At 34.3% G+C, this 57,671-nt stretch carries 50 protein-coding genes and 3 tRNA genes (1 of these 53 running past the window's edge); 30 read left to right on the forward strand and 23 right to left on the reverse strand.

All coding sequences use genetic code 11. The features are described from left to right. Nucleotides 1–510 precede the first annotated feature (510 nt). A complete protein-coding gene (locus ACEN2H_RS06290) occupies nucleotides 511–1,803 on the forward strand; it encodes a hypothetical protein (protein ID WP_441731475.1) in 1,293 nt (430 codons plus the stop codon). Nucleotides 1,804–1,809: 6 nt separating this feature from the next. Here ACEN2H_RS06290 and ACEN2H_RS06295 read toward each other — a convergent pair whose 3' ends face one another. The 4 genes from ACEN2H_RS06295 to def all read right to left on the reverse strand — a co-directional run bounded on the left by ACEN2H_RS06295 (nucleotide 1,810) and on the right by def (nucleotide 4,908). Continuing rightward, nucleotides 1,810–2,739 carry a hypothetical protein gene (locus tag ACEN2H_RS06295; protein ID WP_441731476.1) on the reverse strand — a complete coding sequence of 310 codons (930 nt, stop codon included), beginning with the start codon at nucleotides 2,737–2,739 and terminating at the stop codon, nucleotides 1,810–1,812. 153 nt (nucleotides 2,740–2,892) lie between these two features. Beyond that, complete coding sequence (gene mazG, locus ACEN2H_RS06300; RefSeq protein ID WP_441731477.1) at nucleotides 2,893–3,675, reverse strand: nucleoside triphosphate pyrophosphohydrolase; 783 nt, start codon at nucleotides 3,673–3,675, stop codon at nucleotides 2,893–2,895. Between the two features lie 89 nt (nucleotides 3,676–3,764). Beyond that, nucleotides 3,765–4,238, reverse strand: coding sequence for a DUF5606 family protein (locus tag ACEN2H_RS06305; protein WP_441731478.1), 474 nt, complete (start codon nucleotides 4,236–4,238; stop codon nucleotides 3,765–3,767). Nucleotides 4,239–4,320: 82 nt separating this feature from the next. Continuing rightward, nucleotides 4,321–4,908, reverse strand: a complete 588-nt coding sequence (def, locus tag ACEN2H_RS06310) for a peptide deformylase (protein WP_441731479.1) — start codon at nucleotides 4,906–4,908, stop codon at nucleotides 4,321–4,323. A 199-nt stretch (nucleotides 4,909–5,107) separates the two neighbouring features. Here def and ACEN2H_RS06315 point away from each other — a divergent pair, with 199 nt between their 5' ends. Further along, nucleotides 5,108–7,324, forward strand: coding sequence for an FUSC family membrane protein (locus ACEN2H_RS06315; RefSeq protein WP_441731480.1), 2,217 nt, complete (start codon nucleotides 5,108–5,110; stop codon nucleotides 7,322–7,324). A gap of 41 nt (nucleotides 7,325–7,365) precedes the next feature. Here the strand turns inward: ACEN2H_RS06315 and ACEN2H_RS06320 are convergent, their stop codons facing one another. After that, the gene (locus ACEN2H_RS06320; RefSeq protein WP_441731481.1) at nucleotides 7,366–8,856 is read right to left on the reverse strand and encodes a malate:quinone oxidoreductase; all 1,491 of its coding nucleotides are present in this window, start codon (nucleotides 8,854–8,856) and stop codon (nucleotides 7,366–7,368) included. A 119-nt stretch (nucleotides 8,857–8,975) separates the two neighbouring features. Beyond that, nucleotides 8,976–9,392, reverse strand: a complete 417-nt coding sequence (gene ruvX, locus ACEN2H_RS06325) for a Holliday junction resolvase RuvX (protein WP_441731482.1) — start codon at nucleotides 9,390–9,392, stop codon at nucleotides 8,976–8,978. 256 nt (nucleotides 9,393–9,648) lie between these two features. Here ruvX and ACEN2H_RS06330 point away from each other — a divergent pair, with 256 nt between their 5' ends. The 3 genes from ACEN2H_RS06330 to ACEN2H_RS06340 all read left to right on the forward strand — a co-directional run bounded on the left by ACEN2H_RS06330 (nucleotide 9,649) and on the right by ACEN2H_RS06340 (nucleotide 12,385). Continuing rightward, entirely contained in the window at nucleotides 9,649–10,464 is an 816-nt protein-coding gene (locus ACEN2H_RS06330) for a 2,3,4,5-tetrahydropyridine-2,6-dicarboxylate N-succinyltransferase (RefSeq protein ID WP_441731483.1), read from the forward strand. Nucleotides 10,465–10,527: 63 nt separating this feature from the next. Further along, a complete protein-coding gene (locus ACEN2H_RS06335; RefSeq protein ID WP_441731484.1) occupies nucleotides 10,528–11,589 on the forward strand; it encodes a glycosyltransferase family 9 protein in 1,062 nt (353 codons plus the stop codon). A gap of 1 nt (nucleotide 11,590) precedes the next feature. Further along, complete coding sequence (locus ACEN2H_RS06340; RefSeq protein WP_441731485.1) at nucleotides 11,591–12,385, forward strand: glycosyltransferase family 2 protein; 795 nt, start codon at nucleotides 11,591–11,593, stop codon at nucleotides 12,383–12,385. Here the strand turns inward: ACEN2H_RS06340 and ACEN2H_RS06345 are convergent. From ACEN2H_RS06345 to ACEN2H_RS06360, 4 genes are all read right to left on the reverse strand, one after another. Then, nucleotides 12,382–13,152, reverse strand: coding sequence for a lipopolysaccharide kinase InaA family protein (locus tag ACEN2H_RS06345; RefSeq protein ID WP_441731486.1), 771 nt, complete (start codon nucleotides 13,150–13,152; stop codon nucleotides 12,382–12,384). The two genes, ACEN2H_RS06340 and ACEN2H_RS06345, sit on opposite strands and share 4 nt — an antisense overlap. A gap of 461 nt (nucleotides 13,153–13,613) precedes the next feature. Continuing rightward, nucleotides 13,614–14,558 (reverse strand): hypothetical protein, encoded by a 945-nt coding sequence (locus tag ACEN2H_RS06350; protein WP_441731487.1) that lies wholly within the window; start codon nucleotides 14,556–14,558, stop codon nucleotides 13,614–13,616. Nucleotides 14,559–14,642: 84 nt separating this feature from the next. Next, complete coding sequence (locus tag ACEN2H_RS06355) at nucleotides 14,643–14,855, reverse strand: hypothetical protein (protein WP_441731488.1); 213 nt, start codon at nucleotides 14,853–14,855, stop codon at nucleotides 14,643–14,645. Between the two features lie 23 nt (nucleotides 14,856–14,878). Beyond that, entirely contained in the window at nucleotides 14,879–15,100 is a 222-nt protein-coding gene (locus tag ACEN2H_RS06360) for a hypothetical protein (RefSeq protein ID WP_441731489.1), read from the reverse strand. A gap of 454 nt (nucleotides 15,101–15,554) precedes the next feature. Here ACEN2H_RS06360 and ACEN2H_RS06365 point away from each other — a divergent pair, with 454 nt between their 5' ends. The 5 genes from ACEN2H_RS06365 to ACEN2H_RS06385 all read left to right on the forward strand — a co-directional run bounded on the left by ACEN2H_RS06365 (nucleotide 15,555) and on the right by ACEN2H_RS06385 (nucleotide 20,475). Beyond that, complete coding sequence (locus ACEN2H_RS06365) at nucleotides 15,555–16,124, forward strand: L-threonylcarbamoyladenylate synthase (protein ID WP_441731490.1); 570 nt, start codon at nucleotides 15,555–15,557, stop codon at nucleotides 16,122–16,124. A gap of 41 nt (nucleotides 16,125–16,165) precedes the next feature. Then, nucleotides 16,166–16,549 (forward strand): GxxExxY protein, encoded by a 384-nt coding sequence (locus ACEN2H_RS06370; RefSeq protein ID WP_441731491.1) that lies wholly within the window; start codon nucleotides 16,166–16,168, stop codon nucleotides 16,547–16,549. 24 nt (nucleotides 16,550–16,573) lie between these two features. Next, nucleotides 16,574–17,992, forward strand: a complete 1,419-nt coding sequence (locus ACEN2H_RS06375; protein WP_441731492.1) for a CCA tRNA nucleotidyltransferase — start codon at nucleotides 16,574–16,576, stop codon at nucleotides 17,990–17,992. An 80-nt stretch (nucleotides 17,993–18,072) separates the two neighbouring features. Then, the gene (locus ACEN2H_RS06380) at nucleotides 18,073–19,089 is read left to right on the forward strand and encodes a COX15/CtaA family protein (RefSeq protein WP_441731493.1); all 1,017 of its coding nucleotides are present in this window, start codon (nucleotides 18,073–18,075) and stop codon (nucleotides 19,087–19,089) included. A 612-nt stretch (nucleotides 19,090–19,701) separates the two neighbouring features. Continuing rightward, on the forward strand, nucleotides 19,702–20,475 hold the full coding sequence (locus tag ACEN2H_RS06385) for a CDP-alcohol phosphatidyltransferase family protein (protein WP_441731494.1): 774 nt from the start codon (nucleotides 19,702–19,704) through the stop codon (nucleotides 20,473–20,475). Nucleotides 20,476–20,730: 255 nt separating this feature from the next. Here the strand turns inward: ACEN2H_RS06385 and ACEN2H_RS06390 are convergent, their stop codons facing one another. Next, nucleotides 20,731–21,147 (reverse strand): LytR/AlgR family response regulator transcription factor, encoded by a 417-nt coding sequence (locus ACEN2H_RS06390; protein ID WP_441731495.1) that lies wholly within the window; start codon nucleotides 21,145–21,147, stop codon nucleotides 20,731–20,733. A gap of 197 nt (nucleotides 21,148–21,344) precedes the next feature. Here ACEN2H_RS06390 and ACEN2H_RS06395 point away from each other — a divergent pair, with 197 nt between their 5' ends. From ACEN2H_RS06395 to ACEN2H_RS06420, 6 genes are all read left to right on the forward strand, one after another. After that, nucleotides 21,345–21,902, forward strand: a complete 558-nt coding sequence (locus ACEN2H_RS06395; protein WP_441731496.1) for a sugar O-acetyltransferase — start codon at nucleotides 21,345–21,347, stop codon at nucleotides 21,900–21,902. Nucleotides 21,903–21,932: 30 nt separating this feature from the next. After that, on the forward strand, nucleotides 21,933–22,322 hold the full coding sequence (gene gloA2 / locus ACEN2H_RS06400) for an SMU1112c/YaeR family gloxylase I-like metalloprotein (protein ID WP_441731497.1): 390 nt from the start codon (nucleotides 21,933–21,935) through the stop codon (nucleotides 22,320–22,322). Nucleotides 22,323–22,362: 40 nt separating this feature from the next. Beyond that, entirely contained in the window at nucleotides 22,363–22,962 is a 600-nt protein-coding gene (locus ACEN2H_RS06405; protein WP_441731498.1) for an HPP family protein, read from the forward strand. A gap of 204 nt (nucleotides 22,963–23,166) precedes the next feature. Beyond that, entirely contained in the window at nucleotides 23,167–23,706 is a 540-nt protein-coding gene (locus ACEN2H_RS06410; protein WP_441731499.1) for an IS1096 element passenger TnpR family protein, read from the forward strand. Nucleotides 23,707–23,796: 90 nt separating this feature from the next. Next, nucleotides 23,797–24,855 carry a nucleoid-associated protein gene (locus ACEN2H_RS06415; protein ID WP_441731500.1) on the forward strand — a complete coding sequence of 353 codons (1,059 nt, stop codon included), beginning with the start codon at nucleotides 23,797–23,799 and terminating at the stop codon, nucleotides 24,853–24,855. 217 nt (nucleotides 24,856–25,072) lie between these two features. Further along, entirely contained in the window at nucleotides 25,073–25,312 is a 240-nt protein-coding gene (locus tag ACEN2H_RS06420) for a hypothetical protein (RefSeq protein WP_441731501.1), read from the forward strand. Between the two features lie 225 nt (nucleotides 25,313–25,537). Here ACEN2H_RS06420 and ACEN2H_RS06425 read toward each other — a convergent pair whose 3' ends face one another. Beyond that, nucleotides 25,538–26,602: a hypothetical protein gene (locus tag ACEN2H_RS06425; protein WP_441731502.1), complete on the reverse strand. Its 1,065-nt coding sequence runs from the start codon at nucleotides 26,600–26,602 to the stop codon at nucleotides 25,538–25,540. A 249-nt stretch (nucleotides 26,603–26,851) separates the two neighbouring features. Between ACEN2H_RS06425 and ACEN2H_RS06430 the strand changes: the two genes are divergently transcribed. The 4 genes from ACEN2H_RS06430 to ACEN2H_RS06445 are packed head-to-tail and all read left to right on the forward strand — an operon-like array spanning nucleotide 26,852 to nucleotide 35,589. Continuing rightward, nucleotides 26,852–27,745 (forward strand): ABC transporter ATP-binding protein, encoded by an 894-nt coding sequence (locus ACEN2H_RS06430; RefSeq protein WP_441731503.1) that lies wholly within the window; start codon nucleotides 26,852–26,854, stop codon nucleotides 27,743–27,745. Between the two features lie 59 nt (nucleotides 27,746–27,804). Beyond that, nucleotides 27,805–28,641, forward strand: a complete 837-nt coding sequence (locus ACEN2H_RS06435) for an ABC transporter permease (RefSeq protein WP_441731504.1) — start codon at nucleotides 27,805–27,807, stop codon at nucleotides 28,639–28,641. Between the two features lie 15 nt (nucleotides 28,642–28,656). Further along, nucleotides 28,657–30,522, forward strand: a complete 1,866-nt coding sequence (locus ACEN2H_RS06440) for a choice-of-anchor L domain-containing protein (protein WP_441731505.1) — start codon at nucleotides 28,657–28,659, stop codon at nucleotides 30,520–30,522. Nucleotides 30,523–30,546: 24 nt separating this feature from the next. Continuing rightward, complete coding sequence (locus tag ACEN2H_RS06445; protein ID WP_441731506.1) at nucleotides 30,547–35,589, forward strand: T9SS type B sorting domain-containing protein; 5,043 nt, start codon at nucleotides 30,547–30,549, stop codon at nucleotides 35,587–35,589. Nucleotides 35,590–35,749: 160 nt separating this feature from the next. Here ACEN2H_RS06445 and typA read toward each other — a convergent pair whose 3' ends face one another. Continuing rightward, nucleotides 35,750–37,546 carry a translational GTPase TypA gene (typA, locus tag ACEN2H_RS06450; protein ID WP_441731507.1) on the reverse strand — a complete coding sequence of 599 codons (1,797 nt, stop codon included), beginning with the start codon at nucleotides 37,544–37,546 and terminating at the stop codon, nucleotides 35,750–35,752. A gap of 168 nt (nucleotides 37,547–37,714) precedes the next feature. Between typA and ACEN2H_RS06455 the strand changes: the two genes are divergently transcribed. Continuing rightward, nucleotides 37,715–39,427 (forward strand): PAS domain-containing sensor histidine kinase, encoded by a 1,713-nt coding sequence (locus tag ACEN2H_RS06455; protein ID WP_441731508.1) that lies wholly within the window; start codon nucleotides 37,715–37,717, stop codon nucleotides 39,425–39,427. A gap of 2 nt (nucleotides 39,428–39,429) precedes the next feature. Next, nucleotides 39,430–39,852, forward strand: coding sequence for a response regulator (locus tag ACEN2H_RS06460; RefSeq protein ID WP_441731509.1), 423 nt, complete (start codon nucleotides 39,430–39,432; stop codon nucleotides 39,850–39,852). A gap of 181 nt (nucleotides 39,853–40,033) precedes the next feature. On the opposite strand, the gene rpsT is transcribed toward ACEN2H_RS06460, so the two are convergent. From rpsT to proS, 5 genes are all read right to left on the reverse strand, one after another. Further along, entirely contained in the window at nucleotides 40,034–40,285 is a 252-nt protein-coding gene (gene rpsT / locus ACEN2H_RS06465; RefSeq protein WP_441731510.1) for a 30S ribosomal protein S20, read from the reverse strand. Between the two features lie 36 nt (nucleotides 40,286–40,321). Next, nucleotides 40,322–40,393: transfer RNA gene (locus tag ACEN2H_RS06470), tRNA-Glu, on the reverse strand. Nucleotides 40,394–40,440: 47 nt separating this feature from the next. Continuing rightward, a tRNA-Glu gene (locus ACEN2H_RS06475) sits at nucleotides 40,441–40,512 on the reverse strand. A 46-nt stretch (nucleotides 40,513–40,558) separates the two neighbouring features. After that, nucleotides 40,559–40,630: transfer RNA gene (locus ACEN2H_RS06480), tRNA-Glu, on the reverse strand. Nucleotides 40,631–40,708: 78 nt separating this feature from the next. Next, nucleotides 40,709–42,187: a proline--tRNA ligase gene (gene proS / locus ACEN2H_RS06485; RefSeq protein ID WP_441731511.1), complete on the reverse strand. Its 1,479-nt coding sequence runs from the start codon at nucleotides 42,185–42,187 to the stop codon at nucleotides 40,709–40,711. 101 nt (nucleotides 42,188–42,288) lie between these two features. Between proS and ACEN2H_RS06490 the strand changes: the two genes are divergently transcribed. The 6 genes from ACEN2H_RS06490 to ACEN2H_RS06515 all read left to right on the forward strand — a co-directional run bounded on the left by ACEN2H_RS06490 (nucleotide 42,289) and on the right by ACEN2H_RS06515 (nucleotide 49,141). Then, nucleotides 42,289–43,290, forward strand: coding sequence for a hypothetical protein (locus ACEN2H_RS06490; protein WP_441731512.1), 1,002 nt, complete (start codon nucleotides 42,289–42,291; stop codon nucleotides 43,288–43,290). A 47-nt stretch (nucleotides 43,291–43,337) separates the two neighbouring features. Next, on the forward strand, nucleotides 43,338–44,840 hold the full coding sequence (locus ACEN2H_RS06495) for an OmpP1/FadL family transporter (protein ID WP_441731513.1): 1,503 nt from the start codon (nucleotides 43,338–43,340) through the stop codon (nucleotides 44,838–44,840). 215 nt (nucleotides 44,841–45,055) lie between these two features. Further along, nucleotides 45,056–46,369 carry a 30S ribosomal protein S12 methylthiotransferase RimO gene (gene rimO, locus ACEN2H_RS06500; RefSeq protein WP_441731514.1) on the forward strand — a complete coding sequence of 438 codons (1,314 nt, stop codon included), beginning with the start codon at nucleotides 45,056–45,058 and terminating at the stop codon, nucleotides 46,367–46,369. Nucleotides 46,370–46,413: 44 nt separating this feature from the next. Next, on the forward strand, nucleotides 46,414–46,875 hold the full coding sequence (locus ACEN2H_RS06505) for a hypothetical protein (RefSeq protein ID WP_441731515.1): 462 nt from the start codon (nucleotides 46,414–46,416) through the stop codon (nucleotides 46,873–46,875). A 32-nt stretch (nucleotides 46,876–46,907) separates the two neighbouring features. Then, entirely contained in the window at nucleotides 46,908–47,810 is a 903-nt protein-coding gene (locus ACEN2H_RS06510; RefSeq protein ID WP_441731516.1) for an N-acetylmuramoyl-L-alanine amidase, read from the forward strand. 836 nt (nucleotides 47,811–48,646) lie between these two features. Further along, nucleotides 48,647–49,141, forward strand: a complete 495-nt coding sequence (locus ACEN2H_RS06515) for a nuclear transport factor 2 family protein (protein WP_441731517.1) — start codon at nucleotides 48,647–48,649, stop codon at nucleotides 49,139–49,141. Nucleotides 49,142–49,211: 70 nt separating this feature from the next. Here ACEN2H_RS06515 and ACEN2H_RS06520 read toward each other — a convergent pair whose 3' ends face one another. From ACEN2H_RS06520 to ACEN2H_RS06540, 5 genes are all read right to left on the reverse strand, one after another. Further along, the gene (locus ACEN2H_RS06520; protein WP_441731518.1) at nucleotides 49,212–50,753 is read right to left on the reverse strand and encodes an acyl-CoA carboxylase subunit beta; all 1,542 of its coding nucleotides are present in this window, start codon (nucleotides 50,751–50,753) and stop codon (nucleotides 49,212–49,214) included. A gap of 3 nt (nucleotides 50,754–50,756) precedes the next feature. Beyond that, entirely contained in the window at nucleotides 50,757–52,199 is a 1,443-nt protein-coding gene (accC, locus tag ACEN2H_RS06525) for an acetyl-CoA carboxylase biotin carboxylase subunit (protein ID WP_441731519.1), read from the reverse strand. Nucleotides 52,200–52,287: 88 nt separating this feature from the next. Beyond that, on the reverse strand, nucleotides 52,288–52,773 hold the full coding sequence (locus ACEN2H_RS06530; protein ID WP_441731520.1) for an acetyl-CoA carboxylase biotin carboxyl carrier protein subunit: 486 nt from the start codon (nucleotides 52,771–52,773) through the stop codon (nucleotides 52,288–52,290). 102 nt (nucleotides 52,774–52,875) lie between these two features. Continuing rightward, on the reverse strand, nucleotides 52,876–55,074 hold the full coding sequence (locus ACEN2H_RS06535) for a B12-binding domain-containing radical SAM protein (RefSeq protein ID WP_441731521.1): 2,199 nt from the start codon (nucleotides 55,072–55,074) through the stop codon (nucleotides 52,876–52,878). Nucleotides 55,075–55,179: 105 nt separating this feature from the next. Further along, on the reverse strand, nucleotides 55,180–56,463 hold the full coding sequence (locus tag ACEN2H_RS06540) for an MFS transporter (protein ID WP_441731522.1): 1,284 nt from the start codon (nucleotides 56,461–56,463) through the stop codon (nucleotides 55,180–55,182). A 487-nt stretch (nucleotides 56,464–56,950) separates the two neighbouring features. Here ACEN2H_RS06540 and ACEN2H_RS06545 point away from each other — a divergent pair, with 487 nt between their 5' ends. Together ACEN2H_RS06545 and ACEN2H_RS06550 are read left to right on the forward strand one after the other, a co-directional pair. Then, the gene (locus ACEN2H_RS06545; RefSeq protein ID WP_441731523.1) at nucleotides 56,951–57,559 is read left to right on the forward strand and encodes an RNA polymerase sigma factor; all 609 of its coding nucleotides are present in this window, start codon (nucleotides 56,951–56,953) and stop codon (nucleotides 57,557–57,559) included. Between the two features lie 90 nt (nucleotides 57,560–57,649). Continuing rightward, on the forward strand, nucleotides 57,650–57,671 hold the 5' end (the start) of the coding sequence (locus ACEN2H_RS06550) for a FecR family protein (RefSeq protein WP_441731524.1). The gene runs 1,088 nt beyond the window's last position; the window shows 22 of its 1,110 coding nt (coding positions 1–22); the start codon lies at nucleotides 57,650–57,652; its stop codon lies off the right edge, out of view.

Here is a 57,671-nt window from a genome sequence, read left to right on the forward strand (position 1 = left end):
GAATTTTCGTTTTTCCATCGTACAAAATTATAGTTTTTGATTTATAATTGTGTCCGATTATTTAAGGGGTCAATACATCAGATCTAGATTTAATGTACAGAATCTATAAAAATGCATAGCCAAGTAACACGCCACAACTAAACCAGCCATAACTGCAAAAATTAGAAAATAAGGGAAGACAACAATAATGATTAAAGCAGTTATAAAACTTATCAATAAAAACTGCTTTTTACTTGTGACTGACAGCTTCTCAAAAGATATATATACTTTATTTATTTTAGAAAAAGGGATGATTTTTTCATCTTTAAAGTTCGCATCAATAATCAGTTCTGAATTATTAATATTTATTCTTTTTGAAATAGTTTGATCCAATAACATATGTGTGTATTTAAAATTAAAAAATGTACTACATAGAAAATTTTAAAACTAGGGGGCGTTATTTTAAATAATTCATTACAAAAATATGAAACAATTCATGTATATTTAGCCCATAATCAGCCCATATAATTAATGATAAAAATAGACTATAGCCAATTGCTGTTAGATGTTCAAAAACATTTTGGGAGCAGTATTAACAATATAGCTCAATTAAAATTGCTACAAGAAGCGATAGAGTTCGAGACAAAAAAACACATCGGATTCAACACTTTAAGACGTTTTTTTGGCTTTCTAGACTTTACTAAACCAAATATGAATACCTTAAATGTCTTGAGTCAATACGTAGGCTATTCAAGCTATGGCGGCTACCAAAAAAATAATATGCGTGATGAAGAGTGGTATAGATGGGAGCGCGTAGTCAAAATAGAATTAACTAACACTATTACTGAAGCAGATATTCTATGGCTACAGTCACAAATAAATACTCATGAATATCATGTGAAAATCATCTCCATTATTAAAACTTTTATTTACAGAAAAGAATACGACCTTTTAAAGGCCTTTTTTGATGACCGAATATTTAAATTTGAAGAAACAAACAGGTTGAAATTAGCCTCAAACGTTTGTTTAATATTCAGAACCTTAAGTACTAAATCAATTAACAAAATAATAAAAGCGTTAAGTCCCAATATTGTTTTTAGAGAAAATGTTTTGCATTGGTTTATTGATTATTCACATCTAAACGGTTATTACGGATCGTTTTTATCTAAAGCTAGTCCATTCGTAAGAACAGATAGTCATGAATCCCTTTTTAGTGATTTGATGACTAATTATACTAATTACTTATCGGGTAAAAATAATTTTAAAAACATACCTATTGATAGAATTAAAGACGATTTCTACATCGTTTTGAAAGGCCGTTGCTATGCCTACAATTTAATTTATTATACTGAACAGGAAAACACTGTTGAATATGAAAAAACTTGGAAGGCTTTCTTGAAAATAATTCAAAGTCCAGAAGATATTAATTTATTAACTGTAGAAATTTTTCCAGCTCTACTCCTATTGAAAGATTTTGACAAAACAAATTACTTAATAGAAAAGTATTATGAAGACATATTAACTCTTACCAACTGGAGTGGTTATCATATGCAAGCCGCCACATTATTAGCAATAACTGTCAACTCAATAAATGCAAATAAAATCAAAGAAGCAAACGCTACTTTTAATTTTATCAATATATCAAAATTTAGTGTTTCCTATATAGCTTACATTTCGCTATTCTATTTACTAGTAAAACACAAGCTTGGCGTGGCCAATACTATACCTGAAAATGAATTACAAAAAATCGAAAATGAATATGTATCGATTGTTAAAGAAACTGGTTTTAAAAGATTTTCTGTAAATTTTTTAAAGAATTATTAGTCAAATTTAACTTAACTTGAAGTGCAACATAAAGGCCCCTAAAACTATTAACGCTAATGCGACCAAATTGCTCAAACTCCATTTTTCTCTAAAAAAAACAGTGCCAAAAACTATAGTTAGTATATGTGTGCTCAATGCTAATAAAGAGGAAACATAAGGATTTGTGATTTTCAATCCTAAAAACCCAGTCAGAACAGCCATAAAAATTAATAGAGCCATCACGAAAATCAATTTATATATTGCCTTACTTGATTTTATAATTTGCTTTTTAGTAAGGCTAGTACGAGTTACTAATCCAAAAACACTAACAGAAAACACTACAAACTCTTGATTAACTACAGAGAAAATAGGAGAAATAGATTCCTTTAAATTATACCAATGAAGTAAACCCGAAGCCGCAAAGAATATAGTCATCAAAGTAAATAAAAATAACTTCTTAAAACTATTCTCTTTTCCTAATTCTTTTTTAATTTGTATTAAATAAACTGTAAATCCTAAAAGAATTAAGGAGGTCCCTACTACATAATATCTTACATCGAAATTTTCAAAAAAGTATAAATAAGTAACCGTAAAAAATACTCCCGCTAAATTAAACAAGCCTAATTGTCTTAAACTTCCACCCTTAAGTGCTGAAGTCATAAAAACCAATCCGAAAGCACCTAGAATCGATGCTTCAGATACTTTAAGAACAGTATCAATGGTTAGCTCATTAAATATATTCCTGTAAAAGAAGAAGATAATTACTAGTCCAATAGAGCAAGTCATAAAAGCTCTAAGACTCATTACTAGCCATCTATTTGATCCAACCAATATTTTTTTCCAAAGCAAATTGTTTAATGAATAGAAAAAAATAGATACTAAAACATACTCCATAAACTTAAAAATAAAACGTATAATTTTTTCACTCCTTCCCAAATCAGGTAATTTTAAAATCATAGATTTTCTAATTCCTATTTTCTGGGAAGCCGCTTCGCTTCTTCAAAATTTGAGATATTTGAAAATCATAGATTTTCTAATTCCTATTTTTTTGGGAAGCCGCTTCGCTTCTTCAAAATTTGAGATATTTGAAAATCATAGATTTTCTAATTCCTATTTTTTGGGAAGCCGCTTCGCTTCTTCCCAAAAAACGTCCATTTCAGCCAAAGACATATCCATTAGAGGCTTGCCGAGTTCTGCAGCTTTACTCTCTAGATATTGAAAACGCTTAATAAATTTCTTATTCGTTCTCTCTAAAGCATCTTCTGGATTTACATTTAAAAATCTCGCGTAATTAATCATAGAAAAAAGGACATCTCCAAACTCGGCTTCTATTTTATCTTGATCTCCAGCCTCGACCTCAACGTGCAACTCTTCCAACTCTTCTTGAACCTTATCCCAAACCTGATGTGATTCTTCCCAATCAAAACCCACTCCCTTCACTTTATCTTGAATTCTACTTGCTTTCACCAATGCTGGTAAACTTTTTGGAACCCCTTCAAGAACTGACTTCCTACCTTCCTTGAGTTTTAGTTTTTCCCAATTCTGCTTGACTTCTTCCTCATCTTTTACTAAGGTATCGCTATAAATGTGAGGATGACGGTGTATCAACTTATCACAAATTTCATTGCAGACATCTGCTATATCAAAATCATTTGTTTCGCTTCCTATCTTAGCATAAAAAACAAGGTGCAACATCAAATCGCCAAGCTCTTTCTTAATCTCGTTCAGATCATTATCCAAGATGGCATCTCCTAATTCATAGGTTTCTTCGATGGTAAGATGCCTTAATGTTTGCATGGTTTGTTTCTTATCCCAAGGGCACTTCTCTCGAAGCTCATCCATTATGTTTAGTAGTCTTTCGAAAGCATTTAGTTGCGTCTGTCTTGTATTCATTGAAAATGGTTTTGTGTAAAAATAAGAAATCCTGTAATCTAAAAAAGTAGATTACAGGATTTCTTTATAAATAGTGAGAACAAGTTACTCTACATTTTTTTTGCTTTCGTTGGTTTTTCAACAACGACTTGGTCTTCAGTATCAATAGGAGTTTCAGCTGCAACTACTTCAGCCGCTACTTCCTCAACAACGAGACCTTTTGCCTGCATCATATTGTACCAGTTTAAAATTTTCTTAATATCTGAAGGATATACTCTTTCTTCATCGTAGTCAGGTAAAACCACTTTGAAGTAAGCTGCTAAAGTAGCATTGTCTGATTTGTGTGAAATTGAAGTACCATTATCTTCTTTTGCAGCAATTTTTTTCATTATTTCCGCTAAAGGTTGTTCGCCCTCGTAAGTATAAACTGAAATCTCAGATAATAAACTCACATTATTCTTTAAGTTGACAGTGATTTTTTTTCCATCTGACAACGATTCTGCAACAAAACCACTACGCGTTTGTACTTTTAATATGTATAAACCCGGCTTCCCTGAAATCGCTAATATTTTTTCTAAATTCATGCTATTTTACTTATAATTAAGAATTCTATTTGTATTATATTTTTTTTAAAGCTTAAAAAACTAACTAGGATAAATAATCTATTTACCTTCCTTTTTTAGCAATAAATCTCATTCTATAATCTTGAAATGTTTTTCCTTCCGTTATGTTTTTTAACTTCTTCTGAATCAAGCGTTTTTTTAGTGATGAAATCTTATCCGTAAACAAGATTCCTTCTATATGATCATACTCATGTTGAATTACTCTTGCTATTAAGCCCTCAAAGACTTCTGTTTTTATTACAAAATCTTCTTCACAATACTCAATTGTGATTTTTGGATTTCTGTATACGTCCTCACGAACATCTGGAATACTCAAACATCCTTCATTAAAACACCACTCTTCTCCTTCTTCAATCAACATTTTTGCATTGATAAAGGTTCTTTTAAATCCATTTAACTCTTGCTGTTTACTGGTTTCCAAATCCTCATCGTCGCTAAAAGGCGTAGTATCAATTATAAACAAACGAAAAGCTTTTCCTACTTGTGGCGCAGCAAGACCTACACCATTAGCATTATACATCGTTTCATACATATTAGCTATCATCTCTTTCAAGTCCGGATGCTCTTCTGTAATGCTCTCCCCTACCTTTCTTAAAACGGGATGGCCATATCCTACAATTGGTAAAATCATTGTTTTTATATTAAATATTATCAACCATAAATTCAGAATCTTCACTACTAATAGATGGTTGGCAAAAATAGTAAAAATTTAGAGAATGAATAATTCCTGATTGATAAATAGTACTTATTTATATTTAAACTTAAATCAACGCTAGTTCTGATCTGGATAAATACTACAATACTTATCTTTGAGGGCAATACATCTCCCTATGATTTCAAAAGTTAAGCAATTTGCAGACAGCACTTATTTTACGAATGCATTAAAGGTTACAATATCCGCAGTCGTTCCTGTCTTGCTATTTACCTATTTTGGCCATTTCCGGATCGGTTTTACAATAGCACTTGGTGCCTTTCTTACCTATCCTAGTGACATACCAAGCAACTTAAAACACAAAATAAATGGGGTACTGGTTGCTGTACTTATCGTTGCCAGCGTCAACTTGATCATTAACTTAATTAATCCATACCCTTTCATTTTATATCCTACATTGACACTGTTACTTTTTTTCTTATCGATGATTTCGGTTTATGGACAAAGGGCAACCATGGTATCCTTTTCAGGACTGCTTTCAATTTCATTGGCATTTGCCCATTTACAAACGGGCTGGGACATACTGCAGTATGCCGGACTATTACTTTCTGGAGGATTGTTTTATTTATTAATTTCACTTATTTTTTACTATATCAGGCCTCATCGATACGTTGAGTTACAAATCGCTCAGTGTATAAAGCTAACTGCAAAGTACTTGAAATTGAGGGGCGATTTATGGGAAGTCAATTCAGACAGAAAAGAAATTATTAAAAAACAATTGCATCTACAAGTACAATTGAACACAATACAAGAAAACATAAGAGAGGTTCTTATAAGAAATAGAACAGCATCAGGTTCCTCCAATCAAAATAGAAAAATGCTAATGACCTTTATCTCATTAATGGAAATAATGGAATTAGCTGTTTCTACCTCATTCGATCATAATAAACTACATCAGAAATTTGACAATCACCCAAGAGTATTAAGTAAATATCAAAATTTAGCTTATCATCTTGCCGCCGATTTAAAACAACTGTCCAAGAGTATCCAAGACAGAAGCAAATATGTTTCAAAACGCAATTTAAATAAGGCTTTGCACGAATTAGAGGTTGCAATTACAGACTACGAGAGCGAAATTGGACCTGTTCAAGCGTCTGAAGGCGTTTTTATGCTAAAAACCATGATGCGCTATGCAGAAAAACAAGTTGATAAAATCAAGGTTTTGGAACGTGCTTTTAGCTCATCTGTAATTTTGTACGATTTGAAGGGAAAAGATAAGGATTTAGAAAAATTCATCTCTACACAATATTATCCGGTAAGCACAATGATTGAAAACTTTAGTTTTTCGTCTACTGTTTTCAGGCACTCCCTTCGGCTGACAATTACTATTTTAATAGGCTTTCTTATTGGTAAAGTACTTCCTTTCCAAAACGCCTATTGGATCGTATTGACTATCGTGGTTATCATGCGTCAGGGTTACGGTCTTACTAAGCAACGTACCTACCAAAGAATTTTTGGAACCATTTTAGGTGGATTTATTGCTTTTGGGATTCTTTCTATAATTCACGATTCCACTATCATCGGAGCTTTAGCTATCATAGCTATGCTTTTTGGTTTTTCCTTTGCACCGTCTAATTATAAAGTCGGTGCAACTTTTGTGACTATTTATGTCATTTTTATTTACGGAATACTAACCCCTAATGTCGACGACCTTATTCAATACCGTGTCCTAGACACGCTTGTCGGTGCTAGTTTATCGTTTTTGGCAAATTACTTCATATGGCCCTCTTGGGAGTTCTTAAACATACCTGTTTATTTGGAAAAATCGATTAAAGCCAATCGGAACTACCTAAAACAGATCTCTCTTCTTTACAATAAAAAAGGAGCTGTTTCTACGCCGTATCGTTTAGCTAGAAAACATGCTTTTGTAGAAATTGGTAATCTGATGGCTTCTTTTCAAAGAATGATCCAAGAACCTAAGTCCAAGCAAAACAAACTATCTCAGGTATACAAGTTAACTGTTCTTAATCACACCCTGCTTTCATCGACTGCGTCCCTAGGAACTTACATCCAGTCAAACAAAACTTCTGAAGCTTCTGAAGCGTTTAATATTGTGGTTAACAACGTAATTCAAAATTTAGATAATGCGGTACTACTTTTAAAACAAGATGAAACCGAGTCAAAAGAAAATACTGTAGAAGAATTAGCCAAGCGTTTTTCTGAATTGAAAAACATTCGTTCTAGTGAGTTGAAACAAGGAGGTGATATACATGAAGAAGCCTTTCAGTTGAAAATGCAAGAAGCGCAACTGGTGATAGAACAGTTAATCTGGTTGACAAACTTATCTGAAAACATAGTGAAAACCACTGCAGTCTTGATGAGTTCTGAAAGATAAACCCCGAGCGATGACGGGGTTTATGTTGAAAATATTTAATGCTATAGTTTTAAAACTGCTGCTGTATTTTTTCTAACTTTATCCAAAAGTGCAGCATTGTCATTTAGCTGCTGACCATAAGAAGGGATCATTTCTTTAATTTTAACTTGCCACTCTGGCGTGGCTAATTTCTCTTTAAAACATCTACCCACTAAATCAATCATTATAGACACTGCAGTTGATGCCCCTGGAGACGCACCCAGTAAAACAGACAATGAACCATCAGCAGTAGTAATTACTTCAGTACCAAACTCCAGTATTCCACCTTCCTTTTTGTCTTTTTTAATCACTTGTACCCTTTGTCCAGCTCTTTCTAATACCCAATCTTTAGACTTGGCTTCAGGAACGTATTCCCTAAGCGCGTTTATCCTGTCTTCTGGCGACTGTCTTACTTGGTCAATTAAATACTTTGTTAACGGAATGTTTTTAACCCCAGCTGAAATCATAGGGAATATATTGTCTTTTTTTATTGATAATGGTAAATCTGAATACGATCCGTTTTTCAAAAACCGGGTTGAAAACCCTGCAAAAGGTCCAAACAGCAATGCTTTTTCACCATTAATCATTCTTGAATCTATGTGCGGAACTGACATTGGTGGTGCACCAACGCTTGCCTTACCATAAACTTTAGCTTGGTGTTTAGCTATCACTTCAGGATTCGTGCATTTAAGCCATTGTCCGCTAACCGGAAAACCGCCAAACCCTTTTCCTTCTGGAACATCGGCTTTCTCCAGTAAAGGCAACGAACCTCCGCCTGCGCCTATAAACACGAATTTAGTATAAACTTTCCTTCTTTGGCCTGAAGCCAAATCAGTTATTTTTATTCTCCAAGTCTTATCTTCTCGCTGTTTGATTTTTTGAACCTCGTGATTAAAATGCATTGTTACTCCTTCTAATTTAGTCAAGTAATTAAACATGTTCCTCGTTAGTTCACCAAAATTAACATCAGTACCTATAGCCATCGATGTTGCAGCCACTTTTTCTGACTTATCTCTACCTTCCATAACTAAAGGCATCCATTCTTTCAGTTGAGAGAAGTCCGTGCTTAAAACCATATCTTTAAAAAGCAGATTTGGCTGCAATGCATCAAATCGTTTCTTAAGGTATTCAACGTTTTTATCTCCCCAAACAAAACTCATATGCGGAATACTTTTAATAAAATTTTCAGGAGATGAGACCTTCTTCTGTTCTACTAAATAAGACCAAAACTGGCGAGATACTTCAAATGATTCGGCGATACTGATTGCTTTTTTGGGATCAATCGAACCATCCGCGCTTTCTGGAGTATAATTAAGTTCGCAAAAAGCAGAGTGTCCAGTTCCTGCATTATTCCATGCATCGGAACTTTCAGCAGCTGCGATATCTAATCTTTCGAAAATTTCAATTTTTAAATCGGGTTGTAGTTCTTTCAGAATCAGGCCAAGGGTGGCGCTCATAATTCCGGCTCCTATAAGCACTACTTCAGCATTTGAACGAATTGTTGTATCAGGCATAACAAAAATTTTAAAATGCAAAGGTACTTTATAAATCCTCAAAAAAAAAGTATAAATGAGAACTGAAAAGTTAGATTTTACGAAATCGTTTTAACTTTTACCAAGTTGAAAATGATAGCCTAAAATGTTTTTCGATTCAAATAATCCTGAAGCATTATTGTTGCAGAAATTTCATCAATAAGTGCTTTATTTTGACGTTGCTTCTTTTTAAGTCCACTATCAATCATAGATTGAAAAGCCATTTTGGAAGTAAAGCGCTCATCCATTCTAATGACCTTCATATCCGGAAAATGATTGGTGAAATGGGTTACAAATCCTTTAACAATAGATGCACTTTCTGAGGGTTGCCCGTTCATCTGTATCGGCTCCCCGATAATAACAGCTTCGACCTTTTCTTTCGAAAAGTAATCTTTCAGAAAAGCAATAGCAGTTGCGCTTGGAATTGTTGTTAAGCCAGAAGCAATTATTTTCAATTCATCAGTGACGGCGATACCGGTGCGTTTTTGTCCGTAATCTATGGAGAGAATTCGAGGCATATATTTTTATTTATTCTGCGAAGATACATAAAGAATTAACTTAGCCGATGCAATTTGAGATTCCTGGCGTTAGACATCGATGGTCTCTAGCGTGGTTTTTATTTTATAAAAACTTAACTTTAGGTTAGGCGACCCGGCCAATAGCCCTTAATATCCATCTGTTGTTTTTAGAACAAAAAAAACAAATATGTTAGTATTGCTAAAACGTTTCCCTTTTCAAAAAAATCCAATTATATTTGTGTAAAAATTATCAAAAATGAATCCACTACAGACTATTATAGAACAAGCTTGGGAAAACCGTGCACTATTACAAGAAGAAACAACAACTAATGCAATTAGAGAAGTTATTGAATTATTAGATTCAGGAAAATTACGTGTTGCTGAGCCAGTGGGCGAAGGATGGCAAGTAAACGAATGGGTAAAGAAAGCGGTAGTAATGTACTTCCCTATTCAAAAAATGGAAACAGTAGAAGCTGGAATTTTCGAATACCATGATAAAATGCTGTTAAAAAGAGATTATGCAGAAAAAGGGGTACGTGTGGTTCCTGGTGCAATTGCCCGTTACGGAGCTTATATTTCAAGTGGTGTAATTATGATGCCAAGTTACGTAAACATAGGAGCTTATGTCGATGAAGGAACTATGGTAGATACCTGGGCAACAGTAGGAAGTTGTGCTCAAATTGGTAAAAACGTACACTTAAGTGGTGGGGTTGGTATCGGCGGTGTTCTTGAACCTTTGCAAGCTGCTCCCGTAATTATTGAAGACGGTGCTTTTATCGGTTCTCGTTGTATCGTAGTTGAAGGTGTTCATGTTGGGAAAGAAGCAGTTCTTGGTGCCAACGTATGTTTGACTGCATCTACAAAAATTATTGATGTCACCGGTGAAACTCCAATTGAAATGAAAGGATTTGTTCCTGCCCGGTCTGTAGTTATTCCTGGAAGTTACACTAAAAAATTCGCAGCTGGTGAATTTCAAGTTCCCTGCGCTTTAATCATTGGTACACGTAAACCTTCAACTGATTTAAAAACATCTTTGAATAATGCTTTACGCGAATATGACGTAGCTGTTTAAGTATATTTTACTTTAAAATATTATTGTATATTCCTCCCTTAAACAGGGAGGTTTTTTTATGTTATGAAAATATTAGTTATACAACAGAAAATGATAGGTGACGTATTGGTAAGCAGTATTATATGCAATAACCTCAGGCGCGCCTACCCCAATGCCCAAATCGATTATTTAGTCTACGAATCTACAACTCCAGTATTAGAAGGAAATACTAGCATTGATAATATAATCCTTTTTGAAGAAAAGCACAGAAACAGTAAAAAAGAATTACTGAGTTTAGCGCTCGATATAAGGTCTAAAAAATATGATATTTTAATTGATGCCTACTCTAAATTAGAGAGTTGGCTCATTGCACTACTCAGCGGTGCAAAAAGAAAAATATCCTATAAAAAAAAGGGACGTACTTTTTTATATACTGACTCCGTTCCATTTGAAGCTCTTCCTAAAACCAATCTAGGGTTAGCTATAGAAAGAAGGCTATCATTACTGGAACCGCTTAATTTAGATATTAAAATTGACCCCTTACCTAAACTATTTGTTACCAACAAAGAAAAGCAGCATGCCCTCGCCCTTTTTAAAGAACATCGATTGATAAAAGACAGGGGTACTTTAATGATTAGTCTCCTAGGTAGTGAACCGTTAAAAACATATCCTTTGAAATATATGGCTCAAATAGTGGACACTATTGCCGACAACAAGGATGTAAATATTCTTTTTAATTATTTGCCAAAGCAAAAGGAACAAGCAAGGACTATTTTTAATTATTGCAAGTCTTCAACTCAAAAAAAAATATATTTTCATTTATTAGGGAATGATTTGCGATGCTTTATTGCCATTATGAACCAATGTGATTCTATAATAGGTAATGATGGAGGTGCTATAAACATGGCCAAAGCCTTAAAAAAACCTTCTTTCACTATTTTTTCGCCTTGGATTGAAAAGAAAATCTGGGCGACTTTTGAAGACGGAAAAAAAAATCAATCAGTACATCTGAATGATTTTAAACCACTTTTATTGTCTGAAAAAACAGAAAAAGAGCTCAAAAAGAATGCCCTTTCACTGTATGAAGAATTTGAACCTGATTTATTTAAGTATAAATTGCTATCCTTTTTACTCAAAAACAGCTAGGATGGAAAACGCTAGAAGCACAGAGTCCATTGTGGACAGAACCATCCACTTAAGTGCATTAATAATCACTTACAATGAGGAGCATAACATAAAACAGGTTTTGGAAGATTTGGATTTCGCAGATGAAATTCTTGTTATCGACTCATTTAGTACTGACAAAACTATAGAAATAGCGCAATCTTTCAGCAATGTAAAAGTTACACAACATACATTTGAAAATTATGCCATTCAAAGAAATTTCGCCATCGGTTTAGCTAAAGGCAGGTGGATTTTATTTCTAGATGCCGACGAAAGATTGACTCCCGCCCTAAAAAATGAAATTATCCAGACGATTCAAAATAAAGCAAGCGATACCGCTTATTATTTTAACCGCTCTTTTATGTTTTGCAATAAACAATTGTACTACAGCGGATGGCAAACAGATAAAATCATTAGGCTTTTCAGAAAAGAAAATGCGAGTTACTCTCTTCAAAAAACGGTTCATGAAAAGTTACAAACTACTGGTAACATTGGGAAGTTAAAGAACAAACTAGTCCATTATTCCTATACTGATTATTCAAGTTACAAAGAAAAAATGATTAGTTACGGCAAACTAAAAGCAAATGAGGAATTCACGAAAGGAACAAAACCAAATTTTTTTCATTTCTACCTTCGCCCCTCCTACCAGTTTATCAATCAATATATACTGAGATTAGGAATCCTAGATGGAAAAAAAGGAATTGTCATTTGCTATTTAAATGCCTTTAGTGTTTATGTACGTTTTCAGGAATTAAAAAGAATGTATCCTAAAAATTAAGCTTTCCAAAATTTCAATTTCTTTTTCATTTTTTGCTTTTTGGCAAAAGCTGCTTGAAACTGGCTAGTTGCTCCCCACATTTTTTCGAAAATTTCAGAGCTGCTTTTTGAATAAAGTTTAGCATACTCATCACTCATAATTCTAATCATTTCCTTTTTTGGAGTGAGCCTACTTAAGTTTTTCATTCGCATTTCAAAATCCATTGATTCATGAAAATTCATTCTGTTTAAATCGACTAAAAAAAATTGATACTGATTTCCAGCTATTTTTTTAATTAATGTATTCCCTGGAGAATGGTCCATAAACTCAATCCCTTTCTCATGCAAATCGAAAGAAAAACGAGTGAATTGTCGTAGAATATTTTCATGATCTGGATAATCCGGAATCTCCACTAATTCCCTAAAAGTTAATTCGACAGCCAAATGCTCGCTGACATAGTAACTGTCTTGCAAACCAACTGCGTTAAACTTTTCCAGAAAAGCGATCGGTTGTGGGGTTCCGATTCCTTTTTCCAATAATAGGCTTGCATATTCATAAGAACGACGCGCTTTCGACTTCCTGAAGTTTTTATAAATTACTTTATTGATCAAATGCGGCACTTTAAACGATTTTATGTTAATCGTCTTTCCATCGAGCTCAAACAGTTTGATACTATTTCTATCTCCATTACCAAAAACAGCACCTAAATCCGAATTGAATTCTTTGATGAAGTTTAGCACTTCGCTAGAATTCTCCACAGTTTTAGAAAACATTAACTTTATTGTCATTTTTATTTTATTTAAATACTATGTTTATCCTTAAAAAATCGTAGTGCAGAAATGAGTTCAAAAAGCAATATCAACTCTTTAAAAAAAACTACCGTAATTCAGCAAATCTAAACAGTTTTGATCAAATTAAAGACACTAACTCTCACAACATTATCAACCAACAAAAGCACAAATGCCTTCATATCCAGAAGAGCATCATTTCCATTTAGACAATAACTTCATAATCAACATATCAGAAGACTAAATTATAAAAGAACGAGGTGGGGGCCAAAACATTTATTAGACTAACATAACAAACTTTTTTATCTCCAGCATTCGATTATTTCATAAATGTTTTAAAATAATATCGCAAAATACATAACATAAAAAAACAACTCTCCGCTTTATTAAAAATGGCAGCGTAATACCTAAAGATATTTAATCGGTTTGTTCTATGAATAGTAAATATACTAATCAGCAGTTTATAAATTAAAAACTGTCTCCACCCAGTTTTTTAAAGTATATTTTTGATAAATATGCTCTGGAATTTCTTCATAATCAGAAGCTAAAAAAGAATCCGGGATCACAATATTATCTTCATCTATGACAAGTATATTATTAGTATTAAAAAAATCATAATTCATAACATCTACATTACTAGTTATCAGTTTTGCACGATAACCTATACTTTCAAAAACCCTAAAAGTAAGACCTGTTTGTATATTTCTTTGAGTATCAATATGTATACTTGATTTTTTTATTCTTTCATCTAATTCTTCAATAGGAATTCTTTTATTTAAAAAATTGATTGGAAGCCCTGTAGGAGGATTGTACTTTTCATCCAACGAAACTATATTTACATCACAATTCACTTTTTTTGAATTTAAAACACGTACTATTTTTTCTAATAGTTTAACCCTTGAATCCAGGGTAGACACATGAAAAGCAGTGTGGTTTTTCTTTAATTTATATTCTTTATAAATAAAATTAGTAATGAAAAGTAAATTATATTTTTTAGCATCTTCTTTGTCAAAAGTAAAGTTTCTATCGAATAATGGAAAAGTTTTTATAATACCTTTAACTTTCCTCGATCCATCGTAGTGGAAAGCTACAAAATCATCACAAAGACAACTTATTTTTTGCAACGTGTTATTGTAAAATCTATCTGGCCTTATCATTAAAATTTTATCTTGATGTCCTAATTTTGATATGTTTTCAAGAATTATTTTATTTAAATGATCTTTTTTGTAGTTTTTACCTAAAACAACTTTCCTAAATCCATTAAATATTTTTTCAAAGACATTTTTGTATTGGTATTTATTTTTATCAATATTAAAATGATTAACTAAATACCCTCTTTCTTCCAGTTCCTTTACGATGTAAAAATCATAACCATATAAGTCAAGAGATATAATTGTTATCTGCATAATTTTTTTATTTAATATTCAAATATTTTTTCCGTAATGATGAAGTTTTTTGTTTTCACGGAAACTGATTGATTTTGAAATTATTTACTTTGAACATTTATTAATCCCATTGCAACCCACAACAATTCTTTCCGCGATAATTTTATCTCGAATTTGATTATTCAATTCAAAATCTCGCTTAGAATTTACATTATGATCTACAATTCCGTTAAAGCACAATTGATTAACGATAATTCCATTGTTTCTAGGATGAATTGCTAAGTTCGAACTCTCTTCCCCAACATTCAAAATTTTCATTCTATAAATTAATCGCAATAAAATCATTGCACCAAAAAGGGAATGTGCAAACTTCGCGATCTGTTTTTAATTTCATTTGCAAAAAATTCAGGCAAAAAATTAATTCTTAATCCATATAGATTAACTGCTTTTTCTACCGCTTTTAAATCATCTTTACTACAATACTTATGCACAATACATTCGCCAGCAATCTTAATTATATAATCCGTTGTACCTTGAACAATAGCCCTATTTAGAATCTTCATTTTTCTACAGCACAAAATTTACTGACAAATATGATAAATAGAGATACTTGTTTTTTATTTAAACTATCCAATAAGTAATTTTGTTTCGCCAGTTGCATCATCATCTGCTATTATACATTGTTTATTCACAATAGATTGTATCATAATTCTGTTGATAACCAATTCAAGTGAATCTGTCCAATTATAAAAAGAGGTTACTAATGATTCTTTCATTAATTCTTTACTGTCTATCTAAATTTTCACGTTTTTTTTACACGCGCTTTATTTAAAACTAGGCGATTTAACATTCTAAAACAATATTTACCTCCGCACTTTTGCAGATCAGCTATTCACTGAATACTTAGCAATCTCAACACCAGATTCGAAGTTAGAAGTGCATGCACATACTACTTTCAAAATAATTATTCGTTTCTTTGCAAATATAAACTTGTCACTTGTATTTTAATTATAAAAAATGGAAAATCTTAACGAAGAAGTTCACAAAGCATACGAAATTATAAAAGAAGGCGGAATAATTCTTTACCCAACAGACACTGTTTGGGGAATTGGCTGTGACGCAACCAATGCTGAGGCCGTAGACAAAATTTATAAGCTGAAGCTCAGAGCCGAAAGCCAAAGCATGATTGTTTTGATGAATGGAGAAAGAATGATGTATAATGTTTTTAAGGAAATTCCTGAGGTGGCATGGCAAATTATCGATTTATCCGAAAATCCAACAACTATAATTCTCGACCAACCACGAAATGTAGCTAAAAACCTTATAGCATCCGATAATACTTTGGGAATCAGGATTGTGAAAGAGCCTTTCTGTTTCAAATTAATGGAAAAGATGAAAAAACCATTAGTTTCTACTTCAGCAAATATTTCAGGCCACCCATCTCCAAAAAGTTTTAAAGAAATCAGCCCCGAGATTATCAAAGGTGTAGACTATGTTGTAAATTTGCAACGCGATAAAATTGCCGGAAAACCATCTACAATCATAAAATTGTCGAATGATGCCCAGGTGAAAATAATTAGAAAGTAAAATCTTACCGCAAATTCGCAAATTATAATTTTTTTACTTAGATGGAAGAATATATTTATAAAGAAGAAAATTACAAACTAGTGGGTATTCTGTTCGAAGTTCATAAGAATTTCGGAAAAGGATTTTCAGAAATTGTCTATAAAGATGCTATCGAATATGAATTCCAACAACAAAACATTCCATACAATCGAGAAAAGGAATTTTCTGTAAGCTATAAAGACACTATTTTAAACCATAAGTTTTATGCTGATTTTGTCGTTTACGGAAAAATAATTCTTGAAATAAAAACTGTAGAATGCTTCAATAATAGTCATTTTAATCAATGTTTAAACTATTTAAAAGTATCAAAAAATAAATTAGCAATACTTGTTAATTTCAACCTAATATCTTTAGAATACAAACGCATCATAAGTTCAAAAAATTAATTTGCGAATTTGCGGTAAAAAATTATGAATTATACAAAAGCCTTAAACAATAAAATTTTTCAAGTCATTTCTCAAGCCTCCCAAGAACTTAATATCAAAAGTTATGTAATTGGTGGATTTGTGAGAGATTTGATATTAAAACGGGATTTTAAAAAAGATATCGACATTGTCGCCGTTGGTAGTGGTATTGAGCTAGCGTTAAAAGTTTCGACATTACTTCCTAAAAAACCAAAAGTACAAGTTTTCAAGACCTATGGGACAGCCATGTTGCGTTTTGAGGATACCGAAATCGAGTTTGTCGGTGCTAGAAAAGAATCTTATCATTTTGACAGCCGTAATCCGGTTGTAGAAAATGGCACACTCGAGGACGACCAAAACCGAAGAGATTTTACTATTAACGCTTTGGCTTTATCTTTGAATTCAGAGACTTTCGGAGAACTTCTAGATCCATTTGACGGTCTGAAAGACATGGAGAACAAAGTATTAAAAACACCTCTTGACCCAAATATCACCTACTCCGATGATCCGTTGCGCATGATGCGAGCCATTCGTTTTGCCAATCAGTTGAACTTTGAAATCGAGAAGAATTCATTGGAATCCATCACGAAAAATGCGGAACGAATTAAAATCATTTCCGGGGAGCGAATTGTAGACGAAATAAACAAAATCCTTTCAACAGACAAACCTTCTGTCGGGTTCTTATTATTATATAAAACAGGACTTCTTGACATTCTTTTACCTGAATTGACCGCCTTAAATCAAGTAGAAGAAATCGAAGGTCAAACCCACAAAAACAACTTTTACCACACGCTGGAAGTCGTAGACAATATTTGCCCAAATACCGACGATGTATGGCTTAGATGGGCCGCTTTATTACATGATATCGGGAAGGCACCAACTAAACGTTTCAATAAGAAACAGGGATGGACTTTTCACGGACATGAGTTCTTAGGAGGTAAGATGGTCAAAAAAATCTTTGAGCGCTTGCACATGCCTTTAAACCAAAAAATGAAATTTGTTCAGAAAATGGTCATGATGAGTTCCCGTCCTATTGTTCTGTCACAAGAAACCGTGACCGACTCGGCAGTTCGGCGCTTGGTTTTTGATGCGGGCGAAGATGTGGAAAATTTAATGACGCTTTGCGAAGCAGACATCACTACTAAAAACCCTGGCAAGTTCAAAAAATACCATAGTAATTTCGAAATCGTCCGCAAAAAAATTGTGGAAGTAGAAGAACGCGATCAAGTTCGTAATTTTCAACCGCCAATAACTGGTGAAGAAATTATGGAGCTTTTCAATCTTAAACCTTCAAAAGAAATAGGTATGCTCAAAGAAGCTATCAAAGAAGCCATATTAGAGGGCGAAATTCCAAACGAATATCAAGCAGCTTATGAATTCATGTTAAAAAGAGCCTCAAAAATAGGATTGATAAAAATCACATAAAAGTTAAGATTAACTTTTGTTTTTCTATTTGATATCTATTTTACAATAAATTTGCAATAGCAGTCTAATTGACTTTATACATGAAAAAATATTTTACTTCCGCAGCTAAAACAACATTAGTTCTTGTTTATTTAGTAATCATAGCAGGTGCTTTAGTTCGCATGACCGGGTCCGGAATGGGCTGTCCTGACTGGCCAAAGTGCTTTGGCTATTACATTCCACCTACAGACATCAAGGAACTCACATGGACCCCTAATCGAGAATTCGAGGAAGGACAAGTCATAATAAAAGATGATAAACTATGGGTTGCAAATGGAAATTTCAAAACTCAAAACACCTTTGATCAGCAGCAATGGAGACTTTACACCAAGCATGATTATGCTCTCTTCAACGCCACAGAAACTTGGATTGAGTACATCAACCGCTTAGTAGGAGCTTTGTCAGGTATTGCCATTTTTTTGATGGCTGTTTTTTCTATAGGCTATTGGAAATCAGACAAAAAAATAACGCTACTTTCATGGGCCTCCGTTATATTAATCGGATTCCAAGGTTGGCTTGGCGCCAGAGTAGTATATTCGGTACTAAATCCAGTAAAAATAACCATCCACATGATTGTAGCACTAGTAATTGTAGCGCTATTAATTTATTTGATTAAAAAAGCAAAAGGGAAAGTTAATTCTTTTAAAAAGAATCCTGTTTTCAAAAAAGTTGTTCTACTAACATTGATTTTGACTTTTGTCCAAATTGTTTTAGGTACGCAAGTACGTCAGTACGTTGACTATCAAGTAAAATTACTAGGATATGACCAGATGGCACTAGTCTTAGAAAACCCAAGCTTAATTTTCTACGTACACCGCTCTTCGTCACTTCTAATTCTAGGTTTAAATTTATTTTTGTTACTGAAAAACAGAAATTTAAAACTAGGGTTTAATAAGATAAACTGGGTTATGTCGTTAATAGGTATTGAAATCCTTTCTGGAATGGCAATGTATTATTTTGACTTTCCTTTTGCCTCCCAACCACTGCACCTCATACTTGCTACTTTACTTTTTGGAGCACAAACGTATTTGTATTTAGAAACCATTGACGCAAAATAAAAGGTATTTACATTAATATGTAGTCACCATTGCCTAACAGATAAAAAAATCAAGTAATTAGGTAGACCTGCATTAAACTAGCCCTTGTCTACAGATGTAGACTCATATGCAATTCAAATTATAATTAATATAGTTTGAATTGCTTTGGACACAAAAAGCTCTTCAGGATACCTTTTTATATGAAACATATCTCGACTTCTAAAACTAAATTTAATAATTTCTACAATCATTAAGTTAAGAAGATACGCCCTATAGGGTAATAAATAAATTGTTTCGACAAACCTAAATCTTTTTTAATCGGTACCGGTTAATTTAAACTCCACGTGAAAGAAATACAGGATCGAAAATAATGGCAACAACTAAAGTCTTCTCCGTTCTGTATTCATTATGCACTATAGTCCTAAGGTTTTCCTTTTTTAACAGCTCCGGCTATTTCGAATCAAACAATTTTACAACCAAGAATCGATCTCATTTAACCTAGTTAGATCAAGCGGTATAATTAAAGTTTAGTTTATTTAACAAAAACTAAACAAATGTTTATTCAAATACTACTCAATATTAAGAGTATCTTTGGCCTCTGACTATATTGTCTTACTACTTTTCAAACGTTAAATGTCTAAACTTGCTCCTAAGGATAAGTTTTTCGATCTATCAGATTACGGAAGAACACCTGGAAACCTACTTGCAAATCGTTTAAAAAACACTCAATTTACACCCATACATGTCACCCTGCTTTTTGGCATTTGCGGACTAATTGCTATCTATTTTATCTTAGAAAGTCAGTACTACTTGGCCGGTCTTTTTATTATTCTAAAGTCAATTATTGATGCCGCTGATGGGGAACTCGCAAGACTAAAAAAAACGCCTTCTTATACAGGAAGATATCTAGATAGCGTCTTTGATATTATACTAAACTTTTTGTTTTTATCTGCCATTTGTTACGTCTCAAAGACTCCTTTTTGGATTACATTAATTGCCTTTTTCTGCATTCAGTTACAAGGGACACTATACAATTACTACTACGTTATTTTAAGGAACAGATCAATAGGCGGTGATAAAACGAGTAAAATTTTCGAGGATAAAACACCTAAGGCATTGCCAGGAGAAAGTCAAAAATCAGTAACAATTTTACACCTGATTTATACAATAGTTTACGGAGGTTTCGACAAAATAATTCATGCTCTAGATAGCGATGCCTACAAGCGAAAAACTTTTCCCAATTGGTTTATGACCTTCGTTTCTTTGTATGGACTGGGATTTCAATTATTACTAATTGCGTTGATGATAGCTCTGGATTTCCTAGAATACATCCCTGTGTTTTTTATAGCTTATTCTGTATTCATCTTTATCTTAATAGCAATACGAAAACGGTTTTTAAAAGCCTAAATGCGATATAGAAATAATCTATAGCGACAATTTAAAATGCTATTTACCAATTATTTAAATAAAACAACATCGCTAACAGCTTTAAGTTAAAAACTAGCCTGTCGAGTTTTTAAAATCAGTTACTTTTTCCCGAATCAGAACAACATAATCGTAAATAGAAGAGAGTAAAACAATCTTTAAACGCGAGCTACTATAAATTACAATTTCCTTAGTCGCTTTCAACGGAATGATAAATTCTCTGCTTATTCGGTAAAATTATTTTGGCTCCAGTTCCTGTTCTAAAAGCTCTAAAGACGATTCGATAAGATAATTTCTATTGCCAAAAGTACGGATATACGTACCCTTATTTTCACTGAAAAAACATTTAATTTCTTCAACTAAAATCACTTTCAAATGTTGACCTATTCTAACGGTGAATCTCTTTTTATGATTTTTATCAAATGGATTAAAAAGCATTTTCCTAATCTCCTCAAAGTTCATTTTAAGTGAATCTTCCTTTGGAATGCGAGTCTGGAATTTCTGTACGGCAGCCTCTAAATCATCTTCGTCAATTGGTTTCAAAATATAGTCAATACTGTTCAATTTAAATGCTCTCAAAGCATGTTCATCATATGCCAAAATGAAGATAATTGCACTCTTAATTTCTACTTTTTCGAATACCCAAAAGGGCAAACCATCGGACAATTGAATGTCTAAAAAGACCCATTCAAAATATTTATTATTGGAAAATCAAAACAATTAAGTGCAGGAAATTGTTCTAATAAAGACTTACTAAAATACAAAAAGGAATGACCACGTTTCAGTTCTTTGATATTAGGTTGCTATGCTTTTTATTTTCTCATATATTTACCAAGAACAACATGCAACATATGAAAACAGAAAAAGAAAAAATGATAGATGGAGAATATTATTTGGCTGGAGATCCTGTTTTAGTAAAAGACCGACGAAAATCTAAAAACCTACTCCATCGGCTGAATGTAAACGAATATAGAATCACTAAAAAAGCACGTGAAATAATAAAAGAACTGATCCCTAATGCAGGAGCAAATCTTTATATTGAGCCCCCATTTTTCTGTGACTATGGTTATAATATCAGTTGTGGCGAAAACGTTTATTTCAATGTAAACTGCGTAGTTTTAGACTGCGCAAAAGTCAACATTGGTTCAAATGTGTTTTTTGCACCAAACGTTCAATTGTACACCGCCACTCACCCACTAGAAGCCGAATTAAGAAAAACACTTGAGAGTGCTTTACCAATAACTATTGGTGACGATTGCTGGATAGGTGGAAACTCGGTCATTTGTCCAGGAATTACAATAGGCAAAGGATGCGTGATTGGTGCAGGTTCTGTGGTTACCAAAGATATTCCTGATAATTCATTAGCAGTTGGAAATCCGGCAAAAGTGATCCGGAAATTAAATCAATAATACAAATCTTAAAACTAATTCACGAATACTATGTTACATCTAAATAAAGTTCATCACATTGCTATTATCTGTTCTGATTATCAAAAGTCAAAACTTTTTTACACTGAACTTTTAGGACTAAAAGCAATACAAGAAATTTATCGAGAAGAACGGAATTCCTATAAACTAGATTTAGCGTTAAATAGCGAATATATTGTAGAGCTTTTTTCTTTTCCTAATCCCCCAAAAAGAGCTTCACGTCCGGAATCTTGTGGTTTACGTCATTTAGCTTTTGAAGTAAATGATATTGAGCAAACACGTGATTATTTAGTTCAAAATAACATTACATCAGAAGAAATTAGAATAGATGAATTTACAGACAAAAGATTTTTCTTTATTGCAGATCCCGATGATTTACCAATAGAATTTTACGAAAAATAAATCCACTGGATCGTTTACAGTAAATGAAAATCAAGACCTTATGCCTATTACAAATATTAGAAAACAGTATCGCAAAACTCGGTACGTCCTTTATAAAGAAACCCTCATCGACTTTAAAGAGCATTTTTGGGCTTTTTTAGGTTCATTTATAGGTATTGGAATTATTGCCTACCTGCAGTCAAAAACGCTACCACATTCTGACGCAGTATATCTTATAGGCTCATTTGGTGCATCAAGCGTGCTAGTTTACGGCGTAATTCAAAGTCCTTTAGCTCAGCCTCGGAATTTAGTTGGAGGCCACGTTCTATCAGCAATTGTAGGTGTAACTATCGCTAAATATGTTCCAGATATCTTCTGGCTAACGGCGACTCTTTCCGTTTCAATTTCTATTGTTTTGATGCAATTGACAAAAACTCTACATCCTCCAGGAGGAGCCACCGCACTGATAGCTGTCACTGGCTCTGCAGAGATAAAAAATCTAGGTTATTGGTATGTCATTATGCCCGTACTAAGCGGCGTAATGATTCTTCTTGTAGTAGCTTTGATTTTCAACAATATGACAGCTGACAGGTATTATCCCAACCATAAAAAATACCATAAAATCAGGAAAAAAATACATAAATCACTTAAAAATCAATAAATTAAGATCCTTAAAATTAATGACATAGGGTTTCTCCTCGAAAATCAGAATTAAAGAAAGTGTTTTTTACTTTTTTTTGATCCTGAAGATTTACTAGTCCAATATGATCCGTTATAAGCAAAAATATTCTCAACAAATAATCTTTCTGAAATCTGAAATCTAAAATTAAATTTTACCTTTGAACTTTCATTAAAATAAAAGATTATGGTTTACAAATTCAGGGTAATATTAGATGCAGAGGAAGATATATTCAGAGACATAGCAATACTTGCTGATGACTCTCTAGAAGATTTACACAACGCGATCTTCAATTCCTTTGGTTTTGATGGTATGGAGGTAGCTTCATTCTATACCTGTGACGAGACTTGGAATCAAGAAGATGAAATCTCCTTATTTGATACTGGAGACGTTCTTGGTGAACAAAAAATAATGAGCGATTATAAACTCTCAGATCTTTTAGATGACAAGAATACAAAAATAATCTATGTTTATGATTTCATAAACATGTGGACATTCCTTGTTGAGCTAGCTTCCGTAGAGGAACAAGTTGCAGGAAACACCTATCCGGAAACCTTATTCTCTCACGGAGAAATGCCAGACGAATCTGAAGAAAAAAACTTTGAAGCTGAGAATGCTAATGATTTTGCTAACGAGTATGAAGACGGACTAGATGAAGACGACCTTGACATGTTTGAGGGAGACGACAGCTTTGAAGACTTTGGGTTTGAAGAAAATTGGAACTAAAACAGCTAAAAACTAAGAATAAAGAGCCAAGATCAATGACCTCAGCAAAGTCCTTTATCTTGGCTTTTTCATCTAACATAAACAAAAAAAATGATAAACCTTTTTAACACACATATAGAGACTCTTTCTATCCACCGAGTAGGAAATAAAAGTCGCAATGAAGCTATTTTCTTGTCAGAACAGCCTTTTAGTCTTCAAGATGAAATAGTACCGCTCATCAAAGAATTTTTTCTAAAACCCTTTCGAGAAAAAGAAGAAAACTATTTTCAGTTTGCTCACGAAGTAGATTTGGATTATAATGACATGTACAAATTTGCGACAGAAATTTTTGAGAATCCAAGCAACCTGCATGAAGAATCAAAAAAAATAACCCAACACTTATATGAGCAGTCAAACCATCCGCATATTAAGAATGGCGAAGTTTACGTGACCTATTTGACTAATGTAAATATTGATAACAACGTTGTGGACGCCATTGGAATATTCAAAAGCGAATTACAAGCTGATTTTTTACAGTTTGAAGAAAAAGGAACACACCTTGAAATGATATTGCAGCAAGGAATTAACTTGAGTAAGTTAGATAAAGGCTGTATTATTTTCAATCATAAAAAAGAAGAAGGGTATAAAATCCTGACTGTTGATAGTAATCGATACGATGCTCGCTATTGGCTAGAGCATTTTCTATCGGTTGATGCATTTGAAGATGAAAATTTCATTACAAAGAAATATTTAAAATTTTGTCAAAATTTTGCTAAGGACGTTGTTTTTCCAGCAGAGGACAAAAAGGAAGAAGTGATGTTTATGAATCGCTCCGTGAATTATTTTGCCAAAAATGATCAATTTGAAGAAACTAACTTTTTGAACGAAGTATTAGATAATCCAGACTTAATTCCAGAATTCAAGAATTATAAGGTTGACAAAGGCGAAAAATATAGTATCGAAGATGTAACCTCTTTTCCTATTGCAAACGCTGCAGTAACAGATGCTCGTAAATCAATAAAGAACGTAATCAACTTAGATACGCAAATCCAAATTAAAATGGATTTCATCAATCCTGAAAGCGCAGAGAAATATGTTGAAAAAGGTTGGGACGAAGAAAAACAAATGTATTATTATTTAGTTTACTTCAATAAAGAAGAAAAATCATAACGATAATTACATCATTTATCATAGCAATCCCCAATTACAAATTGTAGTTGGGGATTTTTTATTGCTAGTTGACCCTAATTCGTAAAAAAAATAGAATTTTTTTTCTTTTTGTGTCAGTTTTTTTTCGCGTAACATAAAATAAAATGTTTTTTATCGATTAAATTGACTATTTTATCGATAAAAAATATATCTTTAACGTCTTTAAAGCTAACACCTTATGAAAACTAGCGCAACCAAAGAAAAATTTATCTGCAGAAATTTTATTTGCCTTCTTTTTGGACATAAAATACACACGATCAGAACTATTACAAATCATATTAAAGAGTATAAATGTGTACATTGTGGTTTAGAATTAACAAATGATGCAAAAGGGCGAATCACTTTTCTTAGCCCAGAGCTAAAAGAAATAAATGAAACTCTGAAGAACTTTCTTCAAAAAAAGACTCACGCAGATTAATTACTTTTATATGACAATAAAATAATTTGCAAGGTTTTTCTTAATTTTAAAATGCTGCTTCTTATTATCTTTTTCTTTTACTGTTGACTAAATAAAACAAGATGATCCTACTATTAGTAACGCATTTAATTTTATTACTGAAACAGAAGATTAAACAGAAAAAGGAAATAGTCAGAGACTGTAATTAAATCCCAAAAACAGTTACTATTAAGAATATTTTCTAATCTAAAACCCTGGTTTGAATAAATTGGTGTTTTTGAAGTTCCTAGTAACGAATCTAAAAGCGGCAGTTAAAACATTTCCCATTCGTTTAGCATTTTTAAAATTAAGATCGTTTGTGTATTTATATAGGTCCGACTTTAATTGTTCTACATGCTCATCCGGCGCAATAAGGTCCAGCCCCATAATCTTCAATAATCTTTTAATACGAGTTTCGGCAGATAAAATTCTTTTTGCCAGAACTGCACGCTCCTCATTTTTATATTGCTCTATTGAGCTTTCCTGCAATTTATCCTTAACTAATTTCACCATAGGGTAATTCTCCTTAAAAAACTGCGGGCGGTATATCTTGAAGCTTCCTTCATAACATTGCTGATCGAAATCAATCGGACGAATCCTATAAACCACCTGATCAAAATCGTGAATAGGAACAATCACATAATTATAAGATCTCATATCTCCTAGAAGTCGAATCATACAGCGCTCATTAAACTTCACAAATTCTTTTGCTATTTGTGATTTTTCAGTATCGCTACAATCATTGAGGAGTGTTTTTATAAAAACGTCTCCAGGAATACCCATTATATGCTCCTCTACTAAAGTGTTTTCATACACTAAGAAATTTATTTTATCAGGAGACAGGATATGTTCTAATTCAAGTCCATAAACTCTGGAAGCATCTGCTTTCTTTACATAAAAATGAGTGTAATTGTCATTTAAGATGTTTCTTACTTTTATTCGAAAAGGCTTCGAATTTCCAAAAGTGCAATAATCGATTGAATCTACATTCAAAAATTTAATAATATCTAAATTTCCATCTGAGTGCAAAAGAGAGTAGATTTTCTTTAACGTCAAATCTATTTCCTGCCTTTCAAATTCATTGTAATATACACGTATCCATAATGTATCAACTTCTTGCTTATCGTATACATTTATAAAACCCGAAAAACGCAGCAGATCATCATAATAAATAGGCACTTTAGAAATCCGGTCAAATCGCTTTAAATAATCAGAAAGCGAATTATTGATTGGATAACTAGGTTTTTTAAAAAGAACTTCGTCGTCGCTCATGCGTGTTTTATTTTTACTGCAAATTTACATCAATTTATATGCAATGGCAATTAAACGCCAACTTCTCCACACTAATTAGACTTAAAAGCAAACAACTTAATTTTTTTTTCATCAGAGGGACAAACCCACGACCTATTATTCCGAAAATTACCGCTTTAAGCATTAACTGAAATATTAAACTAATTTCCAATTATCAGGAACAAATTCATATCTTGTTGATTCTATAAAAAACACAAAAAATCGAACATTTTGGAAACCATACTTTCAATTAAAAACCTTAACAAGCGTTATGGCAGTTTACAAGCCTTACGGAATGTCTCTTTCGAAATAAAAAAAGGTAATGTTTACGGCATTCTCGGTCCTAATGGAAGCGGCAAGTCCACGACATTGGGAATTGTATTAAATGTAGTGAATAAAACTTCGGGAGAATACAGTTGGTTCGAAGGTAAGATGCAAACCCACGAAGCTTTGCAGAAAGTGGGAGCCATTATCGAAAGGCCCAATTTTTACCCTTATATGACCGCAGAGCAAAACCTAAAGCTGGTATGTAAAATAAAGAATATTAGTTATACTAAAATTCAGGAAAAACTTCATTTGGTAGGTCTAGAGGAAAGAAAAAAAAGCAATTTTAGCTCTTTTTCTTTGGGAATGAAACAACGTCTTGCCATCGCCTCTGCCCTATTGAATGATCCTGAAATATTAATTCTGGACGAACCCACCAATGGTCTAGACCCTCAGGGAATACATCAAATCAGAGACATAGTTAAACAAATCGCTGCTCAAGGAACAACTATTTTACTAGCTTCGCACCTCCTTGACGAGGTAGAGAAAGTATGTTCACATGTATTAGTTTTAAGAAAAGGTACCGTTTTATATTCAGGTACCGTTGACGGCATGTCAGCAAATCAAGACTTCTTTGAACTACAAGCGGATGATACCGAAAAATTAATACTAGTTTTAAAAACACATCCTGCCGTTGAAAGTATAAAGCAGCAAGAACAGAAGGTTTTTGTCTATTTAAAAAGTCCATTAGAAGCGGCGAGTTTGAATAAATTCCTTTTTGAAAACAATCTTAATTTAAGTCATTTAGTAAAACGCAAACACAGTTTAGAGGAACAATTTTTAGAATTGACAAAAAAGTAGTCAACAATTAATCACTTTTAGTCACGGTAAATTAACAAATCCTAACTCCTACATCAAAAATGAAAAGATTACTTTCTATAGAATTGCAAAAAATCTGGATGAATAAAGCAAGTCGCGTGTTGACACTAACTTATTTTATTTTACTTTCATTTATTGCGTTGATTGCATCAATAACGTTTAACATAGGTGTTTTCAAACTCCATCTTTCCGAAATGGGAGTATTTAATTTTCCTTTTATTTGGCATTTTAATACCTATATAGCAGCTTGGTTGAAATTCTTTTTGGCTATTGTTATTGTTTCGATGATGGCAAATGAATACAGCTACGGCACACTAAAACAAAACTTGATTGATGGGATGAGCAAAAAAGAATTCATTCTATCTAAATTTTTGACAGTACTCGCATTTGCTTTTGCCTCTACCGTTTTCGTTTTCGTAATGAGTTTAACTTTAGGCTATAGCTTTTCTTCCTCTACTGAAATGAGTATCGTATTTTCCAAGATGGAGTACCTTTTAGCCTTTTTTATCAAGTTAGTTGGCTTTTTCTCTTTTTGCTTGTTTTTAGGAATATTAGTAAAACGTTCTGCTTTTGCCCTTGGCTTCCTTTTAGTTTGGAACATAATAGAAGGAATTGCAAAAGGTATTTTAAACTTTAAAATTTTTCCTGATAATAATATAGCCGATTCTATTACACAGTTTTTTCCTCTAGAATCAATGTCAAATTTAATAGCGGAACCTTTTTCTAGATTATCCTTGATTAAAACCATCGGAACCCAAATAGGGGTGGATGACGTAAAAGACTTCAATGTACATTATTCATCAATACTTATTGTAGTGGCATGGTCTCTTCTATTCATGTTATTCTCATACAAATTACTTAAAAACAGGGATTTATAGTACCTTTACTTGTCTATGAAACTATTAAAAATAATTTTATTCTACATCTTTGTCTGTTGCTACTCTGTTAGTGCAACCGCTCAGTTTGTTATAGTCGATGATGCGCAAAATGCAGTAGATCTTGCAAGTATATTAACGAATAACGGCTCTTGTGTAGATGTTACCGGAGAAGAAGTGAAAGGCGATACCTTTCCCGGCTCCACAAACAGTTATGGCTCTTTCAGCGCTGGAACAAGTAGTTTTCCCTTTTCGGAAGGTGTTTTGTTAAGCACAGGAAGTGGTAAAAATGCGGAAGGTCCATTTGTAAAAAGCGAAGGTGAGGGAGATTCTTCTTGGTTAGGGGATTCAGATTTGGATCAGGTGTTAGGTATTAATTCAAAAAATGCTACCGTTTTAGAGTTCGATTTTATCCCTTTAACTAATTTCATCAGCTTTGATTACATTTTTGCCTCTAATGAATACCAAGACTACTTTCCTTGCCAATATTCCGATGGATTTGCTTTTTTGATTAAGGAAAATGGTGGTTCTGCAGCTTATAAAAACTTGGCAGTACTCCCAAACACAATTACCCCCGTTTCATCTAAAAATGTACATCCCCTCATCCCTAACTTTACTAGGGCAGACGGAACCACGATAGCAGGATGCCCTGCAGCTAACGAAGAATATTTTGGGCAGTCCAACATAGCATCCACAAATTCAAGCCCTATCAATTACGCTGGCCAAACCACAGTTCTGACAGCGCAAACAGTCGTTCTCGCAGGGAAGTCTTATCATATAAAATTAGTGATAGCAGATGCTGGGCAATTTGGTGCTGAAAATGAACTTTACGATTCTGCGGTCTTCATTAAAGCTGGCAGCTTTGTTTCGAAAATTGATTTAGGTCAAGACAAATTAATCGATACCAATAACCCTGCTTGCTTTGGGGAAACCATCACGCTTTCCTCTAGTCTAACTGGCCCTCACAAATGGACCAGAACTGATTCCAGCGGAACGACAACTCTTCCCGACATAGGTTCTTCCTTGATTGTACAGAAAGAAGGTATTTATAAAGTGGAAGTGCCTGTGGCGGGAACTTGCACAGTAAGTGGCGAAATCAAAATAGAATACGCACCTCAGATAATTTTGAATAATGCTGAACTTATAAAATGTAATGATAACGACGACCCTTCTTTTGATTTGACAGAAACGGAAACCATCATTAAAAATGGGGATTCCAGCTTGACTACTTTCGAATATTACGAAACACAGGCGAGAACTGTTTTATCAAACCCTATTGCAAACCCTACATCATTTGTAAAAACAGCACCAACAGACCAAACCGTTTTTGTAAAAGTGACTAGTGAAACATATGGATGCACTGAAACTGCCGAAATAAACTTGCAAACTATAGCTACTTTTGAATCGATTACTACACCATCAACAAGACCCATTGTAAATGATTTTTCTGGTAATAATAATTCAATCCAGTTGATACCTCCAGCAGATAATGAAACTTACGAATTTTCATTAGACGGAAAGAACTACCAGCTCTCCCCTTTCTTTACTAATCTAGCAGTTGGGAATTACACAGCATTCATTAGGAATGCTGACACTTGTGCTTATCTGACTTATTCTATTTCCATTCTCGATTACCCGAGGTTTTTTACACCAAATGGGGACGGATATAATGATACCTGGAATATAAAAAACCTTGAATTGCTACCTAAATCTACTATTACTATTTATGATCGCTATGGCAAATTATTAAAGCAATTCAACCCTGCGCTTTTTGGATGGAACGGTTCTTTTAATGGGTTTGCATTGCCCTCAGATGATTATTGGTTTTCTTTAAAATTTGAAGGTGGTAAAATCATAAAAGGCCACTTCACTCTCAAAAGATAAGGGATATTTACCTACTTTTAGCCCATGAAAAATGCAATACTTATTTTCTTTACTTTTTTATCGATAAGCTGTTTTGCACAGTTTAGTAAAACGCATTATATACCTCCTTTAACCGCACAAAACAACCTAGCTGAAGATCAATTTATATATATTTCAACACCTAGCAACGCGGACGTCATTGTCAAAATTATTGAAATTGGAGGAAACACAATCACACGAGTCGTTACTAATAGCAAGCCGGAAATTTATCCTATTGGACAAGGGAATGACAGTCGATTATTTATTCCGAAAGCCAGTACAGGTAAAGTAAGTAACAAAGGATATATCATTGAAGCTGATGATTTAATTTATGTCAGTGTACGTGTTAATGCAGGATTTTCAACTTTAAATAACTCATATAATCATGCAGGAGGATTGGTATCAAAAGGAAATAGTGCTCTAGGAAAAGTCTTTAGACTAGGTGCCATGCTAAACCCCCTTTATGATAATTCTTTATTAAATTTTGCTTCTATTCTTTCAACAGAAAATAACACCGCAATAACTATTTCAAACATTCCTGACGGTACAGTTCTTAGCAACGGTACTATAATTAGTGGGGCCATTTCAATAACGTTAAATAAAAATGAAAGTTATGTTTTAGCTCTTGAAAACGATCCAACATCGACTTCTAATAGCTCTAAAATGATTGGAGCTTTGGTCCAATCAGATAAACCGGTAGTCGTCAATTCGGGCTCCTTTTGCGGAAGCAATAGTACGGCTATCGGTAATGTCGCTCCAGGAATAGTCGGTCCAATAGGAAGAGATGTAGGTTTTGATCAAATTGTTCCATTCGAAAAAACGGGTACGGAATACATCTTTGTAAAAGGAGCGGGTACAGATGAACTGGAGCGGGTTATCTTGATTGCTCACAAACCTAATACAATCATTAAAATAAATGACATTTTTAACCCTTTTATAACTCTGATTAATGCGGGAGATTATGTCGCGATTGAAGGAAGCCAATTTAGCAATGGAAATTTATATGTTTCAAGCTCTGAAAAGGTTTTTGCTTACCAGTGTATTGGTGGAAATAGCACTGTTTATTCTCCACCGGCCAATCAAAACATGTTCTTTGTGCCACCCTTAAATTGTGCCACACCTAATACAGTAGACAACATTCCATATATTGAACAAATAGGAAATATAAATTACACTGACGGTAGTTTAAATATCGTAACTGAAACTGGAGCAACTGTATTAATAAACGGTGATCCTGTTACAACTTTACCTATTGCTGTAGATGGAAAGTCTACTTTTGAAAGATATTCGATTCCAATTTCAACGGGAAATATTGCCGTGAAATCAAGCAAGCAGGTTTATGTTTCTTTTTATAGCTCCAATGGAGCTGCTACCTATGGCGGATATTATTCCGGTTTTGATACAAAACCAGAAATCACTTCAGAAATAAGCATTGGTACAACTTCCTCTTGTATTCCTAATGTCATTTTAAAGGTCAGTTCCATCACTGCCTATGATACTTTTGAATGGTCTTTTAACGGTGAACCTATTTCTAATTCGAATTCGAATTCATATATTCCAACTCAACCCGGTTACTATGAGGTAAAAGGGAGCATCACTGGTTGTGATTCCTTTTACTCGGATAAAATACCTGTGAGCAATTGTCCTACGAACATTGATAACGACTTGGCTAATGACAACATTGACATTGACAATGATAATGATGGGATTACAAATTGCACGGAATCCTATGGAAATCAAAACATAGATCTTTCCAATTCTACTGTTGGAACTGTTGCCGTTGGAACTTATTCAAATTCTTTTACCGGATTTACATCAACAAATGGCACGGGTTTACCCACTGGAACATTTACTGGAGGTCTAGACGGTAGTTTTGTTACTGAAATTCTTGCCGGAAAAGACAACAGTGTTACTTATAAGATGACTTTTGCACAGCCTATAAGCTTAGCGGTGGAATACGCAACAACAGCCAGTGCTTCAGATCTTTTGAATGCAAACGCTGAATACATCATAAACTCTGATATAGACAAAACCATTACTGTCCTGAATCCAGATGACCAATTACTGATCGACACCAATTATGACGGAATATACGAGAGTGGAGTAACTGAATTTTCTTCCTTTGAAATACGTTTCAGATTGAAAAGTACCACATCATTACCAGCAGGAACAGGAACTTTTAAATTTTTAACCTATCTCACCAATACGATTCGTTTTACCCATAAAAACCTATCCGATGATACTAAAAACAAATCATCATTTAAATTTTTTGCAGTTTGTATACCTAAAGACTCAGACAGAGATGGAATTTCTGATCAACTAGATAGTGATAGTGATAATGATGGTATTTTAGATGCTATTGAAGCACAAGCAATCGTTTTAGCAAGATTAAATGCCGACACTAATAATGACGGACTTGACAATGCTTTCGAACCTGGACTTACGCCAGTAGATACGGATGGAGACGGTATCACCGACTATCTTGACTTGGACAGTGACAATGATGGTATTCTGGATTCTGTAGAAACGGGAATTGACACCGATTCTGATGGAATACGAAATTATCGCGACTTAGATAGTGACAACGACTTGTGTAACGATGTTATAGAATCTGGATTTACAGATCCTGATGGAGATGGAAAATTTGGAAATTTACCCATAAGCGTCGACCCGAATGGACTTGTAAGTGGTGCACCATATACCATTCCTGATCTCAATTACACTATTTCGGCTCCTATCGTAATAACAACACAACCTGATGCTCCGCCAACTTGTGAATCAAAAAATGCGACAATCACGATAGATGCTAATGGTGATAGCTACCAATGGCAATTATCTACCGATGGTACAACTTGGACAGATATATCTAATACTGCACCGTATTCAAATGCTACAACAAACACCTTGACTATTACAAGCGTTACCAATGCAATGGATGGTTTCAAATATCGCGTGCAACTGAACAAAACGGGAAATTCTTGCGGTTGGGTTTCAGAAAAAACCACATTAACAGTTTATCCTTTACCTGTTGTTAATCCTGTAACTATTATACAATGTGATGATGATTCAGATTTAAAAACATTTTTCAATTTAACAGTGAAAAACGATGTGATTTCTAACAATTTTATAAATGAAAATTTCACATATTACACTTCACAAGCTCAAGCAAATAATCCCTTATCAATTGATCAAATTTCAACACCACTTGCTTTTGAAAATATAAATCCTCCCCTTCCAGCTCTCCAAGGAATAATGGATGTTTGGGCAAGGGTCGCAAATAAAATTACTGGTTGTTTTAGTATTGCCAAATTAACATTAACAGTTGCAGCGTCAAAAATTCCACCAACTTATAACTATATAGTTCCTCCTGTTTGCGATGACACTTTAGCAGCAGATGGAACAGCTACAGCTGACCCTAATACAAACAAAAGAGATGGAATATCAGCTTTTGATTTAACCAATGCAATTAATGACGTAGAATCTCAACTACCTCCCCCATTATCAAATTACACCTTTAAATATTATAGAAACAAAGCAGATGCTTTAGCCCAAAATGACGTTGTTGGAAATTCTTTAGCCATTAAACCTAGTGAATATACTAATTTCAGGAATGACATCCCTAATTCTCAAAATATTTGGGTAAGAGTAAATAATAATTTAACTTCTGATTGCGGTGATGGCTTTGGTGACTTCATTAAACTATCAGTTGAAAAACTACCCTTTGCAAATCCCGTTTCAATTCCACGACAATGTGATGACAACCAAGATGGTATTTTCAATTTCAATACCACCACTTTAGAGTCAACTTTATTAGGAAGCAATCAAACCTATCCGGTCACTGTAACTTATTATGACGCGGCAAACAACCCGTTGAAAGATGCTAATGGAGTCTTGATAACAAGTCCTTTTCCATCAACCTTCATAACTTCTTCCCAAACCATAAAAGCCGTTGTAATAAACAACACAGCCCAAAGCTGTTTTGATGAAACAACCATTCAGTTTATTGTTGATGATTTGCCGCAAGCATTCGCAGTTCCAGCTGCGCTGACAACGACTTGTGATGACGAGATAAATCCATTAGTACAAGATGGCAAGATGGCATTTGATACGTCAACGTTTCAAAACACAATTTTGAATGGACAAACAGGAATGATTGTAACTTATACTTTACAAAACGGAACTGTACTTGCAACTTTAGCAGGAACTTTTACAACAGAAACTCAAAATGTGTTGGTAACAGTAACGAATCCATTAAATCCATCTTGTCCCGCGACGACTACTTTAAACTTTATAGTAAATCCGTTGCCCCGTATTAATATTAATGCAAATGGTGACGATGATGAATTAGTTTGCTCCAATCTTCCTACATTCTTTGTAAAACTAGATGCGGGAATTCAAGATAACTCGCCTACAAGCAATTATACTTATTTATGGTCTAAAGACGGAATTGTTTTGCCTAGTCAAATTGCTTACGAATTAGATGTAAACACAGAAGGAACATATACTGTTGATGTAAAAAACATTTCTGATTGCAGTAGAATTCGAACCATCAAAGTAACCGCTTCTGACGTGGCGCGCATTACAGATATCACCATTGTTGATCTAACAGATATAAATTCAGTTACTGTAAATGTTACTGGTTCTGGTAAATATGAATATAGTTTGGACGATCCATACGGACCTTTCCAATCATCTAATTTTTTTGACAATGTTCCTGCAGGAATACACGAAGTATTTGTTAACGACGAAAATGGATGCGGCATTACGAGCCAAAGTATTGCGATACTTGGAGCGCCGAAATTTTTTACACCAAATGGAGATGGTTTTAATGATTTTTGGAATATAAAAGGCGTTAATGCAAACTTCAATTCAAAATCAGTCGTCTATATATTTGATAGATATGGGAAATTAATAACTAAAATCGACACTAACAGTGAAGGTTGGGATGGTACTTTCAACGGCCAGCCTTTAGTTGCTGATGATTATTGGTATGCGGTAAGGTTAGAAGACGGTAGAGAAGCCAAGGGACACTTCAGTTTAAAGAGATAATAGTTATATACAAAACACTTATTTCCCGTGCTTTTTAGCTTTTTTACCGACAACTAAATTATTAAAAAGAATGCTTTATAACCAACCACGTAAAACACTCAAAAATAAAGGTATAAAAAAAGCCATTCTTTCGAATGGCTTTTACTATGTATAAATAAAATTAGATTTTAAATCTTTTTCTATCAGTCTCTGTCAAATAAATTTTTCTCAAACGAATAGATTTCGGTGTAACCTCAACATATTCATCTTTTTGAATGTACTCTAAAGCCTCTTCTAATGAGAAAATAATCGGAGGAATAATCCTTGCCTTCTCATCATTTCCAGAAGAACGAACGTTAGACTGCTTCTTAGCTTTAGTTACGTTTACACTCATATCATCGCTACGAGAATTCTCTCCAATTACTTGACCTTCGTAAATTTCATCATTAGGATTAACGAAGAACTTACCACGATCTTGTAATTTATCGATAGAATAAGGAATTGCTTTTCCATTTTCCATAGAAATTAAAGAACCATTGTTACGTCCAGGAATTGCTCCTTTAAATGGCTCGTATCCAATATAACGGTGAGACATAATAGCCTCTCCAGCTGTAGCTGTAAGCAATTGATTACGCAGTCCGATGATTCCACGAGATGGAATATTGAATTTTATGATCATACGCTCACCTTTACCTTCCATACTCAACATTTCACCTTTACGGATAGTAACAAACTCTACCGCTCTACCAGAAAGATTTTCTGGTAAATCAATAGTTAGCTCTTCTATTGGTTCACACTTTTTACCATCAATTTCTTTGATAATAACTTGTGGTTGACCGATTTGTAATTCATATCCTTCTCTTCTCATAGTTTCAATAAGAACAGACAAGTGAAGTACACCACGTCCAAAAACCATAAACTTATCAGCTGAATCAGTTTCACCCAATTTCATTGCTAAGTTTTTCTCTAATTCTTTTGTCAAACGATCTCTAATATGACGTGAAGTTACAAATTTACCCTCTTTACCAAAGAAAGGAGAGTCATTAATTGTAAACAACATGCTCATTGTTGGCTCATCAATAGTAATTGTTTGTAACGCTTCAGGATTTTCAAAATCGGCGATAGTATCTCCAATTTCAAAACCTTCTACTCCAACAATCGCACAAATATCTCCAGCAATTACTTCTTGAACTTTTTTACGACCTAAGCCTTCAAAAGTATGTAATTCCTTAATACGTGATTTTATTATTACACCATCTCTTTTACACAAAGAAATTGGCATTCCTTCTCTTAAAACACCTCTCTCAAGACGACCAATAGCGATACGACCTGTAAACGCTGAGAAGTCTAACGAAGTGATTAACATCTGTGGGGTTCCTTCAGAAACTTTTGGGGCTGGAACATTTTCAATAACCATATCTAATAATGCTTCAACATTATCAGTTACGTTTTCCCAATGATCAGACATCCAGTTGTTTTTAGCTGAACCGTATACAGTTGGAAAATCTAACTGCCACTCTTCTGCTCCTAATTCGAACATTAAGTCAAAAACTTTTTCATGAACTTCTTCAGGAGTACAGTTTTCTTTGTCAACTTTATTTATAACAACGCATGGTTTCAAACCAAGATCTAGAGCCTTTTGTAACACAAAACGCGTCTGTGGCATCGGCCCTTCAAAAGCATCTACTAGTAGACAAACTCCATCAGCCATGTTCAACACACGCTCTACCTCTCCACCGAAATCGGCGTGACCAGGGGTATCAATAATGTTGATTTTTGTTCCTTTGTAAACTACAGAAACGTTTTTTGAAGTAATTGTAATACCTCTTTCACGCTCTAAGTCGTTGTTGTCAAGAATTAGATCACCTGTGTTTTGATTGTCACGAAATAACTGACAGTGATACATAATTTTATCAACCAAAGTTGTTTTACCGTGATCGACGTGGGCAATAATTGCAATGTTTCTAATAGATTCCATCTGTGATTTTTAATGGCTGCAAAGGTACACTTTATTTTGATATAAAAAATCTTTCTGTAATAGTTTACAGATTGTTGCTTTGTCATAGAGCTAAATTGCTAAAAAAACAGCTACAAATTATGCATATGGCCTGTTTTATAATTGATAATATTTAATTACATTTGAGTAATGAAAAACAAATCCAATCAAATAACCATTATTTACCTAGTTATCGCATTGTTTGTGGCTATTGTTTTCCATAAAACCTTGCTAAAGTTCTCTTTAGTAGAAAACTACCCACTATACGGTTTTTTAAAAGACATTACCTTAATCCTATGTACCGGAATAGCATACAGATATATTTTATCCAAAAACCAAAACCAAGATAAAAAAGTGCTCGAAAAACTTCAGAGCACAAACAACGCGATAAAAGAATCGAATGAAAAATACGATATTGTAGCTAAAGCTACTAGCGATACTATATGGGATTGGAAAATACAGGAAGACAAACTATTCTGGAATAAGGGAATAAAAGCTATTTTTGGCTACGACGAAAACCAGGTTGGTGACAGTTCAAAATGGTGGTTTGACAACATTCATCCTGAAGATAGTATTAAAATGTCAATCAAACTATACTCGTTTATTGAGCAAAAAACTAGTAACTGGCAAGACGAATACCGGTTTAAGTGCGCAGACAACTCCTATAAGTACGTGCTCGACAGAGGATTCCTCTTGAAAGACGCAAACGGTAAAGCCATTAGAATGATAGGCGCTATCCAAGACATAACAAAGCAAAAAGAAGAAGAGTTACGTCTTAAATTATTAGAAACAGTGATTGTACAAACCAAAGATTCCATAATCATTACCGAAGCCGACTTCAACAATCGCCAGCTACCGAAAATAGTATACGTAAACCCCGCTTTTTCAGTAATGACCGGTTATGAACCAAATGAAATCATAGGGCAATCCCCTGATATGCTCAAAGGACCAAATTCAGATATAAATGATATAAAAAAAATAATTACAGCCCTAACAAACAGGGAAGAAAGCCTGATCGAAATGATCAGTTATAAAAAAAATAAAGAACAATTCTGGTTACGGTTTTCTATGATTCCTGTTTATAATTCAGAGAACGAACTATCCCATTGGGTATCCATACAAAGGGATGTTTCTGATGAGAAAAAACAAGAAAAAGAAAAGGAGCAACTTATTAGGGAACTTACAAAAAACAACAAAGACTTAAAAGAGTTTTCTTATATCACATCACACAACCTCAGAGCTCCTATATCTAATTTAACGGGGCTTTTAAGTCTTATCGAAGACATACCTATTGAAAACTCAGAATTAAAAGAAATTTTGTTTGGTTTTGATAAATCGACGCATTTACTAAATGAAACCATTAATGACTTAACGAAAGTAATGATAATCAAAGACAACCTCTCTATTAAAAAAGAGGACCTATTATTAAAAGACGTTTTTGAAGATGTTTTTAGCCAACTTTCGTTTCAAATTGATCTACATAAGCCTATATTACAAATTGATTTTGAACAAGTCTCCGTTTTAAACATAAACAAGACCTATATTGAAAGCATTTTATTGAACCTTTTAACAAATGCGCTAAAATACAGAGCAGAAAGTAAAACCCTAAAAATAACGATTAATGCAAGTCAAAATAACGATTCCACAACTCTCGTTTTTAAAGACAATGGTATCGGAATCGATTTAGAAAGAAATCGAGATAAAATATTTGGGCTATACCAGAGGTTTCATGATTACCCCGACAGCAAAGGCTTAGGCCTATATCTTGTGAAATCGCAGGTGGAAGCTATGAATGGAACTATTAGCATTGAAAGCAAAGTCAATAAAGGAACAACATTTACTTTAATATTTAAAAATAGATAAAAATGCTCGATCTAATTTTATGCGTCGATGACGATCCCATAACACTTATGCTGTGCAAAAAAGTAATTATAAAGAATTTGTTTTCAAATGAAATAATTACAGCACAAAACGGAGAGAAAGCGATTAACTACTTTGACGAAGTTAGAAGGTCAACTGCTGAAGCAATCCCACATAAACTGCCACAGCTAATTTTTTTAGACTTAAACATGCCTGTAATGGGTGGATGGGAATTCTTGGAATGTTTTAGTAGTTTCGAATATTCTGACTTTAATAAGATAAAGGTGGTTCTCCTTTCTTCAACTATAGATCCTGAAGACTTTGAAAAAGCAAAAAAATATCCTATGGTCATTGATTTTCTCTCTAAACCTATAAGTGTGTCAATGCTGGACAATCTACGCGCTAAAATGCACGATAAGCTACTGTAATAGAAAGGAAAATGGCAGATCCCCTTCATAAAAATAATATTATTTAAAAGATAAACTTAGATAGTTGTCATCAGCGGAATAACTCAACGCTTTATAAAAGTTTAAGTTTTAAAAAAGAATGAAACATAAAAAAAGCTCCTTTAAAGGAGCTTTTTTTTATAGAATCAATAAAATGTAAATATTACAATTTAGCAACAAATTTTGTCAATTTAGATTTTAAATTAGACGCCTTGTTATCATGAATGATATTCTTTTTAGCTAACTTGTCAATCATAGATATAACGTTTGACAATTTAGATGTAGCGTCTACTTTATCAGTTGCTATTCTTAATGCTTTTATCGCATTACGAGTAGTTTTATGTTGGTATCTATTTAATACTCTTTTCGTTTCGTTACTTCTAATTCTTTTTAGAGCTGATTTATGATTTGCCATTTTATTATATTTTTATCTTTTACTATTCTTTTTTTGTAGTCCGTAAGGGAATCGAACCCCTGTTACCAAGACGAAATCTTGGCGTCCTAACCCCTAGACGAACGGACCATTATCCTTCTAAGTTAGTTATCAATCTAAATCTTAGATTAATTTTGTAGCCCGTAGCGGAATCGAACCGCTCTTACATGGATGAAAACCATGCGTCCTAACCGATAGACGAACGGGCCTTTTTCCCTCTAAGTTCGGGATAACTTTAAATTGCAAAAAAAATAGTAGCCCGTAGCGGAATCGAACCGCTCTTACATGGATGAAAACCATGCGTCCTAACCGATAGACGAACGGGCCCTGCTTCTCTAATGCGGATGCAAAAATACAACTATTTTTGAAACGCACAATAGTAGATGCGAAAAAATTTATTTATTTTTAATATGCCTTAGCAAACAAGACTCTCCCTACGGACTGACCCCCAGTAAATATACAGCTTCCAGCCTCTTCTACCCTAGATAAAGGGATACATCTTATAGTAGCTTTAGTCAGATCTTTTATCTTCTCTTCGGTAGCTGCAGTTCCATCCCAATGTGCTGATACAAAACCTCCTTTGTCATTTAAAATGCTTTTGAATTCTTCAAAACTGTTCACTTCTGTAATGTGATTATCTCTATAATCTAAGGCCTTATTAAATAAATCTTCTTGAATTTCAGCTAACAAATCTCTAATATAAGCTGCAATTCCATCTTTAGGCTTTACTTCTTTTGTTAGAATGTCCCTTCGAGCAACTTCAAAAGTTCCGTTTTCCAAATCTTTAGGTCCCACCGCAATTCGTACAGGAACTCCTTTTAATTCCCACTCTGCAAATTTAAACCCTGGCTTTTGCGTTGTTCTATTATCATACTTAACAGAGACATTCATTTTTTTCAATTCAGCTACTAGTACATTTACTTCAGCTGTTATCTCATCTAATTGCTCATCTGTTTTATGAATTGGCACAATAACTACTTGTATCGGAGCCAAATTTGGAGGCAAAACCAATCCTTTATCATCTGAATGCGTCATTACTAAAGCGCCCATTAATCGGGTAGAAACTCCCCATGAGGTTCCCCAAACGTATTCTTGCTTCCCTTCAGCATTCGCAAATTTTACGTCGAATGCTTTTGCAAAATTCTGACCTAAAAAATGAGACGTCCCAGCCTGAAGCGCTTTTCCATCTTGCATCAATGCTTCAATACAATATGTTTCCTCAGCACCCGCGAACCGTTCCGTCTCTGTTTTTATTCCTTTCACGACAGGAATAGCCATAAAATTTTCTGCAAATTCAGCATATACGTTCATCATCTTTTCAGATTCTTCTATAGCTTCATCTCTCGTTGCATGTGCTGTATGTCCTTCTTGCCATAAAAACTCAGCAGTTCTCAAGAACAAACGCGTCCTCATTTCCCAACGAACCACATTGGCCCATTGGTTAATTAACAAAGGTAAATCCCTATAAGATTGCACCCATCCTTTGTAAGTGGACCAAATAATAGCTTCACTCGTAGGACGAACAATAAGCTCCTCCTCCAGTTTCGCATTGGGGTCTACCATTAATTTTCCAGGTTTGTCTGGATCATTTTTTAGTCTGTAATGCGTCACGATGGCACATTCTTTCGCAAATCCTTCCGCATTCTTTTCTTCTGCTTCAAACATACTTTTAGGGACAAATAAAGGAAAATAGGCGTTTTCGTGTCCCGTTTCTTTAAACATTCGGTCTAATTCTGCTTGCATTTTCTCCCAAATAGCATAACCGTACGGTTTTATAACCATACAGCCTCTAACTCCTGAATTTTCAGCTAAATCAGCTTTAACAACCAGTTCATTATACCATTTTGAATAATCTTCTGATCTTGTAGTAAGGTTCTTACTCATATTGAATAGTTTGGCACAAATTTTGCATTATTTTATTTAACTAAATAGTTCGACAAAACTAACTATTTTTGTAGTGTGCAACAATAAAAAACCTTACAGATATGAAAACTAATATATTTTTGTCCAAAAAAACTTCGTTTATCCCTATAATTGGAATATTAAGCTTTTTGATGGCATCCTGTGGATCCTATCAAAACAGATCCTACTATGATAATGACGGAATCTACGGTAATACTTCAAACCAAACTACCGAAAGAAAACCACAAAACAACGCAGACAATCAATATGCAAGCTATTTTAATTCTCTACAGAACAATGAATCTACTGAGATCTTTACAGATGTAGATACTTATTATGATTACGATGTACAAAATGATACTCTTCAGGAAAACTTTACTGCCTACCCTGGATGGGGAGGAAATGCCCAGACTGTAAATATCTATAACGACGGATGGGGAATGAATAACTGGTACGGAAACAATTGGGGAATGAACAATTGGTACGGAAACAACTGGGGTTTTAATGGTGGTTTTGGCTGGGGTATGAATATTGGCTTTGGATGGAATAACTGGTATGGAAATAACTGGTACGGAAATGGTTGGTACGGAAACGGTTGGGCAAATTATGGATACAATTATAGTAACCGTGATTATTCATACAATCCAAGCAGAAGAGGTTCTTCTTCATCCTACTCAAATTCTGTAAACACAAATAGAAACTTCAGCGCAAGAAACGATTCTCAAAACAGAACGAATACTAGTAGGACTTCAAGTACTTTTGACAATAGAAGAAGTTCTCTTAACAATAATACTTCAAGGAATAGCCCTACTTTTACTAGAAGAAGTTCTATAAATAATAATAATAATAGTACCTCAAGGAACAGTCCGACTTTTACTAGAAGAAGTCAGTCCCAAAATCCATCATATAATACTCCGACTAGAAGAGAAAACACAAACACTAGCAGACAAATAAATTCAAATAATAGCCAAAACAGCTATTCCCCTTCAAGATCGATTAACTCTTCCAATAGCGGAAGGTCATCAAGCGCAGGCGGAGGAAACTCTAGAGGAGGCGGAAGTTCTAGAGGTGGTGGAAGAAGATAAGTTAACTCTTGTTATCAAATTATATAAAACACTAAAATTGTATCAAAATGAAAAAATATCTGTTTTTATTATTTACCAGTTTAAGCTTTTGCATAGCCCAGTCGCAAGAGATAGCAGATGCAATGCGCTATTCGCAAGATAACTTGAATGGGACTGCACGTTTCAAGGCTATGAGTGGCGCTTTTGGAGCGCTTGGAGGCGACTTTTCCTCCATCGGTATAAACCCAGCTGGTTCAGCTGTTTTTTTAAACAATCAGTTTGGAATAACGGTAACCAATAGCGACATAAAAAACAATTCTAATTATTTCGGAACGCCCACTACAGAAAAAGACAACTCCTTTGATCTAAATCAAGCTGGAGGAGTTTTTGTGTTTAACAATAGGAATTTAAATAGTAATTGGAAAAAGTTTTCATTAGCAGTAAACTATGAAAGCACTAACAATTACAACAATTCAACATTTTCTGCAGGAACTAACCCCAATAATTCAGTCGCTAATTATTTCCTGAGTTATGCAAATGGCGTTCCGCTAAATATCCTTGAAGAGTCCTTTTATGATAATTTAGATAGCGGCACGCAACAAGCTTTTTTAGGATATCAAGGATATGTCATTAATCCCGTAAGTACGGACGCAAATAATACACAATACACGTCCAATGTTGCCGAAGGCGGAAACTATTATCAAGAAAACGCCTCATATTCTTCTGGTTACAGCGGGAAGCTATCCTTTAATGCCGCAACCTCTTACAAAGACAAATTATATATAGGAATCAATCTCAACTCCCATTTTACGGATTTCAGACGATCATCTGTCTTTTATGAAGATAACAATAACCCATTAAACGCCGATGATAAAGTAACTAGATTACAATTTAACAATGACCTGTACACCTACGGAACTGGTTTTTCTTTTCAATTGGGTGCGATTGCAAAAGTAACCAATGAGGTTAGGTTGGGACTCGCTTATGAATCTTCGACATGGTATAATTTGAGTGATGAGTTTTCCCAAAAACTAGTTACAGTGCTTAGTAACGTTGATGGTGATTTGCCGCAGGATGTAATTGACCCGCGAGTAACCAATATATATCCGCCCTATAAGTTACAAACGCCAAGCAAAGTAACCGGAAGCTTTGCCTATATTTTTGGAACTTCGGGACTAATAAGCATTGATTACGCCATAAAAAACTATGGGAATACCAAATTCAAGCCCGAAAACGACAACTATTTCAGCTCCTTAAATGCTAACGTAAGTAATACCCTAGACAACTCAGGTGAGTTAAGAATCGGCGGAGAATATAAAATTGACAAACTGAGTTTACGAGCAGGATACCGTTACGAACAAAGCCCCTATAAAAACTCGACGACAATAGGTGATTTGACCGGATATTCAACAGGTTTAGGATATAACTTTGGTTCGACAAAAGTGGATTTGGCTTACGGTTATGCAAAAAGGGATTTGGAACAAGGCTTTTTCTCCAGAGGGTTAACCGATGGACCGAAAATCAATTCCATCAACAATACGGTCTCGTTGACTTTGTTGTTTGAATTATAGGTTTCAGTTAATTTAATAATAGATCAAAATAAATAGTTTATTAACCGTCTTGATTCTTTAAAGCAAGACGGTTTTTTTAGTCCTGATAGCAATATAAATCTACCAATTTTTATAAAGGAAATTCCAAAGTAGGACAGGAATAGCTTCATAAAAAACAGGGGAAAAACTTCTGTTTGAATAAAAAAACGTAATTTCGCATTCCAATTTACAAATCTATGAGAACCAAGTCTTTAAAAAAGAATAAAATCAACGTAATCACTCTAGGGTGTTCTAAAAACATCTACGACAGCGAAGTATTAATGGGTCAACTCCGTGCTAATGGAAAAGACGTAGCTCATGAGGCTCCAGCTGCTGAAGAAGGAAATATTATCGTCATTAATACCTGCGGATTTATTGATAATGCCAAGGCAGAATCAGTAAATATGATTTTAGAATATGCCGATAAAAAAGAAAGAGGTTTAGTAGATAAAGTATTCGTAACCGGATGTTTATCAGAACGTTACAGACCTGATTTAGAAAAAGAAATACCTAATGTAGACCAGTTTTTTGGAACCACAGAGTTGCCACAATTATTGAAAGCTTTGGGTGCTGATTATAAGCACGAGTTACTAGGAGAGCGATTAACCACTACTCCAAAAAATTACGCTTACTTGAAAATTGCCGAAGGTTGCGACAGGCCTTGCAGTTTTTGCGCAATTCCGTTGATGCGTGGTAAACACGTTTCTCAAACTATTGAAAAATTAGTAAAAGAAGCAGAAGGATTAGCCAGAGATGGTGTAAAAGAATTAATCTTAATTGCACAGGATCTTACTTATTATGGCCTTGATATTTACAAAAAACGTAATCTTGGAGAACTATTAGAAGCATTGGCTAAAGTGGAAGGAATCGAATGGATTCGTTTGCATTACGCCTTCCCTACGGGATTTCCAATGGACGTTTTAGAGATCATGAAACGCGAGCCTAAGATTTGTAATTATATTGATATTCCGTTGCAACACATTTCAGATTCTATCCTGAAATCCATGCGCCGTGGAACTACACAAGAAAAAACAACCAAATTATTAAAAGATTTCCGAGCAGCAGTTCCAGGAATAGCGATTCGTACGACCTTAATCGTAGGTTATCCAGGAGAAACACAAGAAGATTTTAATATCCTAAAAGACTGGGTTCAAGAAATGAAATTTGACAGAATGGGCTGTTTTGCTTATTCTCACGAAGAAAACACACATGCCTATTTATTAGAAGATGATGTTCCTGATACGGTAAAACAGGACCGTGCCAACGAAATAATGGAATTACAGTCTCAAATTTCATGGGATTTAAACCAAGAAAAAGTAGGACAAACTTTCAAATGTATTATCGACAGAAAAGAAGGTGGTCATTTTGTGGGAAGAACTGAATTTGACAGTCCAGATGTAGATAATGAAGTACTTATTGACGCCTCAAAACATTATGTAAAAATAGGAGACTTTGCCACGATAAAAATAATCGAAGCTACTGAATTTGACTTATACGGCGAGCCAGCCTAGTTTTACCGTGTTTACCAATTGACAAACCATATAGAAAAACAAATATGAAAACAATTCAAATATTTTTCGTTTTTACAGCTGCTTTATTATGCAGTATTTCCGTTTCCGCCCAATATGGCAACAATGGCTACGGAAACAACGGTTATGGCGGTGGTGGTTATGGTTCTAACAATGGCAGAATGAGTCAAATGAATCAGAGTCGTGACATTGAAAAACCAAAAGAAATTCCAGTTGAAGTGACTGTTGGAAAAATAATGGAAAAGTTAAAAACAGAACTTCTGTTAGATCAGTTACAGGAAATCGCTATCACAAATGTTCTTATCGAGAGTATCAGGTCACAAGGCATTTTATTGAAAGCAGAAACTGGCCAAGAACAAAAAATAAAAGAAATTCAGGCGCTATCTGAAGTTACAGACAGAAAAGTAAATGAATTTTTGAATGAAGATCAAAAGATAAAATACAAAGCACTTAACGAACAAAGCAACAAGTCAAGAAGAAAACGATAATTTCCTTAATTCGAAAGAATAGATTATAAAATATGAAAAGATATTTTTGCTTCATAATTGCTGCTATTGTCATATCTTCCTGCTCTACAAATCCCTATAAGGCCAGTGAGAAAGAATATGATACTAAACTTAAAACTTTTAAGGAAGTAATTTCTAAGAAAGAGCCCTTGCCTTTACCAATTGTTACCAAAACAATACTAAATATTGACAATGCTTATACAACACAATTATACACTTTTAAGGATACTATTTCAAAAATGGGATCAACGGAGTTGGAAAATGGAATTCAGACAGAATGGATCAGTACGGTAAATTTTAATTTACGTAAACCAAATTTCATTATCATTCACCATACCGCACAAGATTCGATACAACAAACAATAAAAACGTTTACGCTGACTAGAACACAAGTAAGTGCCCATTACATAATTGCAGACGATGGGAGTGTAGTACAAATGTTGAATGATTATATGCGCGCCTGGCATGCCGGATTAGGGTCTTGGGGGAAAGACACCGATATCAACTCCTCTTCAATAGGTATTGAGCTCGATAATAACGGAACTGAGGTATTCTCAGAACCACAAATTACTAGTTTAATGGCACTGTTAAGCAAATTACAAAAAGAATATAACATACCTACCCAAAATATAATTGGCCATTCCGATATCGCTCCGACACGCAAGAATGATCCTAGTGCTTTGTTCCCATGGAAAACTCTAGCTGAAAACGGGTTTGGCATTTGGCAAGACGATACATTGGAAAATGCCCCAATAGGTTTTAATACCGAACAAGGACTGCGAATAATAGGTTATAATACTAAAAATCTTTCGGCGGCTATAATAGCATTTAAAAGACATTTTATCCAGAACGACGTAAACGATGTTTTAGATGAAAAAACGATCAATACCATTTATTCCATCTACAAGAAACAATAAAACAAATTAACAAGTCTCAAAAACCGTTCTTTGGTAATACCGAAGAGCGGTTTTTTTTTTATGATGCCACTACGTTTCACTTTCTATTTAGTCAGTAAATAAAGTAGTTGCACGCATTTTTAAATGAACTAGACGTTACATAAAATTTGTAATTAAAGTAGAGCAAAAACTATATAATTATAAATCAGTTTTTTAGACGGTATGTTTTCCAGTGGTAAATCTGTTTTAATTTAAAAATAAAAATTATAAAACTACTTAATATTTATGGCACTACGGCGGGACAAACCCGAAAAATAGCCAACTTTACTGAAGCTTTTTTACAAAATGCGGCCCAATAGGCAACAATTACAGATACCATTGCGGTACCGCCACCATCGAATGGATTTCATACCATTACGATTGGTTCCTCAATACACACGAACAAGTGATTAGTCGGTCATGAAACACTAAATTTAAAAGCATCTTGCAGCCTTGAATAATAAACCCATAACCTTTTCCTCAGTGTCACTTACCATCGCGTTCGACAGGTAGGGTGAACATTTTGATGCAAAAAAATAACCACCGATCTTCTACAAACTGAATAGAAGTCTTAGATGATTTCTCAAATTGCAGGTGCTTTAAAATACACCGAATATGACTATTTAAAACGTCTAATCATGAAAATGATTACCAAAAAAGAATGCGGTGCAACGGATACTTCGTAGGATTTTCTATATAGTATCTAGGATGAAGTGACAAAAGTTACAAACGAATTTATAGAAAAAGCATCTCAAAAGTCTTGATTTTTGTATTTTAGCTTTTTAATAAAATTCGCCTCCTTACTAATAAATCGTATTATGAGAAACTATAATCTTCACCATTTTATAATTTACATATTTGTCATTACAGCTACCGTTTGTTCTGCTCAAAAATCGATGTCAAAAGAATTGGCATACCAATACTTGCCAGATGATTTAGAATTATATAATGCGATCGTCTCCATGGACAGTAGTTTTTTTCAAGCCTACAACAATTGTGATCTTGATAAACAAGCAGCAATATACTCCGACGATATCGAATTCTATCATGATAAAGGCGGCATAATGACAGTTAAACAAGAAATTTTAGATAGCACAAAAAAATATGTCTGTGGTAAAGTTACCAGGGAACTAGTTGAAGGAAGTCTCGAAATCTATCCCATTAAAGATTTTGGCGCCATCGAAATAGGACTCCATAAATTCCACAACAATACTGAAAAAGAAGGCACGGTTTCCCATGCTAGTAAGTTTATTATTTTCTGGAAAAATGACAATACTAACTGGACCATTACAAAAGTGGTTAGCTTGCATTAGCGTTCTTTATAAAACAAAAAAACATTCGCAGAGGCGAATGCTTTTTTATCTATTCTTATAATTACACTATTTACAAAGGAATATTCCCGTGTTTTCTATTTGGAGTTGTGCTCTCTTTATTTTCAAGCATACTGAAGGCTTTTAGCAATTTACTTCTGGTGTATTGCGGTAAAATAACCTCATCAATAAAACCACGCTGTGCTGCGGTATAAGGGTTAGCAAACAAGCCTGCATATTCAGCTTCTTTTTCTAGAAGTTTTGCTGATGGATCAGCTGCTAAACTTATTTCTTTTTTAAATATAATTTCTGAAGCTCCTTTGGCTCCCATTACTGCAATTTCGGCAGAAGGCCAGGCAAAATTCATGTCGGCACCAATATGTTTAGAATTCATCACATCATACGCACCGCCATAAGCTTTACGTGTAATAACCGTAATTCTAGGAACAGTTGCTTCACTCAATGCGTACAATAATTTTGCTCCATGTACAATAATTCCATGCCATTCTTGATCCGTTCCTGGTAAAAACCCTGGCACATCAACAAGTACCAATAAAGGAATATTAAAACAATCGCAAAAACGAGTAAAACGTGCTGCTTTTTTAGAACTGTTCACATCTAAAACACCCGCCAAATATAAGGGTTGATTGCCTACAATTCCAATGCTTCTTCCACCAAGTCTTGCAAAACCGACAATTATATTTTCTGCATAATTTTTATGCACTTCATAAAACGAATCTTCATCAATAATCCCAGCAATTACACCATGCATATCGTATGGCTTATTTGGGTTATCCGGAATAATAGTTGCTAATTGCTCGCGAACTTCATCATTGAGTTCATAAGGTAATTTTTGTGTTGTTTCTTTATTACTTTGTGGCAAATAGCTTAACAATTTTTTCAAGTCTTCTAGACATTCCACATCATTTGCAGAAGTGATATGTGCTACTCCTGATTTAGTAGAGTGCGTACTTGCTCCTCCTAATTCCTCCGAAGTTACGGTTTCGTTTGTAACCGTTTTCACCACATTAGGTCCCGTAACAAACATATAACTAGTGTCTTCAACCATCATTGTAAAGTCAGTCATCGCAGGCGAATATACTGCTCCGCCGGCGCAGGGGCCCATGATCGCAGAAATTTGCGGAATAACACCACTGGCTTGTACATTTCTATAAAAAATATCGGCATAACCTCCTAATGACCTTACTCCTTCCTGAATACGCGCTCCACCAGAATCATTTAAACCAATCATCGGCGCTCCCATTTTTACGGCCATATCCATCACTTTACAGATCTTCTCTGCATGTGTTTCAGATAATGCACCACCAAAAACAGTAAAGTCCTGAGCAAAAACATAAACTAATCTTCCATTTATGGTTCCGTAGCCTGTTATAACACCATCGCCGTAATACAGCTCTTCTTTCATACCAAAATCAGTTGTACGGTGTGTCACCAACATCCCAATTTCTTCAAAAGAACCTTCATCCATTAAATAATTAACACGCTCTCTGGCGGTTAATTTCTTCTTTTGATGCTGTTTTTCTATTCTGTTTTTACCTCCACCCAAATGAGCTTGAGCAATCTTATCGTTTAATTCTTGTATTTTAGACTCCATAATTTATTTATTTGGTAATCGTACGATTTTTTGATCTTGAAAATACTGATTTAAAGCTACTAAACCAGCAATCTTAGCTTCTTGAGCCAATTGGTCTTTCAATTCCGTTGCATTGTAATATTTTTTTACAAAATGGGTGTCGAAATTACCTGAACGAAAAGCTTCATGTTCAAATACAAACTTCCCGAAAGGCAAAGTTGTTTGCACTCCTTCTACTAAATATCCACCAATTGCTTTAACCATAATTTGAATGGCTTCCTCACGTGTTTCACCATAAGTAATCAATTTAGCTAGCATTGGATCATAATAAATAGGAATATCCATACCCTGCTCAAAGCCATTATCGACGCGAACTCCTTCGCCAACAGGCAACTGATACACATCAAGATGACCAACGCTCGGTAAAAAATCATTCATTGGGTCTTCAGCGTAGACTCTCAATTCCACAGCGTGTCCTTTTATTTTCAAATCTTCTTGTTTGAAAGCCAAAGCTTCCCCTCTAGCTACTTTGATTTGCTGTTCGACTAAATCCAATCCAGTGATTAATTCCGTAACTGGATGCTCCACTTGCAAACGCGTATTCATTTCGAGGAAAAAGAAATTATTGTTTTCGTCCAATAAAAACTCAACTGTTCCGGCTCCAAGATAGTCGCAGGATTTTGCCACTAAAACAGCGGCTTCACCCATATTTTTGCGCAATTCCGGTGTTAAAACGGAAGAAGGAGCTTCTTCTATCACTTTTTGATGACGACGCTGAATGCTACACTCTCTTTCGAATAAATATAAAATATTCCCATGACTGTCAGCCAGGATTTGAATTTCAATATGTCGTGGTGATCCCACGTATTTTTCAATAAAAACAGATCCATCACCAAAGGCATTTAGCGCTTCACTAATAGCTCTGTTCATTTGGGATTCAAATTCCTCCGCATTTTCTACAACGCGCATTCCCTTCCCACCGCCGCCGGCAGAAGCTTTAATCAAAATAGGAAAACCAATTTCAGAAGCCACTACTTTTGCTTTTTCGATATCCGTAATGGCTTCATCCAATCCAGGAACCATTGGAATATTATAGGCTTTTACCGCTTCCTTTGCCGCTAACTTACTTCCCATTATATGGATAGCTTTCGATTTAGGTCCGATAAAAATAATATTGTTTTTTTCTGCTTTTTCCGCAAATTCAGCATTTTCACTTAAAAACCCGTAGCCAGGATGTATCGCATCTACACCTAATGATAATGCTACTTCAATAATTTTATCTCCCAATAAATAAGACTGATTAGACGGGGATTCCCCGATCCAAACAGCTTCATCAGCAAATTTTACATGAGGTGCATTTCGATCTACAGTAGAATAGACAGCGACCGTTTTTATTCCCATCTTCTGGGCAGTTTTCATGACCCTGATTGCGATTTCGCCTCTATTGGCAACTAATAATTTTTTCATATTTAATAAGACTAAAAGAATAATGACCGTTTCCCTGTTAGAACAAAGAGGCAAAAAATTCCTATTTATTTATCTATTAGCGTGCTCTCTATTCAAATTCAATTAATAGCTGTCCTTTATCAACCGCATCGCCTAACAATACCGAAATCGACTTGATGGTGCCATCACGTGGAGAAAGAAAACTGTTTTCCATCTTCATAGCTTCTAAAATCAATAGACTGTCATTCTCTTTTACAACTTGGCCCACAATCACACTAATTTCTAGAATTAATCCTGGCATAGGCGCTTTGATGGCATTGATTTGTTTTGTCAGACCAACTTCAAATCCCAGTTCTGTTATGAGTTGGTCCAAATCATTTGCGATCGCAACAGTATAGCTGTTGTTATTTACCTTGACAATATATTCTTTTTGATGAAAATTAGCAGAGAGAATCTCCGCTTTAAAAGGCTTGTTTTCATGTAAAATATGGAAGGAATTAGAATCCAATTTTAAGGCATCAAGTTGTGCAACTTGCTCCTTATCAAAGTCAAATTGAACGGAATCATTTATTTTTACTTTATAGCTATCACTCATAAGTATAATTTTTATAGTGGTAAAAATAGGTAAAAGAAAACGTTTTCGTAAATTAAAAATAAAACTTTTATGCTAAATTGCTATAGTTTTATAAAATAAATCTTATAACACAAGTAATCCGTATGTGCGTAGACTATTCACTGGTTTTGAATACCAAAATAATTCAAAATCTTCAAGATCAGTTTCAAAATCAGCCTTAATTTCAAGTAAAGTATGCGTTTTAGCATTCGAAACAGAAATTTTTTCAAGGATTTTTATTAACCATTCTCCTTCTGCTTTATTGGTTTGAATGTTAAAACTTTCCTTTTTATCGTGAAAAGTTAAACTCATCATTTCCCAAGAATTCCCTTTTTTTGACTTGGTAAACTCCTCAATAAACGGCTTGCCCCCTAGCCAAACAATTTTAGCCGTAGGTTTTATTTTAAAATCTTCAGGCTCTTGCAGAGCGTTAAAAATGAAGTCCTGTGCAATTTTTGTTTTTGGGATTTTAAAATCAAACCATTCTTGTAAGGTATAATCAAAACATATTCCGTGCATGAAGTTGAATAAAGATTTCTTTAATCCAAAGCTGAATTTATCATGGTCAATTCCTGTGGAATCTATATAATTAATGTCATTATTAGCAAAGGTCCCAATAACTTCAGTCTCTTTCACAACTCCAAATTTCTCTGGATGCATTCCCACAGGACTGTGCGCCGTCATAGCAAATTGATGCCAAAAACCAGATTGTAAAACGCCTACTTCAAACAGTTGACGTACCATTTCGAGACTGTCTACCGTTTCCTGAACCGTTTGAGTTGGATACCCATACATCAAATAGCAATGTACCATAATCCCTGCTTCTGTAAAATTCCTAGTAACTTTAGCCACTTGCTCGACCGTCACCCCTTTGTCAATCAATTTCAGTAACCGGTCTGAAGCTACTTCGAGTCCCCCTGAAACGGCGATACAACCCGATGCTTTTAAAAGTAAACATAAGTCTCTGGAGAAACTTTTTTCGAAACGAATGTTTGTCCACCAAGTAACGGATAATTTTCTCCTGAGGATTTCTAAAGCCAAAGCACGCATTAAAGCAGGCGGAGCTGCTTCATCTACGTAATGAAAACCATTTTCGCCTGTTTGCGCCATCATTTCTTCCATTCGATCGCACAATAAATTGGCAGCAATAGGCTCATAAATTTTAATGTAATCCAATGAAATATCACAAAAAGTACATTTTCCCCAATAGCATCCGTGCGCCATAGTAAGTTTGTTCCAGCGACCATCACTCCACATGCGGTGCATTGGATTTACGATTTCGATAACTGAAATGTATTTGTCCAAAAATAAGTCAGAATAATCGGGTGTTCCAAGTTGGGATTGTTTGTAATCCTGCTTTACCGAATTATTCTTATAAACCACTTTACCATCTTCCAAAAGAAAGGTCCGTTTATAGGAATTGTACTTTGGGTCTTCAATATTGGTAATCAATTCCTCGAGAGGAACTTCACCGTCATCCAAAGTGATAAAATCGAAAAACTCAAAAACACGGGCATCCGAAAGCGAACGCAGTTCCGTATTAGGAAAACCACCTCCCGCTGCTATTTTAATTTCAGGATACTGTTTTTTTAACCATTGCGCTGATCGAAAAGCACTATATAAATTCCCAGGGAATGGAATCGAAATCAGAAATACGGTAGGCTGAATGGTTTCTATTCGCTCTTTTAGAATCGAAAGAAGAACATTGTCGATATAAGTGGTCTCTTGTTGCAATGCCTCGTACAATTCGTCAAAAGAATTGGCCGATCTGCCCAAACGTTCCGCATAACGGCTGAATCCAAATTTATCATCCACACATTCCACGATAAAATCAGAGATATCTTCAAGGTACAAAGTGGACAAATGTTTTGCTTTGTCTTGTGTTCCCATTGTTCCAAAAGCCCAATCGAGTTCTTCCAGTTGTGCAAAACGAGAAGCTTCTGGCAAATAATCTTCTTGACATATTTGGAGTGCCAATGTTGGGTTTTTCCCTTGCAGAAAAGCAATTACTGCATCTATCGTTTTGATGTACTCCTCCTGTAAAGCATAAATTCGCTTCGAATTATCTGAAATTTTTTCAATTTCAAACTTTAAACTTGCAACTTCAAACAAATCTTTCAATCCTTTTTTCGAAAATAATTTCAAAATAACCTCTATCCCCAAATCTGCCTGAACAGAATCAATGTCTTTGGTATTAAGAAACCCCTTTATATAAGCAGTTGCTGGATACGGAGTGTTCAGTTGGGTAAAAGGAGGAGTGATGAGGAATAATTTGGTTTTCAAAAGAAATAAGTTTTGTGCAAAAATAAGGGATAATTTTAGTAATTCCCTTAAAAGATCAACTAGAAGTCAAATTCCGTTTTCGTGCTTTCTTTTCCTTAAAAAGAATTAAAACTTATGCTCCTTTTTACTAACCATCAACAAGGAAAACAAAGAGATACATGCGGCTCCACTCAAATAAAAACCAACATAAGTCAAACTGTATTGCGTCGCCAACCAAATCGCAATCATAGGTGCAAAAGCTGCGCCGATAATTCCTGCCATATTAAATGATAAAGAAGTACCCGAATAACGGACATAGGTTGGAAACAATTCAGATAAAAAAGTTCCCAAAGGTCCATAAGTGAATCCCATCAAAGACATTCCAACACATAAAAACAAAGTTACGAGAATTGAATTTCCTGAATTCATGAAAAAAGAAAATGCAAAACCAAAAACAGCAATAGCTGAAGTGGCATAAATAAGCATTTTTCTTCGTCCTATGCGATCAGCCATCAGGGCCGAAACGGGAATAAAAAGCGCAAAAAATAACACCGAGAACAACTGCATTAATAAAAAATCTCTTTTGGAATAGCCTAAATCAGATGTAGCCCAACTAAGTGTAAACACCGTCATGAGATAAAATACTAAAAAGGTGGTAATGGCTGCAAATGTGCCGAAAATCAACTGATTTTTATAAAATTGTAATAAAGTAAAAAAGGGAACCTTCACTTCTTCTTGTTCCTTTTTAGAGTTTTCGAAAGCGGGAGTTTCAGTGATTTTCAATCGGATATAGAATCCTACGACAACCAATAACGAACTCGCTATAAAAGGAATCCTCCATCCATAATCGAGAAAAGCTTCAGGACTCATCGTGTCTGTCAAAATCAAGAAAGCACCTCCGGAAAGCAATAAGCCTATTGGAGCTCCTAATTGCGGAAACATACCATACCAGGCGCGTTTATTAGGCGGAGCATTTTCTATAGCCAATAATACGGCTCCGCCCCATTCGCCACCCAGACCTACTCCTTGACCAAAGCGACACAGCATTAATAACAAAGGAGCGGCAATCCCTATGCTAGCGTAACTTGGCAAGAAACCAATACTCACGGTTGAAATACCCATCGTCAACAAAGCAATTACTAGGGTTGTCTTGCGCCCGATCTTGTCTCCATAATGCCCAAAAACCGCAGAGCCAAGAGGTCGAGAAAGAAATGCTATCGAAAACGTAGCTAAGGACAGCAAAACCGAATTGGTACTGTCTTCTGAAGGAAAAAATAATTGGGGAAAAACCAAAACTGCAGCGTTGGCATAAATATAAAAATCAAAAAACTCAATCGTTGTGCCTATTAAACTGCCAAAAAGAACATGTTTTAAGGAATTTCCTTTATTAGGATTTGAATTGTCTTTCATATGGACATAAAATATTTGGATAAAATTGACACAATTTTTTGGAGTTAGCAAATGTAGTTGGTTCCAATAATTTTAAATGTTTTTAGATCAATTAATTTCATACTAATCTATCCTATCTCTTCAATCGTCAAAATCATACCTCTTAAACAAGCAAATTTTAAGTCTTAAAAATGTTGAACCCAAATTCGTAGTGCCATTAATAAAAAGCAATATTTTATTATAAAAAAGCTAAACAATACCTATTTAAAGAATCGCTTTTGAAGTATTGAACTAGATATTTTGACAAAAAATAGCTACTCGTTTTCTAAAAATAAGAAAAGTATAATTTAAACCCATTAAATTATGAATCAATTATTTTTTGGCCAACCAAAATACTAAATCATTGAATCTAATTTAGTTTTGCAGTTTTAACTTGTTGATTTGTAATATAATTCGTAAAATTACAGGAAAATAGTATAAACTTAATATAAAAATAGCTATACCTCCTTTGAACATAAAATCAAAACATACTATTATCACCGATGACTCTTTACTTTGGAGTAGATTAAAAGTAGGAGACGAAAAAGCTTTTTCAGTACTTTTTGAAAAGTATTATGAATCTCTGTTGCGTTATGGAAACTCCTTTTCAAAACATGCTGAAAAAGTTCAAGACTGTATTCAAGATGTATTTGCTGATGTTTGGTTATACAAATACTCTTTAAATGACAATGCCAACGTAAAAGCTTATCTCCTATCAAGCGTTCGGAAAAGAATTGCCAGAACACAAGAACGCGACCATATTTTTAGCAAAATCACCTCAACAGATACCACAGAATTTTTATTTGATTTCTCAATTGAACACCAATTAATTATCGACGAAAGTACTGCTGATAAGGTTCGTCAACTCAATAAACTAATCAATCTTCTACCTTCTAGACAAAAAGAAGCTTTATATCTTAGATACCACCAAGGCCTGAGTGTAGAGCAAATTGCTGATATGCTCGACGTAAATTATCAATCGGCAAATAATTTATTACACCGCGCATTACTCAACTTACGCAAAGACTGGAATTCTAACATCTCCTTGCTTTTACTGCTATCTCAAAGCTTATTATAAAATTATCTTAAATAAATTAAAAAATAATCTTAATTTAATGAGTATATAATAAGAAAACGGTCCTTTATGTCTTTGTAACCTTATTTTTAAATGCAAAGACGTAACCAATATA

This window comes from Flavobacterium sp. W22_SRS_FP1 (assembly GCF_052113685.1).
In the GTDB taxonomy this organism is placed as follows: domain Bacteria; phylum Bacteroidota; class Bacteroidia; order Flavobacteriales; family Flavobacteriaceae; genus Flavobacterium.

Coding starts and splice junctions, on each gene's coding strand:
- ACEN2H_RS06345 (WP_441731486.1), bottom strand. CDS start 13,152: ATGACAATAAAGTTAATGTTTTCTAAAACTGTGGAGAATTCTAGCGAA.
- ACEN2H_RS06380 (WP_441731493.1), top strand. CDS start 18,073: ATGAAAAAATATTTTACTTCCGCAGCTAAAACAACATTAGTTCTTGTT.
- ACEN2H_RS06415 (WP_441731500.1), top strand. CDS start 23,797: ATGATAAACCTTTTTAACACACATATAGAGACTCTTTCTATCCACCGA.
- ACEN2H_RS06350 (WP_441731487.1), bottom strand. CDS start 14,558: ATGCAGATAACAATTATATCTCTTGACTTATATGGTTATGATTTTTAC.
- ACEN2H_RS06515 (WP_441731517.1), top strand. CDS start 48,647: ATGAGAAACTATAATCTTCACCATTTTATAATTTACATATTTGTCATT.
- ACEN2H_RS06385 (WP_441731494.1), top strand. CDS start 19,702: ATGTCTAAACTTGCTCCTAAGGATAAGTTTTTCGATCTATCAGATTAC.
- ACEN2H_RS06440 (WP_441731505.1), top strand. CDS start 28,657: ATGAAACTATTAAAAATAATTTTATTCTACATCTTTGTCTGTTGCTAC.
- ACEN2H_RS06315 (WP_441731480.1), top strand. CDS start 5,108: ATGATTTCAAAAGTTAAGCAATTTGCAGACAGCACTTATTTTACGAAT.
- ACEN2H_RS06435 (WP_441731504.1), top strand. CDS start 27,805: ATGAAAAGATTACTTTCTATAGAATTGCAAAAAATCTGGATGAATAAA.
- ACEN2H_RS06375 (WP_441731492.1), top strand. CDS start 16,574: ATGAATTATACAAAAGCCTTAAACAATAAAATTTTTCAAGTCATTTCT.
- ACEN2H_RS06405 (WP_441731498.1), top strand. CDS start 22,363: ATGCCTATTACAAATATTAGAAAACAGTATCGCAAAACTCGGTACGTC.
- ACEN2H_RS06455 (WP_441731508.1), top strand. CDS start 37,715: ATGAAAAACAAATCCAATCAAATAACCATTATTTACCTAGTTATCGCA.
- ACEN2H_RS06320 (WP_441731481.1), bottom strand. CDS start 8,856: ATGCCTGATACAACAATTCGTTCAAATGCTGAAGTAGTGCTTATAGGA.
- ACEN2H_RS06305 (WP_441731478.1), bottom strand. CDS start 4,238: ATGAATTTAGAAAAAATATTAGCGATTTCAGGGAAGCCGGGTTTATAC.
- ACEN2H_RS06370 (WP_441731491.1), top strand. CDS start 16,166: ATGGAAGAATATATTTATAAAGAAGAAAATTACAAACTAGTGGGTATT.
- ACEN2H_RS06395 (WP_441731496.1), top strand. CDS start 21,345: ATGAAAACAGAAAAAGAAAAAATGATAGATGGAGAATATTATTTGGCT.
- ACEN2H_RS06360 (WP_441731489.1), bottom strand. CDS start 15,100: ATGAAGATTCTAAATAGGGCTATTGTTCAAGGTACAACGGATTATATA.
- ACEN2H_RS06365 (WP_441731490.1), top strand. CDS start 15,555: ATGGAAAATCTTAACGAAGAAGTTCACAAAGCATACGAAATTATAAAA.
- accC (WP_441731519.1), bottom strand. CDS start 52,199: ATGAAAAAATTATTAGTTGCCAATAGAGGCGAAATCGCAATCAGGGTC.
- ACEN2H_RS06490 (WP_441731512.1), top strand. CDS start 42,289: ATGAAAACTAATATATTTTTGTCCAAAAAAACTTCGTTTATCCCTATA.
- gloA2 (WP_441731497.1), top strand. CDS start 21,933: ATGTTACATCTAAATAAAGTTCATCACATTGCTATTATCTGTTCTGAT.
- mazG (WP_441731477.1), bottom strand. CDS start 3,675: ATGAATACAAGACAGACGCAACTAAATGCTTTCGAAAGACTACTAAAC.
- proS (WP_441731511.1), bottom strand. CDS start 42,187: ATGAGTAAGAACCTTACTACAAGATCAGAAGATTATTCAAAATGGTAT.
- rpsT (WP_441731510.1), bottom strand. CDS start 40,285: ATGGCAAATCATAAATCAGCTCTAAAAAGAATTAGAAGTAACGAAACG.
- ACEN2H_RS06445 (WP_441731506.1), top strand. CDS start 30,547: ATGAAAAATGCAATACTTATTTTCTTTACTTTTTTATCGATAAGCTGT.
- ACEN2H_RS06425 (WP_441731502.1), bottom strand. CDS start 26,602: ATGAGCGACGACGAAGTTCTTTTTAAAAAACCTAGTTATCCAATCAAT.
- ACEN2H_RS06540 (WP_441731522.1), bottom strand. CDS start 56,463: ATGAAAGACAATTCAAATCCTAATAAAGGAAATTCCTTAAAACATGTT.
- ACEN2H_RS06295 (WP_441731476.1), bottom strand. CDS start 2,739: ATGATTTTAAAATTACCTGATTTGGGAAGGAGTGAAAAAATTATACGT.
- ACEN2H_RS06460 (WP_441731509.1), top strand. CDS start 39,430: ATGCTCGATCTAATTTTATGCGTCGATGACGATCCCATAACACTTATG.
- ACEN2H_RS06340 (WP_441731485.1), top strand. CDS start 11,591: ATGGAAAACGCTAGAAGCACAGAGTCCATTGTGGACAGAACCATCCAC.
- typA (WP_441731507.1), bottom strand. CDS start 37,546: ATGGAATCTATTAGAAACATTGCAATTATTGCCCACGTCGATCACGGT.
- ACEN2H_RS06510 (WP_441731516.1), top strand. CDS start 46,908: ATGAAAAGATATTTTTGCTTCATAATTGCTGCTATTGTCATATCTTCC.
- ruvX (WP_441731482.1), bottom strand. CDS start 9,392: ATGCCTCGAATTCTCTCCATAGATTACGGACAAAAACGCACCGGTATC.
- ACEN2H_RS06290 (WP_441731475.1), top strand. CDS start 511: ATGATAAAAATAGACTATAGCCAATTGCTGTTAGATGTTCAAAAACAT.
- ACEN2H_RS06505 (WP_441731515.1), top strand. CDS start 46,414: ATGAAAACAATTCAAATATTTTTCGTTTTTACAGCTGCTTTATTATGC.
- ACEN2H_RS06520 (WP_441731518.1), bottom strand. CDS start 50,753: ATGGAGTCTAAAATACAAGAATTAAACGATAAGATTGCTCAAGCTCAT.
- ACEN2H_RS06495 (WP_441731513.1), top strand. CDS start 43,338: ATGAAAAAATATCTGTTTTTATTATTTACCAGTTTAAGCTTTTGCATA.
- ACEN2H_RS06355 (WP_441731488.1), bottom strand. CDS start 14,855: ATGAAAATTTTGAATGTTGGGGAAGAGAGTTCGAACTTAGCAATTCAT.
- ACEN2H_RS06330 (WP_441731483.1), top strand. CDS start 9,649: ATGAATCCACTACAGACTATTATAGAACAAGCTTGGGAAAACCGTGCA.
- rimO (WP_441731514.1), top strand. CDS start 45,056: ATGAGAACCAAGTCTTTAAAAAAGAATAAAATCAACGTAATCACTCTA.
- ACEN2H_RS06420 (WP_441731501.1), top strand. CDS start 25,073: ATGAAAACTAGCGCAACCAAAGAAAAATTTATCTGCAGAAATTTTATT.
- ACEN2H_RS06335 (WP_441731484.1), top strand. CDS start 10,528: ATGAAAATATTAGTTATACAACAGAAAATGATAGGTGACGTATTGGTA.
- def (WP_441731479.1), bottom strand. CDS start 4,908: ATGATTTTACCAATTGTAGGATATGGCCATCCCGTTTTAAGAAAGGTA.
- ACEN2H_RS06530 (WP_441731520.1), bottom strand. CDS start 52,773: ATGAGTGATAGCTATAAAGTAAAAATAAATGATTCCGTTCAATTTGAC.
- ACEN2H_RS06410 (WP_441731499.1), top strand. CDS start 23,167: ATGGTTTACAAATTCAGGGTAATATTAGATGCAGAGGAAGATATATTC.